At 28.7% G+C, this 57,671-nt stretch carries 48 protein-coding genes, 1 pseudogene and 1 riboswitch (1 of these 50 only partly in view); of the genes and pseudogenes, 44 read left to right on the top strand and 5 right to left on the bottom strand.

All coding sequences use genetic code 11. The features are described 5' to 3' along the window. From ACTG47_RS10965 to ACTG47_RS10845, 25 genes are all read left to right on the top strand, one after another. Positions 1-373, top strand: the end of a protein-coding gene (locus ACTG47_RS10965) for a sigma-54 interaction domain-containing protein (RefSeq protein ID WP_021384940.1). The gene continues 668 nt to the left of window position 1, outside the view; the window shows 373 of its 1,041 coding nt (coding positions 669-1,041); its start codon lies off the left edge, out of view; the stop codon is at positions 371-373. 354 nt (positions 374-727) lie between these two features. Then, positions 728-2,050: a uracil-xanthine permease family protein gene (locus ACTG47_RS10960; RefSeq protein WP_479927080.1), complete on the top strand. Its 1,323-nt coding sequence runs from the start codon at positions 728-730 to the stop codon at positions 2,048-2,050. 295 nt (positions 2,051-2,345) lie between these two features. Then, entirely contained in the window at positions 2,346-3,704 is a 1,359-nt protein-coding gene (locus tag ACTG47_RS10955) for a uracil-xanthine permease family protein (protein ID WP_479924567.1), read from the top strand. Between the two features lie 73 nt (positions 3,705-3,777). Beyond that, positions 3,778-5,172, top strand: a complete 1,395-nt coding sequence (locus ACTG47_RS10950; RefSeq protein WP_479924566.1) for an amidohydrolase family protein — start codon at positions 3,778-3,780, stop codon at positions 5,170-5,172. Between the two features lie 61 nt (positions 5,173-5,233). After that, positions 5,234-5,704: a (2Fe-2S)-binding protein gene (locus ACTG47_RS10945; RefSeq protein WP_479924565.1), complete on the top strand. Its 471-nt coding sequence runs from the start codon at positions 5,234-5,236 to the stop codon at positions 5,702-5,704. A 2-nt stretch (positions 5,705-5,706) separates the two neighbouring features. Further along, complete coding sequence (locus ACTG47_RS10940) at positions 5,707-7,923, top strand: xanthine dehydrogenase family protein molybdopterin-binding subunit (protein ID WP_479924564.1); 2,217 nt, start codon at positions 5,707-5,709, stop codon at positions 7,921-7,923. A gap of 82 nt (positions 7,924-8,005) precedes the next feature. Further along, positions 8,006-8,677 carry a flavodoxin family protein gene (locus ACTG47_RS10935; protein ID WP_054270551.1) on the top strand — a complete coding sequence of 224 codons (672 nt, stop codon included), beginning with the start codon at positions 8,006-8,008 and terminating at the stop codon, positions 8,675-8,677. 358 nt (positions 8,678-9,035) lie between these two features. Beyond that, positions 9,036-10,250 carry a diaminopropionate ammonia-lyase gene (gene dpaL / locus ACTG47_RS10930; protein ID WP_479924563.1) on the top strand — a complete coding sequence of 405 codons (1,215 nt, stop codon included), beginning with the start codon at positions 9,036-9,038 and terminating at the stop codon, positions 10,248-10,250. Between the two features lie 123 nt (positions 10,251-10,373). Further along, positions 10,374-11,561 carry a YgeY family selenium metabolism-linked hydrolase gene (locus tag ACTG47_RS10925; protein WP_479924562.1) on the top strand — a complete coding sequence of 396 codons (1,188 nt, stop codon included), beginning with the start codon at positions 10,374-10,376 and terminating at the stop codon, positions 11,559-11,561. A gap of 95 nt (positions 11,562-11,656) precedes the next feature. Further along, positions 11,657-13,027, top strand: coding sequence for a dihydropyrimidinase (gene hydA / locus ACTG47_RS10920; protein WP_479924561.1), 1,371 nt, complete (start codon positions 11,657-11,659; stop codon positions 13,025-13,027). Between the two features lie 17 nt (positions 13,028-13,044). Next, positions 13,045-14,451: an amidohydrolase family protein gene (locus ACTG47_RS10915; RefSeq protein ID WP_479924560.1), complete on the top strand. Its 1,407-nt coding sequence runs from the start codon at positions 13,045-13,047 to the stop codon at positions 14,449-14,451. Between the two features lie 73 nt (positions 14,452-14,524). Next, positions 14,525-14,971, top strand: coding sequence for a (2Fe-2S)-binding protein (locus ACTG47_RS10910; protein ID WP_009890210.1), 447 nt, complete (start codon positions 14,525-14,527; stop codon positions 14,969-14,971). A 38-nt stretch (positions 14,972-15,009) separates the two neighbouring features. Continuing rightward, positions 15,010-15,804: an FAD binding domain-containing protein gene (locus tag ACTG47_RS10905; RefSeq protein WP_479924559.1), complete on the top strand. Its 795-nt coding sequence runs from the start codon at positions 15,010-15,012 to the stop codon at positions 15,802-15,804. Next, positions 15,794-18,085 (top strand): xanthine dehydrogenase family protein molybdopterin-binding subunit, encoded by a 2,292-nt coding sequence (locus tag ACTG47_RS10900; RefSeq protein ID WP_479924558.1) that lies wholly within the window; start codon positions 15,794-15,796, stop codon positions 18,083-18,085. The genes ACTG47_RS10905 and ACTG47_RS10900 overlap by 11 nt, the downstream gene beginning before the upstream one ends. Beyond that, positions 18,086-19,399 carry an amidohydrolase family protein gene (locus ACTG47_RS10895; RefSeq protein ID WP_479924557.1) on the top strand — a complete coding sequence of 438 codons (1,314 nt, stop codon included), beginning with the start codon at positions 18,086-18,088 and terminating at the stop codon, positions 19,397-19,399. Between the two features lie 35 nt (positions 19,400-19,434). Next, the gene (locus ACTG47_RS10890; protein WP_479924556.1) at positions 19,435-20,520 is read left to right on the top strand and encodes a dihydroorotate dehydrogenase; all 1,086 of its coding nucleotides are present in this window, start codon (positions 19,435-19,437) and stop codon (positions 20,518-20,520) included. A gap of 258 nt (positions 20,521-20,778) precedes the next feature. Beyond that, complete coding sequence (locus tag ACTG47_RS10885) at positions 20,779-21,585, top strand: coiled-coil domain-containing protein (protein WP_479924555.1); 807 nt, start codon at positions 20,779-20,781, stop codon at positions 21,583-21,585. 1,354 nt (positions 21,586-22,939) lie between these two features. Continuing rightward, complete coding sequence (locus ACTG47_RS10880; RefSeq protein WP_479924554.1) at positions 22,940-24,298, top strand: uracil-xanthine permease family protein; 1,359 nt, start codon at positions 22,940-22,942, stop codon at positions 24,296-24,298. 107 nt (positions 24,299-24,405) lie between these two features. Further along, positions 24,406-25,194 (top strand): FAD binding domain-containing protein, encoded by a 789-nt coding sequence (locus tag ACTG47_RS10875; protein WP_479924553.1) that lies wholly within the window; start codon positions 24,406-24,408, stop codon positions 25,192-25,194. Then, positions 25,195-27,501 (top strand): xanthine dehydrogenase family protein molybdopterin-binding subunit, encoded by a 2,307-nt coding sequence (locus ACTG47_RS10870; RefSeq protein ID WP_479924552.1) that lies wholly within the window; start codon positions 25,195-25,197, stop codon positions 27,499-27,501. 138 nt (positions 27,502-27,639) lie between these two features. Then, positions 27,640-28,917 (top strand): RNA-guided endonuclease InsQ/TnpB family protein, encoded by a 1,278-nt coding sequence (locus ACTG47_RS10865; protein WP_479924551.1) that lies wholly within the window; start codon positions 27,640-27,642, stop codon positions 28,915-28,917. Positions 28,918-29,099: 182 nt separating this feature from the next. Continuing rightward, positions 29,100-29,822 (top strand): selenium cofactor biosynthesis protein YqeC, encoded by a 723-nt coding sequence (yqeC, locus tag ACTG47_RS10860; protein WP_479924550.1) that lies wholly within the window; start codon positions 29,100-29,102, stop codon positions 29,820-29,822. A 105-nt stretch (positions 29,823-29,927) separates the two neighbouring features. Continuing rightward, complete coding sequence (mocA, locus tag ACTG47_RS10855; RefSeq protein WP_479924549.1) at positions 29,928-30,497, top strand: molybdenum cofactor cytidylyltransferase; 570 nt, start codon at positions 29,928-29,930, stop codon at positions 30,495-30,497. Continuing rightward, entirely contained in the window at positions 30,494-31,513 is a 1,020-nt protein-coding gene (locus ACTG47_RS10850; RefSeq protein ID WP_479924548.1) for a molybdopterin-binding protein, read from the top strand. The genes mocA and ACTG47_RS10850 overlap by 4 nt, the downstream gene beginning before the upstream one ends. A gap of 336 nt (positions 31,514-31,849) precedes the next feature. Next, entirely contained in the window at positions 31,850-33,475 is a 1,626-nt protein-coding gene (locus ACTG47_RS10845) for an ATP-binding cassette domain-containing protein (protein WP_169470288.1), read from the top strand. Positions 33,476-33,936: 461 nt separating this feature from the next. Here ACTG47_RS10845 and ACTG47_RS10840 read toward each other — a convergent pair whose 3' ends face one another. Further along, positions 33,937-35,049: a tyrosine-type recombinase/integrase gene (locus tag ACTG47_RS10840; RefSeq protein WP_479924547.1), complete on the bottom strand. Its 1,113-nt coding sequence runs from the start codon at positions 35,047-35,049 to the stop codon at positions 33,937-33,939. 345 nt (positions 35,050-35,394) lie between these two features. On the opposite strand from ACTG47_RS10840, the gene ACTG47_RS10835 reads away from it, so the two are divergent. After that, entirely contained in the window at positions 35,395-35,772 is a 378-nt protein-coding gene (locus ACTG47_RS10835; protein WP_054270520.1) for a BlaI/MecI/CopY family transcriptional regulator, read from the top strand. Positions 35,773-36,377: 605 nt separating this feature from the next. Here ACTG47_RS10835 and ACTG47_RS10830 read toward each other — a convergent pair. Then, entirely contained in the window at positions 36,378-36,641 is a 264-nt protein-coding gene (locus ACTG47_RS10830) for a hypothetical protein (protein WP_479924546.1), read from the bottom strand. A 317-nt stretch (positions 36,642-36,958) separates the two neighbouring features. Between ACTG47_RS10830 and ACTG47_RS10825 the strand changes: the two genes are divergently transcribed. From ACTG47_RS10825 to ACTG47_RS10810, 4 genes are all read left to right on the top strand, one after another. Then, entirely contained in the window at positions 36,959-37,534 is a 576-nt protein-coding gene (locus ACTG47_RS10825; protein ID WP_169470330.1) for an RlpA-like double-psi beta-barrel domain-containing protein, read from the top strand. A gap of 97 nt (positions 37,535-37,631) precedes the next feature. After that, entirely contained in the window at positions 37,632-38,630 is a 999-nt protein-coding gene (locus ACTG47_RS10820; RefSeq protein ID WP_479924545.1) for a DUF4003 domain-containing protein, read from the top strand. A gap of 340 nt (positions 38,631-38,970) precedes the next feature. Continuing rightward, positions 38,971-39,609, top strand: coding sequence for a lactate utilization protein (locus ACTG47_RS10815; RefSeq protein WP_479924544.1), 639 nt, complete (start codon positions 38,971-38,973; stop codon positions 39,607-39,609). A gap of 26 nt (positions 39,610-39,635) precedes the next feature. Beyond that, positions 39,636-40,535, top strand: a complete 900-nt coding sequence (locus tag ACTG47_RS10810) for a YegS/Rv2252/BmrU family lipid kinase (protein WP_479924543.1) — start codon at positions 39,636-39,638, stop codon at positions 40,533-40,535. A 106-nt stretch (positions 40,536-40,641) separates the two neighbouring features. On the opposite strand, the gene ACTG47_RS10805 is transcribed toward ACTG47_RS10810, so the two are convergent. Next, positions 40,642-42,306: a glutamine--tRNA ligase/YqeY domain fusion protein gene (locus ACTG47_RS10805; RefSeq protein ID WP_479924542.1), complete on the bottom strand. Its 1,665-nt coding sequence runs from the start codon at positions 42,304-42,306 to the stop codon at positions 40,642-40,644. A gap of 292 nt (positions 42,307-42,598) precedes the next feature. On the opposite strand from ACTG47_RS10805, the gene ACTG47_RS10800 reads away from it, so the two are divergent. The 7 genes from ACTG47_RS10800 to ACTG47_RS10770 all read left to right on the top strand — a co-directional run bounded on the left by ACTG47_RS10800 (position 42,599) and on the right by ACTG47_RS10770 (position 50,552). Further along, a complete protein-coding gene (locus ACTG47_RS10800) occupies positions 42,599-43,312 on the top strand; it encodes a DUF2140 domain-containing protein (protein WP_479924541.1) in 714 nt (237 codons plus the stop codon). Between the two features lie 160 nt (positions 43,313-43,472). Beyond that, the gene (locus ACTG47_RS10795) at positions 43,473-44,036 is read left to right on the top strand and encodes a hypothetical protein (RefSeq protein ID WP_169470336.1); all 564 of its coding nucleotides are present in this window, start codon (positions 43,473-43,475) and stop codon (positions 44,034-44,036) included. A 305-nt stretch (positions 44,037-44,341) separates the two neighbouring features. Further along, positions 44,342-46,042 carry a hypothetical protein gene (locus ACTG47_RS10790; protein ID WP_479924540.1) on the top strand — a complete coding sequence of 567 codons (1,701 nt, stop codon included), beginning with the start codon at positions 44,342-44,344 and terminating at the stop codon, positions 46,040-46,042. A gap of 171 nt (positions 46,043-46,213) precedes the next feature. Further along, a complete protein-coding gene (locus ACTG47_RS10785) occupies positions 46,214-46,831 on the top strand; it encodes a hypothetical protein (protein WP_479924539.1) in 618 nt (205 codons plus the stop codon). A 109-nt stretch (positions 46,832-46,940) separates the two neighbouring features. Continuing rightward, positions 46,941-47,109: riboswitch (Lysine riboswitch) on the top strand. A gap of 81 nt (positions 47,110-47,190) precedes the next feature. After that, complete coding sequence (locus ACTG47_RS10780) at positions 47,191-48,384, top strand: aspartate kinase (protein WP_169470339.1); 1,194 nt, start codon at positions 47,191-47,193, stop codon at positions 48,382-48,384. A gap of 17 nt (positions 48,385-48,401) precedes the next feature. After that, positions 48,402-49,694 (top strand): diaminopimelate decarboxylase, encoded by a 1,293-nt coding sequence (gene lysA / locus ACTG47_RS10775; RefSeq protein ID WP_479924538.1) that lies wholly within the window; start codon positions 48,402-48,404, stop codon positions 49,692-49,694. A gap of 204 nt (positions 49,695-49,898) precedes the next feature. After that, on the top strand, positions 49,899-50,552 hold the full coding sequence (locus tag ACTG47_RS10770; protein WP_479924537.1) for a hypothetical protein: 654 nt from the start codon (positions 49,899-49,901) through the stop codon (positions 50,550-50,552). A gap of 155 nt (positions 50,553-50,707) precedes the next feature. Here the strand turns inward: ACTG47_RS10770 and ACTG47_RS10765 are convergent, their stop codons facing one another. Further along, positions 50,708-51,748 (bottom strand): AI-2E family transporter, encoded by a 1,041-nt coding sequence (locus ACTG47_RS10765; protein ID WP_479924536.1) that lies wholly within the window; start codon positions 51,746-51,748, stop codon positions 50,708-50,710. A gap of 236 nt (positions 51,749-51,984) precedes the next feature. Here ACTG47_RS10765 and ACTG47_RS10760 point away from each other — a divergent pair, with 236 nt between their 5' ends. The 3 genes from ACTG47_RS10760 to ACTG47_RS10750 all read left to right on the top strand — a co-directional run bounded on the left by ACTG47_RS10760 (position 51,985) and on the right by ACTG47_RS10750 (position 54,598). Continuing rightward, a complete protein-coding gene (locus ACTG47_RS10760) occupies positions 51,985-52,701 on the top strand; it encodes a pseudouridine synthase (RefSeq protein ID WP_479924535.1) in 717 nt (238 codons plus the stop codon). Between the two features lie 42 nt (positions 52,702-52,743). Further along, on the top strand, positions 52,744-53,325 hold the full coding sequence (gene mnmM / locus ACTG47_RS10755) for a tRNA 5-(aminomethyl)-2-thiouridylate-methyltransferase MnmM (RefSeq protein ID WP_169470344.1): 582 nt from the start codon (positions 52,744-52,746) through the stop codon (positions 53,323-53,325). Positions 53,326-53,725: 400 nt separating this feature from the next. Next, entirely contained in the window at positions 53,726-54,598 is an 873-nt protein-coding gene (locus ACTG47_RS10750) for a MurR/RpiR family transcriptional regulator (RefSeq protein WP_021384902.1), read from the top strand. A gap of 149 nt (positions 54,599-54,747) precedes the next feature. Here the strand turns inward: ACTG47_RS10750 and ACTG47_RS10745 are convergent. Continuing rightward, positions 54,748-54,969: pseudogene (locus ACTG47_RS10745) on the bottom strand (site-specific integrase); the annotation flags it as partial. A gap of 641 nt (positions 54,970-55,610) precedes the next feature. Between ACTG47_RS10745 and ACTG47_RS10740 the strand changes: the two are divergent. From ACTG47_RS10740 to ACTG47_RS10725, 4 genes are all read left to right on the top strand, one after another. Further along, positions 55,611-55,850, top strand: a complete 240-nt coding sequence (locus ACTG47_RS10740) for a hypothetical protein (protein ID WP_479924534.1) — start codon at positions 55,611-55,613, stop codon at positions 55,848-55,850. 83 nt (positions 55,851-55,933) lie between these two features. Next, positions 55,934-56,119, top strand: coding sequence for a DUF4177 domain-containing protein (locus tag ACTG47_RS10735; RefSeq protein ID WP_169470346.1), 186 nt, complete (start codon positions 55,934-55,936; stop codon positions 56,117-56,119). A 38-nt stretch (positions 56,120-56,157) separates the two neighbouring features. Then, complete coding sequence (locus ACTG47_RS10730) at positions 56,158-56,370, top strand: hypothetical protein (RefSeq protein ID WP_169470347.1); 213 nt, start codon at positions 56,158-56,160, stop codon at positions 56,368-56,370. A 475-nt stretch (positions 56,371-56,845) separates the two neighbouring features. Then, positions 56,846-57,412: a hypothetical protein gene (locus ACTG47_RS10725; RefSeq protein WP_479924533.1), complete on the top strand. Its 567-nt coding sequence runs from the start codon at positions 56,846-56,848 to the stop codon at positions 57,410-57,412. Positions 57,413-57,671 lie beyond the last annotated feature (259 nt).

Raw genomic sequence — 57,671 nt, 5'->3', positions numbered from 1 at the left:
AAATGTATACCATATAGAGCCAGATGTAGAACAAATGTTGCTTAAATATCCTTGGCCAGGGAATATTAGAGAGTTGGAAAACACTATAGAATTAGCCTTAAATCTACTTGAAGAAGATGGCATAATACATAAAGGTATAATAAACAGAAAGATAATTGAATATTTTAAGCTAAATAACATAAATATAAAACTACTTGAGGAAAATGACTATGAGATAAGTATGGAACAAGAGATACTTACACTTGAAGAATTTGAAAGAGCATATATAAAGAAAGTGTTGAAGTTTTATGGTAATGATACTAAGTCTAAAAAGTTAGCTGCTAAAAAACTTGGAATATCACTAGCCACATTGTACAGAAAAATAGATGTATAATAATTAACTTTTTAATTCTCAATTCTAAAATTTGAAATTATAAAATTGATAAAAAACACTTGGAAAACTATTTTCCAAGTGTTTTTTTGTGTAATAGTATTTTATTATCCAAAAATAAAAAAAATTTAAAAGAATTAAAAAAAATAAATGCTTTATCAAATTATCAAATACTAACAAATATAATAAAATTTATATGTGAAAAACAATTATGTTAAAAAATTGGCATTATAATTGCTTCATAGTAAAGTGAGATGACAAAATAAAAAAGAAAGGATGTTGTATGAGATAATAATAACTGTCATTAAAAAATAGTTGGGAGTGATAACCTTGAGTAAATATCAAAAAAATGTTTCTATGTTTGATATTGATGGAAGGCCACCAATTTTAAAGTGTTTGCCACTATCAATGCAACATATACTAGCAATGATAGTTGGAACTGTTACAGTACCTATAGTCGTAGGAGGAGCTGTTGGTGTTAGCCCTACGCAAATTACGCTTTTAGTCCAATATGCATTAATAATAGCTGGCATATCGACACTTATACAACTATATCCAATAGGAAATATTGGTTCAAGATTGCCTATAATTTTTGGAGTTGGATTTACTTATGTACCAACGCTTGTAGCAGTTGGAGGAAATTACGGATTAGCAAGCATATTGGGTGCACAACTAATAGGGGGAGTTGCTACAGTATTAATAGGATTATTTATAAAAAAGATAAGAAAATTTTTTCCTAATATAGTTGCAGGAACAGTAGTCTTTACAATTGGATTATCTTTATATCCTATAGCAATAAATTATATGGCAGGTGGTGTAAATAGCCCTACTTATGGCTCTATGCAAAATTGGGCAGTAGCAGCTATAACACTAGTGGTAGTTATAGGTCTTAGTCAATTTGCAAAAGGGTATGCAAAATTGGCAGCAATATTTTTGGGAATTATAGTTGGATATTGTGTATCTTTAGTTTTGGGTATAATAAATTTTGACCCTATTAGAGAAGCAGCTTGGTTTGCAGTACCTAAACCACTTGAATTTGGATTGGAATTTGATATACCTGTAGTAATATCAGTAGTAATTGTAAGCATAATCAATGCTGTTCAAGCAATTGGAGATTTATCAGCTACTACAATGGGAGGCATGGACAGGGATATTACAGATAAAGAATTGTCAAGTGGAGTAGTAGGAAGTGGGATTTGTACTATGATAGGAGCTTTGTTTGGAGGTTTGCCACCATCATCATACAGCCAAAACGTGGGAATGGTAGCTATGAACAAAGTAATAAGTAGATTTGTGCTTGGAATAGCTGGTATATTTATGTTATTGTCGGGGTTTGTACCTAAATTTGGTGCATTAATGACTACTATACCGTATTCAGTTTTGGGAGGAGCTACAATATCTATATTTAGTATGATAACAATGACAGGTATAAAGTTAATTATTACAGAAGAGTTGTCATCAAGAAATATTACCATTGTTGGTTTGGCAATTGCTTTAGGCATGGGAATAACATCAGTCCCAGCAGCCCAAGAGGCATTTCCTTCATTTGTAAAATTAGTATTTGGAGAATCTCCAATAGTAATCGCAACATTGGTTGCATTCATTTTAAATCTAATAATACCAAATAAAAGCCTAGAGGATGAGGCTAAAGAAAGAGCTGTTATGGAAGAAGCAAATTAAAATATAATAATTTGAAGGATTGTTTAAATTATTTATTATGAGATTGTTAGATTATTTTTGATAGCTATTCATTTTAATAAAAAATTTATCAAAGAAATATATACCAAGCAATTAATATTTATTCAAAAAGAAAATCGGGGAGGGTATATTGGAGAATTTGTTAATTTTTTATAAAAATAGCTCAGTTTAGCTGTGTTTATCGGTTGAGCAATAAATTCATGGTCATAAAAATATTTATAGAAAATAATTATAAAAATATTTAGTCAAGATATTTATGTATGGGAGGATTTATTTTATGAAAACACGTAATACTTCAAAATATGATGTTGATGGGATACCACCACTAAAGGAATCAATACCTTTAGCTTTACAACATCTGTTAGCAATGATAGTAGGGAATATGGTACCTGCGATATTAATAGCAAACGTGGTAGGACTTAACCAGGGGCAAGCGACAATGCTGATTCAAGGCTCTATGTTAGCGGCAGGTTTAGCAACATTTTTACAATTATATCCAATACCTTTATTTAAAGGATTTAAGTTAGGTTCAAGATTACCTGTAATGATGGGAATGAGTTATGTATTTTTAGGAGCCTGTCTTTCAGTAGCAGCTAAAGATGGTTTAGCAGCTCTATTTGGAGCACAGATTGCTGCTGGGGTAATCGTATTCTTTGTAGGATTTGGAGTTAAGAAAATTAGACATATATTCACTCCAATAGTTTCTGGAACAATAATAGCATGTATGGGACTTGGATTATTTGCAACAGCTATAAAGAACTTAGCTGGTGGAGAAGGAGCAGAAACGTTTGGGAGCCCAATAAACTTTATAGTGGGAGTTATAGTTGCTTTTGTAATAATAATGATAAATAAATATGGTAAGGGTCTAGTAAAAAATTCTTCAATATTAATAGGAATATTAGCAGGTTATGCTATATCTTTAGTTTTAGGATTAGTTGATTTCTCAGCAGTTCAAGGAGCTGCTATAGTATCTTTACCAACACCAGCAGCTTTCGGGTTAGAGTTTAGACCAGAGTTAATAGTAATGTTTACTATTATTTACATAATAGGTATAGCTGATATGATGGGAGCTTGTACAATAGCTACAATAGGAGCGATGGATAGAGAGGTAACTGATGAAGAGTTATCATCAGTTGTTTTAGGAAACTCTATAACTTCTATAATTTCATCATTATTTGCAGCTCTTCCAACTGGAGTATTCAGCCAAAATACAGTAATCGTATCTATGAATAAAGTTACAAGTAGATTTGTAATAGCACTTGGTGCACTTGTATTATTACTAGCAGGAATATCTCCAGCATTAGGTGCAATAATGACAACTATACCATCTTGTGTTGTTGGTGGAGCAACTTTAGTAGTATTCTCATCAATAGCAATGTCTGGTTTCTCTATTATGAGTATGGATGGATTTACTGAAGAAAACAATCTTATAGCAGGAGTATCTATAGCAACAAGTATAGGTCTTACAACTGCACCACAAGTTTTAGACCAATTTCCAGCAACAATTGGGACTGTTCTTGGAGGGTCAAGTATAGTTTCTGGGGCAATAATAGCTATATTACTTCAGACATTATTTAAATTAAAGGCTAAAAAGGATGAAAACGTTACTTCAGACCTTGAGGAAAATATTGGATAAATGTATTGGATGTAATATGAGAAAGCCATATGATAAAATGTTGTAATGAAAGTATTAATAAGGGGGATTTAAGATGATTGATATACTAATAAAAAATGCAATAGTTGTTACAGTTAATAAAGATAGAGAAGTCATATTTGATGGAGCAATAGCTATTAAAGGTGATAGAATTTTAGATATAGGAAATACAGCTGATATTGAGCCTAAGTATCTTGATGCTAAAAAAGTTATCGATGCTAATGGAAAAGTGATATTCCCTGGCTTTATAAATACTCATAATCATTTATTCCAAGTATTATTAAAAGGTCTAGGTGATGATATGGCACTTCATGAGTGGTTAAATACAATGATGTTTCCATCAGCAAAATTCTTAACAGAGCAAGATACTTATGATGCTGCAATGCTTGGATGTATGGAAGGTCTAAAGAGTGGTATAACTACAATGGTTGATTACATGCATACACACAATAGACCAGGACTTACAGATGGAATAGTAAAAGCGTATAAAGATTTAGGTATAAGAGGAGTTGTAGGTAGAGGCTGTATAGACTTAGGTATTCACAAAGAGCTTATAGAGGATGTGGAAACGGTTGAAAAAGATTTGAGAAGGGTATTTGAAAAATATCATAACTCAGAAAATGGAAGAATAAAAATCTGTGTAGCACCTTCTTCAATGTGGGCTATATCTGAAGAAATGGGTAAAATGCTTTGGAATATAGTTAAGGAATATGATTCATATTTTACAGTTCATATATCTGAAACAGAATTTGCAAGAACAGCAACAAAAGATATACATGGAGAAATAGATATAAAATTACTTGAAAAATGGGGTATAGTAGGTCCAGAAGTTGTAGCAGTACATTGTGTATGTATAACTGATGAGGACATGGAAATGCTTAAAAAGTATGATATAAAAGTTTCTCATAATGTTGCAAGTAATATGTATCTTGCCTCTGGAGTTGCGCCTGTTCCAGAAATGTTAAAACAAGGAATAAATGTAAGTTTAGGTCTTGATGGTGCAGCAAGTAATAATGCACAAGACATGGTAGAGCTTATGAAACTAACAGCTTTACAACATAAAGTAAATAATTGTGACCCTCTTGCAATTTCTGCAGAAAAAGTTCTTGAAATGGCTACAATAGAGGGAGCAAGAACTCTTAGAATGGAAGATGAAATAGGTTCTTTGGAGATTGGAAAAAAAGCTGACTTAGTAATATTTAACTCAATGCTTTCTCCAAAATCAATACCTCTTCACAATCCTGTATCAACTTTGGTATACTCAGCTAGCATGCATAATGTAGAAAGTGTTCTAGTTGATGGAAATGTAATACTTGAAAATGGAAAAGTAACTACAATCGAAAGTGAAGAACAAGTATTATTGAATGCACAACATGCAGCAGAAGAATTATGTAAGAGAGCTAATGTAACTAATAGAATGGAAGGGCATAAGTGGAATAGCTTATACTAATATTAAAATAAGATTGTAATAATATTCTATTACAACATTAGTTTATCTGTAGGAGGAGAAAATGGAAAAAATAAAATTAAATATTAATGATTACATGTATGAAGTAGAAATTGAAAATAATGAAACTCTTTTGCATGTACTTCGTGAAAAATTAAATCTAACTGGAGCGAAACAAGGTTGTAATAGTGGCAGTTGTGGAGCATGTAAAGTTTTGATAGATGGAGTTGACGTAAAATCTTGTAAACTTCTTGCAAGAAACTGCGAAGGTAAAGTTATATACACTATAGAAAGTTTTGCTAATGGGGAAAATCTTCATCCAATACAAGAAGCTTTTATAGAGGTTGGAGCTGTACAATGTGGGTATTGTACTCCTGGTATGATTATAACTACACAAGCTCTTTTAAATAGAAATACATCTCCTAATGAAGATGAGATTAGAGAGGCTTTTAAAGAAAATCTCTGTAGATGTACAGGATATGTGAAAATTATAGAAGCTGTAAAATTATCTGCAGCTAGATTAGGGGGTAGATAGTTATGGAAAAGATAATAGGAAAATCATACCCTCTAAAAGATGCAGCTTTAAAAGTTACTGGTCAAATGAAATATGTGGCTGATATGAAACCACAGAATGTGCTTCATGCTAAAATGCTTTTAAGTCCTGTAGCACATGCAAAGATAAAAAGTATAGATATAAGTGAAGCAGAGAAAGTAGTGGGTGTTAGAGCTATAGCTACTCATCTTAATACATCACAAAGAAAATACAATGGTTCTTTAAGATTCTATGAGCATAATATACCTGAAAACGAAGTTATATTTTCAGATACTGTTAGATTTGTTGGCGACCGTGTTGCAGCAGTAGCAGCAGAGACACCAGAAATAGCAGAGAAAGCAGTAAAACTTATAAAAGTAGAATATGAAGAATTACCAGCTGTATTTACTATACAGGATGCAATAAAAGAAACTGCTATATGTATACATGGGGATTCAAATATAGTTTCTCAAAACAACATAAATGGAGGAGATGTGGAAAAAGGATTCAAAGAATGTGATTATATATTTGAAGATGAATACTCTACTCCAGCGATACATCATAGTGCAATAGAGACTCACAGTGTAATTGCACACTATGATTATAATGATAAGTTAACTGTACATACACCTTGCCAAAATACATTTGGATTTAGAATAATACTATCTCAAATTTTTGGGATTTCATTAAATAAAATAAGAGTTATAAGACCTGCTATTGGAGGTTCATTTGGTGGAAAATTAGAACTTACAATTGAACCAGTAGCAGCAGCATTATCAAAAATGACTAGAAGACCAGTTAAAATGGTTCTTACAAGAAAAGAATCTATGATATCAACAAGAACTCGTCATGGGTCTTTTGTAAAATTAAAAACTGGTGTAAACAAAGATGGAGAAGTAATAGCACAAGATATAAAAATATATACAAATACAGGAGCATATGCATCAAGTGCTTTAAATGTTATAGGTGCACTTAGCCATAAAGTATTTAAAGTTTATAAAATACCAAATATAAAATTTACTGGAATGCCTGTATATACAAATACTCCAATAGCTGGAGCTATGAGAGGTTATGGTTCACCACAGATATTTATGGCTCAACAGGCTCAATTTGCTAAGATAGCTAAGGAAATAGGAATGGATTTAGTTGATTTCCAAAGTAAAAACGCAGTAGAACCAGATGATGTTGATATAATTTTCCATGGTTCTCTTGGAAATCCTAGAGTATTGGATTGTATAGAACAGGGCAAAAAAATGTTTAAGTGGAACGAAAAGAAGAATCTTCCAAAAGAGGAAGGAAAATATTTAAGAGGTATAGGTATGGCAATAGGTGCACATGGTAATGGAGTTTTTGGTGCACATAGAGATGTCGTTACATTAACTCTTAAATTAAATGAAGATGGTACATTGACACTACTTACAGGAGCACATGATATGGGTAATGGTGTTGTAACTATGCAAACAATGATGGTGGCTGAAGTTCTAGGAATAACACCTGATAAAGTTGACACATTTGAAACTGATACTGATGCATGTACATTCAATCTTGGAGATTATGCAAGTAGAGGTGTGTTTGTAGAAGGTGGAGGAGCTAAAAAGACAGCAGAAAAATTAAAAACACTTATATTAGAAGAAGCAGAAAAATTACTTGAAACATCAAAAGAAGAATTATATCTAGATGGTGGATATGTAATTAGTAAACTTGATGAAAATATCAAAGCATCATTATCTGATGTTGCAGTATATAGTCAAAGTAAGTCTTTGAGAGAATTGACTGTTGTTGAAGATTACTCTTCTCCTGCTGGACTTACTTCATATGGTGTACACTTTGCTGAAGTTTTAGTAGACAAAGAAACTAAAGATATCAAAGTGGTTGATTTTGTAGCTGTGCATGATGTTGGTAGAGTTATAAATCCTCTAAACTTAGAAGGTCAATTAGAAGGTGGAATTCACATGGGTCTAGGTTACGCATTAAGTGAAGAGTTAGCATTTGATGAGCAAGGTAGACCTAAAGCTACTGATTTTAAAACATATAAATTATTTAGAACTGTAGATATGCCAAAGTGTCAAGTTGCATTTGTGAATGGTTATGAAAAAGCTGGACCTTTTGGTGGTAAGAGTATTGGAGAATGTGCTGTTGTACCAGTTGCACCAGCTGTTGCAAATGCAGTATACAATGCAACTAATGTAGAAATACATTCATTACCAATAAAATTAAAGTAATAGAAGTTAAGATAGAAATAAAAATTTATTATATTTGTAAATGGATAATAAAAATAGATTTATTTGATGAGGAGATATTGTTATGGCAAAAATATTAGGTATCTGTGGAAGTCCACGTAAAGGAGCAACAGAATATGCAGTATTAGAAGCTTTGAAAGAAGCTGAAACTATACCTGGTATAGAAACTGAGTATTGGTCAGTTAGAGGGAAAAAAATAAGTCCTTGTGTACATTGTGATGCATGTATAAGAAAAGAGACTATGTGTATTATAAAAGATGATATACAAGAATTAGAGCAAAAAATATTAGAAGCAGATGGAATTATAGTGGGTTCTCCAGTATACGATATGAATATCACTGCTCAACTTACAGCAGTTTTTAATAGACTTCGTCCTATGTATTTAGTTCATCCAGGAAAGCTTCAAAATAAAGTTGGAGCAGCTATAACTACTGGTGGAACTAGATATGGTGGTCAAGAGCTTACAAAACTTCCTATAATAAATTTCTTCCTAATGCATGAAATGTTAGTATCTGGAGGTTTAGGTGGATGTTATATAGGTGGTACTATATGGAGTAAAGATGGAAAAGCAAAAGGTGCACAAGAAGACGAGACAGGTATGGACACTATAAAAAGACTTGGAAAAGGAGCAGCAGAAGCTGTTATGGTTTCTAAGTTTGGTCTTGAAAAATGGAATGTTGTAAAAGAGGAATTGGATGTTAAAAAGGATGAAAAATCGCCTCTTAGAGACCATTAAAACGTATTATATTATTGAATGTATAAATAGTGGTGTAATGGATTATTACATCACTATTTATGTTTTAACTTAGATTTTATAAGTTAGATATTAAAAAATATACAAGCCAGTTATTTTAAAACTTATTTTTAAATTTTAAAAATGAGAATTAAAAAGTGAGAAGATAGAAAAGGTTTTTTAGTTATTAAATTTTACATACATTGTATGAATTAAAGGTAGATAAGAAAAAACAATAAAAGCATTGCAATTTCTATATTAAGCAGTCATAGAAAAATATCCAATATATATTTAGTGTTGGCATGTTAATTGCTTATATAATAAAGTATAAAAATTTAACAATAATTTGGAGGTATTTTAGATGTTAAAAGAGATTAAATGGAAAGTAAATAATTTGCCAAAAGGTGACAAGGAAAATTGTATTAAATTTTTAAATGAAGAAGAAATAACTAAGGTTAGAAATTTTCATAAAAGCTTTCCTCAATATAAAGAAACTCCATTAGCAAACCTAGAAGGTTTAGCAAAAAAATTGGGAGTTGCAGGAGTATATGTTAAAGATGAATCTTATAGATTTGGATTAAATGCATTTAAAGTTTTAGGTGGTTCTTACTCTATGGGTAAATATTTAGCTCAAAGATTAGATACAGATATATCTGAATTAGGATATGATAAGTTAACTTCAGATGAAATAAAAGAAAAATTAGGAGAAATAACTTTCTTTACAGCTACAGATGGAAATCATGGTAGAGGAGTTGCTTGGACTGCTAATAAATTAGGTCAAAAATCTGTTGTATTAATGCCAAAAGGTTCTTCTGAATTTAGATTAAATAAAATCAAAGGAGAAGGAGCAGATGCTAGTATAACAGATTTAAACTATGATGACGCAGTAAGATTAGCTAATGATTATGCAGAAGCTGATGACCACGGAGTAATGGTTCAAGATACAGCATGGGACGGATATGAAGAAATTCCAGCATGGATAATGCAAGGATATGGAACTATGGCTCAAGAAGCTATAGAGCAATTAAAAGAATATGGAGTAGATAGACCAACACACGTATTTGTGCAAGCAGGAGTTGGTTCACTTGCTGGAGCAGTTCAAGGATATGTTGCCTCAATCTATGATGAATGCCCAATAACAGTAGTAGTAGAAGCTGATGAAGCTGATTGTTACTATAAATCAGCAGAAGCAGGAGATGGAAAACCAAGATTTGTTGGAGGAGATATGCCAACTATAATGGCTGGTCTTGCTTGTGGAGAGCCAAACACTATAGGGTTTGAAGTATTAAAAAATCATGCTGCAGCATTTGTTTCAGCACCAGACTGGGTTTCTGCTAAAGGTATGAGAACATTAGGTAATCCTTTAAATGGTGATGAAAAGGTAATATCTGGAGAATCTGGAGCAGTTACAACTGGTCTTTTAATAGCAGCTATGGAAAGAGAAGATTTAGCAGACCTAAGAAAAGATTTAAAATTAGATGAAAATTCAAGAATACTTTTAATAAGTACAGAAGGAGATACTGACCCTGATAAATATAGAAGTATAGTTTGGGATGGAGAGTATCCAAGTATATAAATAATGATTAAAATGTCATTATTAAATAGCAATTTACATATTTAGAAAATATATAAATTCTAAAATTTAGAAAATATATAACATATAATACATACATTATAAAAAATCTAGGGGGATAATGAAATGTTAAACGAACAAAGAAAACAAGAAGTAACTGAAATATGCCAAAAATTAATTCAAAATCCTAGCTCTTCTGGGAACGAAGAAGGCGTTGTAAAAGCAATAGAAGAATCTTTTGCAAAATTAGGTTTTGATAGTTGGTCAAGAGATAGATATGGAAATATAGTAGGGTGTATAAAAGGAAACAAACCAGGTAAAAAAATATTATTTGATGGACATATAGATACAGTTCCAGTTCCAGATGCAAGTAAATGGAGTGTTCCTCCTTTTGAAGGAAAAATAGTAGATGGAAAAATATATGGTAGAGGAACTTCTGACATGAAGGGTCAATATACAGCAATGATGTCAGCAGTTGCATACTTTGCAAAAGATACTAACAAAGATTTTGAAGGTGAATTATACGTAGCAGGAGTTGTTCACGAAGAAATATTTGAAGGAGTTTCAGCTAGAGAAATAAGTAAGGCTGTTGAGCCTGATTATGTTGTGATAGGTGAATCTTCAGAGCTAAACTTAAAGATTGGTCAAAGAGGTAGAGGAGAAATAGTAGTAGAGACTTTTGGTAAACCAGCTCACTCTGCTAATCCAGAAAAAGGTGTAAATGCAGTTTATAAAATGGCTAATGTAATCCAAAAGATACAACAATTAGTACCTCCAACTCATCCAGTTTTAGGTGATGGGATACTAGTTTTAACAGATATAAAATCTTCTCCATATCCAGGAGCTTCAGTAGTACCAGATTACTGTAAAGCAACTTTTGATAGAAGATTATTAGTTGGAGAAACAAGAGAAGGAGTATTAGCTCCAATACAAGCATTATTAGATGAAATGATGAAAGAAGATGCAGAATTAAATGCAAAAGTTTCTTATGCAGTTGAAAAAGCTGATTGTTACACAGGAAATACTATAGAAAGTGAGAGATTCTTCCCAGGTTGGTTATATGATGAAGAGGATGAATTTGTTCAAGCAGCATATAAAGGATTAAAAGAAGCTGGAATAGATTCAGAAATAACTCAATACTCATTCTGTACAAATGGAAGCCACTATGCAGGTGAAGCTGGAATAAAAACAATAGGATTTGGTCCTTCTAAGGAAAATCTTGCTCATACAATAGATGAATATATCGAGCAAGAACAATTATTTATAGGGACAGAAGGTTACTATGGAATATTAAAATCTGTATATGGAAAATAATATTTAGTTCACAATAAATTATTTAAATATATTCTAGAGGTGCTGAATATAGCACCTTTAGAAAAACTTTAGAGCTTAAAAGTTAGGAGGTATATATGGGAACAATACTAAGAGGTGGAACTATAATTACCTCTGATAAAACTTATATAAGTGATTTAAGGATAGAAGATGAAAAGATAGTTGAAATAGGAAATAATCTAGAAATAAATGATGATAAGGTTATTGATGCTATAGGGAGAATTGTAATTCCTGGAGGAATAGATACACACACTCATTTTGATATGAATGCAGGTTCTATTATCACTGCCGACAATTTTGAAACAGGAACAAGAGCTGCTATAGCTGGGGGAACTACTACTATACTAGATTTTGCAGAAGCTAGTGAAGGTGAAAATCTACTACAAGGTGTAGAAACATATCATAAAAAAGCAACTGGAAATTGTTATTGTGATTATGGATTTCATATGACAATTACATGTCTAGATGAAGATACTTTTGCTCATATGGAAAAGCTTATTTCAGATGGGATAGTATCTTTTAAGATGTATATGGCATATGATGGCATGAAAGTAGATGATGGAACCATATACAAGGTTTTAAAGAAAGCTAAAGATTTAGGTTGTATAGTTGAATTTCATTGTGAGAATGGCGATTTATTAGATGTATTGATAGAAGAAAATATACAAAATGGTAATTTAGAGCCCAAATATCATCCACTTACAAGACCTAATATAGTTGAAAAAGAATCTGTTTCAAGACTTGCTGATATAACTCAATTATCAAACTCAAAATCCTATGTAGTTCATTTAAGTTGTAAAGAGTCACTTGAAACTGTGAAAATTGCTAGAGAAAAAAATATAAACATGATAGTAGAAACATGTCCACAGTATCTACTATTGGAAGATGATTTATATGACAAGGATGGATTTGAGGGTGCTAAATATGTAATGTCTCCTCCTTTAAGAAAAAAAGAAGATATAAGTTACCTTTGGGAAGGATTATCTAATGGAGATATTCAAACAGTTGGAACAGACCATTGTTCATTTAATTTTAGGGGGCAAAAAGATTTGGGAATTGATGATTTTAGTAAGATACCAAATGGAGCACCTGGTGTTGAGCATAGGTTATCCCTTTTATATACATATGGAGTCTTAGAAAATAAAATAAGTGCAAATAAGTTTGTAGAAGTCACATCTACAAATGCTGCAAAAATATTTGGTATGTATCCTAGAAAAGGTGAAATAGCTGTAGGAAGTGATGCAGATATAGTTATTTTAAATACTAATAAAGAAGAAACAATTAGTTATCAAACTCAAAAACAAAATGTAGATTATACTCCATATGAGGGGTTTAATATAAGATGTAAAGTAGAAGATGTGTTTTTGAGAGGAAACCACATAGTACAAAGTTGTAATATTAAAGAACAGGCAATAGGTCAATACATTAAAAGAAAAATTACTAAATAATGCAGGGGGAAATAAGAATGATGGATATACTTATTAAGAATGCCATAATAGTAACTGTAAATAAAGATAGAGAAGTTATTTTTGATGGGGCATTAGTAGTAAAAGATAACAAGATTGCTGATATTGGGAATTCTAAAGAAATAGAAAATAAATATACAGATGTTAAAAAGGTAATAGATGCTAAGGGGAAAGTTTTATTCCCAGGATTTATAAATACACATAATCACTTATTCCAGACCTTATTAAAAGGATTGGGAGATGATATGGTACTTAAAGACTGGTTAGAAACTATGACATTTCCAGCAGCTAACTATTTAGAACCAAAAGATACTTATGATGCTGCAATGCTTGGATGTATTGAAGGTCTTAGAAGTGGTATAACAACTATGGTTGACTATATGTATCCTCACAGTAAAGCAGGTCTTTGCGATGGAATAATAGATGCTTATAAAGAATTAGGAATAAGAGGAATACTTGGAAGAGGATGTATGAATACAGGTGCTCAATTTGGAGTTCATCCTGGAATAATGCAAGATGTAGAAACGGTTGAAAAAGATGTAAGAAGATTATTTGAAAAACACCATAATACAGAAAATGGAAGAATCAAAATAGGAGTGGCTCCAGCAGCAATATGGTCAAATTCTCAAGAAATGCTTGAGATGCTATGGAGAGTAGTAAAAGAATATGATGATGCTTTATTTACAGTGCATATATCAGAAACTCCTTTTGATAGAGAAGCGGCAAAAGAATTGCATGGGCAATATGACATAGATGTTTTAAAAAAATTAGGAATACTTGGACCAAATGTACTTATGGTACATTGTGTGTATTTAACTGAAAAAGATATGGAACTTACTAAAAAATATGACATGAAAGTATCTCATAATACAGCAAGTAATATGTACTTATCTTCAGGTGTTGCACCAGTACCAGAAATGCTTAGAAAAGGAATAACAGTTAGTTTAGGAGTAGATGGAGCTGCTAGTAATAACTCTCAAGATATGCTTGAACTTATGAAATTAACAGCACTTCAACATAAAGTTAACAAGTGTGACCCATTAGCAATGTCAGCAGAAAAAGTTCTTGAATTAGCAACTATAGATGGGGCAAGAGCTATTGGAATGGAAGATGAGATAGGTTCATTAGAGATAGGTAAGAAAGCAGATTTACTAATATTTAATCCAATGCTTTCACCAAAAGCAATACCTATGCATAATCCAGTATCTACATTAGTATATTCTTCTAGTATGAAAAATATAGAGGGTGTTATAGTAGATGGAAATATAATAATGGAAGATTCAAAAATATTAACTGCTAATGAAGAGAAAGCACTAAAAGATGCTCAAGATACAGCTGAGAGACTTTGTGTAAGAGGAACTATAAAGAATAGAATGGAAGGCCATAAATGGAATAGCCTTTATTAATAAATTTGATTTTATTTATAAAGAAGTATAATAAAAACTTTAGCTTAAAAATATGAGTTTTGAGGTGATTTATTTGATTATCAAATGTACCATAAATAATAAAGAAAAAGAATTAAGTATAAGACCAGATGATTTTTTAGCAGATACATTAAGAGAAAATGGGTATGTGAGTGTTAAAAAAGGATGCGATACAGGCTCATGTGGTTTATGTACAGTAATGGTAAATGACAAGGCAGTACTTTCTTGTAATTATCTTACTGCAAGAGTAGATGGTCAACATATAACAACGCTTGAAGGCGTTTTGGATGAAGCAAAGAAATTTGGGGATTTTCTTGCAGATGAAGGAGCTGACCAATGTGGATTTTGTGCTCCTGGATTTATAATGATGGTTTTGGCTATGAAAAGAGAGCTTCAAAATCCAACAGAAGAAGAAGTTATAGATTATGTAAATGGCAACCTTTGTAGATGTACAGGATATAAAGGTCAATTAAGAGCAATACATAAATATTTGAACACTTAAGTTTTTAAGTGAAAATTAAATTGATATGGGGAGAGAATATGATAACTATAAAGGAATATGTAGTTCCAAAAAGTTTAGATGAAGCTTATGAACTGCTAATATCAAGAAAAAATAACATAATACTTGGAGGCTGCGGATTTTTAAAGCTAGGTAGTAAAAATATTGGTTCAGCAATAGATTTAAAAGACTTGGCTTTAGATTATATAAATGAAACTGATGATAGCATATTAATTGGAGCAGATACAAGCTTAAGAACTTTAGAATTAAATAAGGTCATTAAAAATTACTGTAAAGGAGTAATTTCAAATGCTGTTTCTAATATAGTAGGAGTTCAATTTAGAAGTGGAGCTAGAGTAGGAGCTAGTGTATTTGCTAAGTATGGATTTTCAGATTTAATACCTTCATTACTAGTAGTAGACGCAAAGGTTAAGTTATATAAAAAAGGGGTTATGAATTTAGCTGATTTCTTAGAAAATGAGCTTGAAAAAGATATATTAATAGAAATTATATTACCTAAAAAGGATGCTATAGGTGTATTTGATTCTATAAGAAAATGTACAGGTGATTTTGCAGTATTAAATGGAGCAATGTTAAAAGAAGGAAGTATTTATAAAATTGCAATAGGAGCTAGACCAAGAAGAGCAAAAATTGCCTATAAAGCAAGTGAAATACTAAGCTTAGAAAATGATATAGAAAAAGCTGGAGAAGTATCAAGTGAAGAACTTTCATTTGGAAGTAATATAAGAGGTAGTAAAGAGTATAGAAAAGATATGGCAAAAGCTTTAGTAGTAAGAATGTACAATAGTATTGGAGGTGAGTGTGATGGTAAATAAAGAAGTAAGAAAAATAGATAGTGAAGCCATTATTACTGGAAAACCAATATATACAGAAGATTTAATCTTTCATAAAGATGTTTTGACTATTAAGCTTCTTAGAAGTCCACATGCTTTTGCAAAGATAAAAAACATCGATATAAAAAATGCATTAAAAGTAAAAGGTGTAGTAAATATATTCACTTACAAAGATGTACCAAATTATAGATATTCAATGGTTGGTGAATCATATCCAGAAGCCTCACCTCATGACCAATTAATACTTGAGGATATAGTTAGATATGTAGGAGATGAAGTTGCTATAATAGCTGCTGAAGATGAAAGGTCTGCTATTAAAGCTATGAAACTTATAAAAGTTGAATATGAAGTAATGACTCCTATATTGGATGCAAGAGAATCAGAAGGAAATAAAATTTTAATCCATGAGGAAGATGATTTATTTTGTCCATTTGATTTTGGCTTGGATGCTACAAAGAATATCGTATCAAGAGAAAAAATGGGCAAAGGAGATGTAGAAAAAGAGCTTAAAGAGAGTGATGTAATAGTAGAGCATTCTTATATGACTCAATCACAAGCCCATTGTATGATGGAAACTCATAGAGCTTATACGTATATAGATACTAATGGCAGATTAGTAGTAACCTCTGCAAACCAATCAGCTTATCATATGAGAAGACAGGTTTCTAGAGCATTAGGAATACCTCTTTCAAAAGTGAGAGTAATAAAACCAAGAATAGGTGGAGGTTTTGGTGGAAAAAATATAGCTGTAACAGAGATATATACATCATTTGTAACTTGGATGACGAAAAGACCAGCAAAACTTATTTATACTAGAGAAGAAACTTTTGCAATGACTAATACTAGACATCAGATGTTTTTTGATATAAAGATTGGTTCAGATAAAGAAGGAAATATAAAAGCTATAGATATGAAGGCATTGAACAATACAGGTGCTTATGGTGACAATGGACCTTCAGTTTGTTCTGAATCAGGGCATAATGTACTTCCAACATATAATAATGTACCTGCAATAAAATTTGATGGAAGAACTGTATACACTAATTTAGTTCCAGGGGGAGCATTAAGAGGATACGGAGCAACACAAGGTACATTTGCACTTGATTGTGCAATCGATGAGTTAGCACATGAACTTAATATGGATCCAACAGAAATAAAATTGAAAAATATTATAAAAAAGCGAACTGAAGGCGGAATAATGAATTTTCCAATCAGAAGTTGTGCACTTGATGAATGTATAATTAGAGGTAAAAAACTTATTGGATGGGATGAAAAATATCCTGTCAAAGAAGTTGGAAACAATAAGGTAAGAGCCGTTGGAATGTCTGTGGGAACTCATGGCTCTGGTATAGCTAATATAGATATGGCAATAGTAAATATGAGAATGGACGAAGATGGAACTTATAAGTTATTTTCTGGGTCTTCAGACTTAGGCACTGGTTCTGACACAATACTTGCTCAAATAGCTGCAAAAGCACTGAATACATCAATTGACAGAATTTCTGTTTATACAGGAGATACAGATATGTGTCCATATGATACTGGAGCATTTGCTTCTTGTACTACTTATGTAACTGGAAATGCCACAATAAAATCTGCTGAAAGTTTAAAACAAAAGATACTAAAAGTAGCACAGAAGAAACTAGATTTACCAATAGATGATTTAATACTATATGAAGATAGAGTTTGCTATAGTGAGGATATAGATAAATTTGTTTTGTTGAGTGAATTAGGAAGAGAATCTGTTGGTGGTGGAAATCAAGAGGTTTTATATTCATCTGAATCATATGGAATACAAGAGAGTGCGAAACCATTTTTAGCAGGATTTGCCGAAATTGAGTTAGACAAAACAACAGGCGAGTTTAAAGTAATAAATTATGCATGTTCTACTGATTGTGGTACAGTTATGAATCCTGCACTTGCTAGAATACAAGTTGAGGGTGGGGTAACTCAAGGTATAGGGCTTGCAATGTATGAAGACCCTAGACATGGTTCTGATGGAAAGCTTCAAACTTCTAATTTATTACAATATAAAGTTCCAACAAAAAAAGATATAGGAAATATATTTGTAGATTTTGTAGATAGTTATGACCCAACAGGTCCATATGGAGCTAAATCTTTAGGAGAAATAGTTATTCATACACCTGCACCAGCAATAGCAAATGCAATATACAATGCTACTGGAGTCCGTGTAAGAGAACTTCCGATAACTTCTGAGAAAGTTTATATGGCTATGAAAAAATTAAATCAGGGAGGTAAATAAATGATTGCTATAAAAAGTAAATACTTAATATCTTCTGCTGATGAAATATATACAAATTATGCTGTCATAGTAGAAAATGACATTATAAAAGATATATTACCAAATGAAGAAGTTGAAATAAAGTACAAAAATATTGAACAAATAATAGATAAATCAGATGCTATAGTAATGCCAGGATTCATTAATGGTCATATGCACCAATATGGAGTGCTTTCTAGAGGAATACCTGCAAACGTACATTTTACTGATTTTGAAGGCTTTTTAAATGATTATTGGTGGCCATTTATAGAAAATAGAATAGGATTAAAAGAAGTAAAGGCAACAACTAAAGCATCAGCGATAGAACTTATAGAATCGGGTGTAGTAGCTTTTTGTGATACTCTAGAAGCTCCAAATACAGAAGTAGGAACTTTAATTGAGCAAGGTAAAATATTAGAGGCCATAGGGATGAAAGCTGTTTTATCCCTAGAAAGCTGTGAGAGAATAAGTTATGAAAATGGGCTGAGATGTTTAGATGAGAATTCTAATTTGATAAAGTGGAGTAGAGAAAATAGTAAATTAATAAATGGAATAATGTGTACTCACACAAGTTTCACATGTTCAGATAAATTTATTAAGCAAGCTAAAGAAGATGCGAAAAAATTAGATGCACCAATGCAATTCCATTTATGTGAGAGTATCTATGAGCCAAACTATGCTGAAAAACATTTTGGTAAAAAAGCAGTTGAATACTATAATGATTTAGGTATATTAGATGAAACTGTACTAGCTTCTCAGTGTGTAAAAGTAAATGATGAAGAAATAGATATATTAAAAGAAAAGGGTGTAAAAGTGGTTCATATGCCTCTTAGCAACTGTGAAGTAGGTGGAGGATTTTCTCCAGTACCAAAAATGATTAAAAAAGGTATAAAAGTAGCACTTGGTACAGATGGATATATAAATGATTTTTTTGAAGTTATGAGAGGTGCATTCTTAATGCATAAATCAGTCGAAGAAGATGCATCTGTAATGCCAGCAAATTTAATATTTAAAATGGCAACAGAGTATGGTGCTCATGCACTAGGTCTTCAAAAATCTGGTAAAATAATAGCTGGAAATAAGGCTGATATAATCGTTATGGAAGATGAATTCAAAACACCTTTAACTCTTGATAACATATTTGACCAGATAGTAGTACAAGGTAAAAAAGAATTTATATCAAATGTATACATAGATGGTAAACATATTTTAAAAGAAAAACAGTTAGTTGATTTAGATAAAAAAGCTATTGTTAAAGAGATGAAAGAAGTTGCTTGTGAATTTTGGAAATTTTAATGAATGTAAATATAAATGAAAAGGGGAAGCAGATAATGTACAATTTTTTAGGTAAAGAATTAAAATCACCACTTATAATAGGTTCAGGACCATTAACATATAGTGCAGCTGGATGTAAAATATTAAGTGATGCAGGAGCAGGGGCAGTTGTTACTAAGACTATAAGAAAAGAAAGAGCTATAAACCCAGCACCACATATGGTTAGAAATACAGCTAATGCTCTTTTAAATAATGAGAAATGGACAGATTTTGAGCCAGAGCAATGGATAGATTTTGAAATACCACAAATGAAAAAAGATGGGACTGTCTGTATAGCTTCAATAGGTCATACAATTGAAGAAAGTAGTGAACTAGTAGAGAAAGTTGCAAATGCAGGAGCTGACTTTATTGAATTAGTATCTTATGACTATAGAGATTTGATACCAATGCTTAAAGATGCTAAAGAAAAAGTAAATATACCAGTAATAGTTAAACTTCCTCCTATGATAGATGAAATAGGAGCTTTTGCTAAAAAATTAGAAGAAGCAGGGGCAGATGCAATAACTGCTTGTGATTCTGTAGGACCAGCATTTAGAATAGACATAGAAACTGGGCAACCTTTATTAGGTGGGAATGGAATAGGATATCTAAGTGGAGAAACTATTAAGCCAATAACTTTACAAAGAATATATGAAATAAAAAAAGAAGTTAATATACCAATAATTGGATTAGGTGGATGTGTGAGTGGAGATGATGCCTTAGAAATGATTATGGCAGGTGCTGATTTTGTTGGTATCTGTTCAGTAGTAATTTTGAAAGGTGCACAAGTAATAGCTAAAATACATGACGATTTAAAATCTAACCTTAATAGACTAGGATATAATACTATAGAAAATGCTTGTGGTATAGTACATAAGCATATGGGTGATGTAAATGAAAGACTTAGCTTTGAATTTACTTATGATGAAGAAAAATGTACTAAGTGCAAGATGTGTGAGAGAGTCTGTGCATATCAAGCAAGAAAATTAAATGATAAGATGGAATTAAATGAAGAAGAGTGTAGATATTGTGGTCTTTGTATATCAGTTTGTAAACCAAAAGCACTTGGAAGAAAAATTTCATGTTCAGAATTGAATGCATAGGTCATTTTATAAAGACTGATTAAAAATAAAACTTTAGATAGAAATAAAATGGGGTGTCTCGAAATGAACTTTTTAGTTCATGAGGCACTCTTTTTTGTATGAAGTTAAATATATTTCCATCATTTCAACAATGAAAGATAGATTTATTTGTAATTATTTTATATTTTGATTAATTATTAATAACTCTTTTATATATATTATAACATTGTATAGCATTTGTATAAAATGTTATAATAATTAATAGGGATGGTGATGTAAGTGCAAGATAAGATTTTAGAATTATTACATATTATAAATAAAGATGTAGTTAGTATAAAAGAAGATATGTCTGAAGTAAAACAAGAAATAACTGTGTTAAAGAACGATATGTCCGAAGTAAAACAAGAAATAACTGTGTTAAAGAACGATATGTTTGAAGTAAAACAAGAAATAACTGTGCTAAAAGAAGATATGTCCGAAGTAAAGCAAGAGATAACTGCGTTAAAGGATAACATGTTTGAAATGAAACAAGAGATAGCTGTGCTAAAAGAAGATATGTCTGAAGTAAAGCAAGAAATAAGTGTGGTAAAAGAAGATATGTCTGAAGTAAAGCAAGAGATAAATATATTAAAAGAAGATATGTCTGAAGTAAAGCAAGAAATAAGTGTATTAAAAGAAGATATGTCCGAAGTAAAACAAGAAGTAAATTCAATGAAAAAAGAAATAACTGGATTAAAACAAGAGATAAGTGTGGTAAAAGAAGATATGAGTGGAGTTAAGGACGAAATAGCTATAGCAAATGAAAAATTATATGGAATTGAAGTAAAGATTGATGTTCTAGAAAGTGAAGAAAAATCAATAAAAGAGATACAAGAAGAGCAGAGCAATATTTTAGGAAGTTTATTACATAATTCTGAAATAAATAAAGCTACTCATGATAGTATGGAACATAATATAGCATATATAAAAGGTAATACAAATGCTATAAAAGAAGATGTTGCTGAAATAAGAAGAGATTTAAATTTAGTAGAGTTAGCTACTAGTAAAAATTGGAGTGATATCGTCAAACTAAAATCAGTAAGATAACATATTCATTCACTAATTTATCATCCATAAAATAAAAAATCTTATATAAAAAACATATGTAATGTTACTATTATTTATTATAAATTTTAGAAATGAAAATAAAAATTTGAGAAAAGACCATTAAAAGATTATTTTAAGGTCTTTTTTTATGTAGATATAATGAGATTATAAAAATAAAACTTAAGATTTAAATACGGAAAATGTGATAGAACGCTTGAAATAAGTAAAAAATTATCAATAAAAGTAAAAAAGTCTTATATTAAATAAATGTATGTAAATATTGGCATCAAAATTGCTCTATAAAAATTGTAAATAGTAATGTAATAAAGTTTTTATTGTACAAATAATATTACTATTTTAATTATAGATATTAATCATATATCTATAAATAGATAGAAACTTGTATGTTTTATGTTGCAGATACAAATATCGTAAAGGAGAGTACATTGATACAACTGAGATACATAGCTTATTAAGTTTTTCTGTCTTATGAGAATTATATTATAAAATATTCATAAATATTTTGAGTTTAAATTAAAAAATTATTTTATGCTTAAATTAATTATTATTTAATTAATTTAATAACAAAAACAGTGAAAGAGTAAATAATATTATTTACAGGGGGTAAAGCAAAGTATATTAAATTGAGTTGTACTTTTGGCCCCGTACATGGAGAAATCTATGTAGGACACAACTTTAAAACCAGTAAATCCTAAAGCCTTGCAACTACAATAAAAGATAGAAAGAAACTTTTATGAATGTGGTGAAAACCAGAAACAATAGTGAGGATGGTATATGGTGAGAGCCTAAGTACTTAATAATGGACATTTGGTCGCCAAGCCTAGAAATAGGAAGGTCAAACGACTATCTCGAGAGAGAGTACACTATAAGCTATTGATAGTGGAAACGGGTTGCTCTTAACAGGTAATGCTGAAGATGAAGAAATAGTCTACGCTCATATGAAAGTATGAGGTCACTGGATTTAAAGTGGCATCTATAAAGTAGCGTTTATAGGTAAATGTTTAAAACTTACAAAATATAAATACTTATGAAAACTTATAACTTATAATGATTAAGATTGAAAGATTTAACTTGGATTAAATTTATTGTAAAAAATTAAAAATTCATAGCTATAATATTCTTATGTTTGTAAGCTACTGTATAATAACATATACAAAATGATAGAGTAAGTTTATTTGTTAATAATTAAATTTATTGTACATATTCTTTAAGAGTAAAGACTTAAATGTATAAGGAAGTGTAATCAAAATTTATAAACATCATTTAATTTAATATATTAGATTTTTAAGTATTTATATAATTCAATAAGTTTTATGTAACGGGAGTTTTTATTATGAAAGCAAAAAGTACATCAAAATTTGAATTAGACGGAAGACCACCACTAAAGGAAGCGATACCTTTAGGGTTACAACACTTAATGGCGATGGTAATAGGAAGTTGTTTACCAGCTATATTGGTTGCAAATGCAGCTGGGCTTAATCATAAAATGTCAACACTCTTGATTCAAGCAGCACTAGTTTTTGCAGGGATATCAACTTTATTACAATTATATCCAATACCTCTATTTAAAGGATTTAAATTAGGAGGAGGGATACCTGTTATAATGGGAGCTACAGCTATGTTTATAGGAGCTGGAGTCTCTGTTGCAGGAAAGTATGGATTGCCAGTCTTATTTGGTTCTCAAATAATAGCTGGAATAGTAATAATTATAATTAGTTTTGGTCTTAAAAAAATACGATTTATATTTACTCCAGTTGTATCTGGAACAATAGTTGCATGTATGGGTCTTGGACTTTTTCCAATAGCTATAAAAAACTTAGCTGGAGGTATGGGAAATGAAACTTTTGGACAGCCAATTAATTTTATAGTTGGAATATCTGTATCTCTTATGATATTAGGATTAAACAAGTATGGAAGAGGATTGTTTAAAGATGCATCAATATTAGTTAGTATAATTTTTGGATACATTCTATCACTAATTTTGGGTATTGTAAATTTTTCTTCAATTCAAGAGTTTACTTTAATTGCGCTTCCAAAACCACTTATTTTCGGTCTAGATATAAGAATTGAAGTTGTAGTGATGTTTTCAATAATATATTTGGTTGAGATAGCAGATATTATGGGTGCATGTACACTTTCTGCAGTAGGAGGACTTAATAGACAAGTGACAGATGAAGAACTTTCTTCTGCCGTTTTAGGAAATGGAGTATTGTCTACGATAGGCGCATTATTTTCTGCAACTCCAATGGGGATGTTTGGTCAAAATTCTGCAATCGTTTCCAATACGAAGATTGTAAGTAAATTTGTATTGGCTATTGGAGGAATTGGACTATTTTTGGCAGGAATATCACCTTTGCTAGCTAATTTAATAAGAACCATCCCTCCTTGTGTGGTTGGTGGAGCAACACTTGTTATATTTTCAACTCTTACAACATCTGGTTTAAGACTTGTTAGTATGGATGGATTTAATCAAGAAAATAGCATGATATTAGGTCTTTCTATGGCTTCTGGCATAGGATTCATGGTGGCTCCTCAAGTTCTTGAAAAGTTTCCAAAGTTTATAGAAACATTATTTGCAGATTCAAGTGTAGTTTCAGGGGCAATGGTAGCCATAATAGTTCAGGCTTTGTATATGGTAAAATTTCCTAAAAGTAGGAATAACAAAGTTGAAGATAAAAAGGAAAATTTATAATGTAAACAATTAATATATGTGAATAAACATATCGCATTTATTGATATAAATTAAAAGGTATATTTAAAAGGTTCAATTTTTAATAAGTATAATGACAGGGGGACAAGATGGTTACTATAAAAGAATATACAGTTCCAGAAAGCTTAGAAGAAGCATATAAAATTTTAACTTCTAAAAAGAATAATGTTATTCTAGGTGGATGCGGATTTATAAAATTAAGCAATAAGAATATAGGAACAGCCATAGATTTAAAGGCTATAAATCTAAATTATATAAAAGAAGATGAGAAAAATATCTTTATAGGTGCAGATACATCTCTTAGAAGTTTAGAAATCGATAAAACTATTAAAAATTACTGTAGTGGAATAGTTTCAAGTGCTGTTTCAAATATAGTAGGAGTTCAATTTAGACAAGGTGCTAGAATTGGTGCTAGTGTATTTTCAAAGTATGGTTTTTCTGATTTAATCCCAGCACTTTTGGTTGTTGGAGCGAAGGTAAGATTATACAAAGAAGGATTATTAGAATTAAATGAGTTTTTAGATAAGAAGTTAAGTAGAGACATAATAGTTGAGGTAATACTTCCCAAAAGAGATGCAATAGCTGTTTTTGATTCAATAAGAAAATGTACAGGAGATTTTTCTGTATTAAATTCATCCATGTTAAAAGAAAATAATACTTACAAAATAGCAATTGGAGCAAGACCTCAAAGGGCAAAAATAGCGTTTGAAGCAAGTACTATATTAAGTGAAACAAATGATATAGATAAGGCATCTATTACTGCAAGTGAGGAATTAACTTATGGAAGTAATATGAGAGCTAGTAAAGATTATAGAATAGATATGGCAAGTGCACTAGTTAAAAGGATGTATAATGCTATTGAGGGAGGAAGCCTATAAATGATTACTAAGGGGATAAGAAAGATAGATAGTACAGCAATTGTTACAGGAAAGCCTCTATATACTGAAGACCTTATCATGCATAAAGATGTTTTGACATTAAAATTACTTAGAAGTCCACATGCACATGCAAAAATAAAGAATATAGATACATCAAAAGCTGAAAAAATTCAAGGTGTTGTTGGTATTTATACTTATAAAGATGTACCACAGGTTAGATATTGTGTTCCAGGTCAAACAGAGCCAGAAGCATCTCCTTATGATAGAGTTTTGCTTGAAGATACAGTTAGATTTGTTGGTGATGAAGTTGCTTTAGTTGCAGCAGAAGATGAAAAAACAGCACTTAAAGCTTTGAAGATGATAAAGGTAGATTATGAAATTTTAAAACCTGTATTTAATGCAAGGGAAGCAGAAGGAAATGATGTTATTATACATCCAGAAGAAGATATAGTAGAGCCATATCCTTTTGGATTAGATGCAAAAAACAATATAGTATCTAAAGAGTTTTTTGAATTTGGAGATGTTGAAGCAAAACTTGAAGAAAGTGACTTTGTAGTTGAATCTTCATATAAAACTCAAAGTCAATCACATTGTATGATGGAGACTCATAGGTCTTACTCATATAAAGATATAAATGATAGGATTGTTGTAGTTTCATCATTACAATCACCACATAATGTAAAGAGAATACTTAGAAAGGTGTTGGGTATACCATCTTCAAAAATAAGGGTGATAAAACCTAGAATAGGTGGAGGTTTTGGAGGAAAGAATATAGCAGCTACAGACATATTCACTGCATTTGTTACTATGAAGACTGGTAGACCAGCAAAATTCATTTTTACAAGAAGTGAAACTTTTGTAGGTTCTAATAGTAGACATGAAATGCTTTTTGATGTTAGAGTGGGTGCAGATAAAGAAGGAAATTTAAAGGCAATAGAATTAAAGTCATTAAACAATACAGGTGCTTATGGAGGAAATGGTGTTTCTGTTTCTTCAGAATCTGGACATAATACATTGCCAATATACAATGATATTGATGCTGTTAGATTTGATGCTAGAACAGTTTATACTAATAGGTTACCAGCAGGAGCCCTTAGAGGGTATGGTGCTACACAAGGAATATTTGCAATAGATAGTGCTATTGACGAATTAGCCAATAAGATTGGAATGGACCCACTTGAATTTAGAGTTAAAAATATAATAGATAGATACACTACTGGAAAAGCAGCTGAAGAAGAAATATTAAGTTGTGAGTTGAAACAATGTATAGAAAAAGGTAAGAAATTAATAAATTGGGATGATAAATATCCATGTAAAGATATAGGAAATAACAAGGTAAGAGCAGTAGGTATGGCAGTTGCAAATCATGGTTCAGGTATACCACGTGTTGATATGGCAACAGTGACTATACGAATGGATGAAGATGGAACATACAAGCTGCTATCTGGTCTTGCTGATTTAGGTCAAGGAGCTGATACAATTCAAGCACAAATTGCTGCCGAAACTTTGAACACTACTGTAGACAGAATCTCTGTTTATACAGGGGATTCAGATTTATGTCCATATGATACAGGAGCATTTGCTTCTTGCACTACAACAGTTACAGGAAATGCAACGATAAAGACAGCAAATAAATTAAAAGAAATATTACTTTCAGTGGCAGAGTCAAAGTTGGGATTTAAAAAAGAAGATTTAGAGTTAAGAAAAGATAGAATTTTTGTTAAAAGCGATAACAGTAAATTTGTATTATTGGAAGAATTAGGTATGGAATCAGTAGGAGGCATAGGATTTGCTAGTGATGATGTTCCAGTAGTTTTAGAAGCGACAGAGTCTTTTGGTATGTTAAAAAGGATAAAACCATTTATAGCAGGATTTGCAGAAATAGAATTAGATAAAAATACGGGTGAATATAAGGTAATAAATTTTGCATGTGTACCTGATTGTGGAACTGTTATAAATCCAACTTTAGCTAGAATACAAGTAGAAGGTGGAGTAATGATGGGAATAGGATTTGCAATGTATGAAGACCCTAAATTTGATAAAGATGGAAGATTATTAACAGATAGTTTTTTACAATACAAAGTACCTACAAAAAAAGAAGTAGGAAATATATTGGTAGATTTTGCTGATAATTTCGACCCAGGAGGTCCTTATGGTGCTAAATCATTAGGAGAGATAGTAATACACACACCAGCTCCTGCAATAGCAAATGCAATATTTAATGCTACTGGAGTTCGTATGAGAGAACTTCCTATGACATTTGAAAAAGTTTATATGGGAATGAAAAATAATAACAAAGGATTATAATAGTCAATATAATATATAAAAATATGTAAATTTAGATTATTTTGTAAAATAAAGTAATTAAATAGACATTATATATGGTGTTTTGTAAAAATACCATATATAATGTCTAGTAGAGTATATTCTAAAGGAGGTGAGTTTATGCCAAGTAGAATAAAAAACATACACTATGGAACTCAAAGACAACAATTAAAAAACTTAACTAAAAAAGAATATCAAGCTCTACGAGAGATGTGCTCCTTAGCCAAAAACTTATATAATGTTGGTACATATAATGTAAGACAGCACTATTTTAATCAAGGAGAACATCTTAATTACGAAGCTAATTATCATGTATGTAAAGAAAATGAAAATTATAAGCTTCTCAATAGTAATATAGCACAACAGATATTAAAAGAAGTTGATAGTTCGTTTAGGTCATTTTTTGGATTGATTAAATTAGCTAAAGAAGGTAAGTATGATTTTAGAGGAATAAAATCACCTAAATACCTGGACAAGGAAGGATTTTTTAGCATAATAATAGGTCAAATAAGAATTAAAGAAGATGGGATTCTAAATGTACCTATGTCTCCAGCATTTAAAAAATTATATGGGAAAGTAAGTATAAAAGTTCCTCAAAATATATTAGAAAAAAAGATTAAGGAAATAAGAATAATACCTAAACATAAGGCTAGGTTCTTTGAAATTCAGTATTGTTATGAGATACCGAAATCAGAGGAAGTTTCAAATCAAAAAAATGCACTAGCTATAGATTTAGGTTTAGAAAACTTATGTACATGTGTTACTAATCTAGGTGATAGTTTTATTATAGATGGAAAAAGGCTTAAATCTGTGAATCAATGGGCAAATAAACAGAATGATAAAATAGAAGTTTTAAAATTAAAAAAGAATATAATGGGAATTACAAGAAAGCAATTTAAAGTTTGGAATAAAAGAAATAATCAAGTTAAAGACTATGTAAATAAAACCTGTTTTTATATAATTGATTACTGTGTAAAAAATAATATTGGTAACTTGATTGTAGGATATAATGCTAAATTAGAAAAAAGTGATAATGTGGAGAGGAAAATATATAGAAATTTTATAAGAATTCCTTTTGGCGAGATAAAAGGGAAGCTAGAATATCTATGCAAAATAAAAAATATTAATTTTGTTAGACAAGAAGAAAGTTATACTAGCAAATCTGACTTTTTTGCGGATGATTTTCTACCTGATATCAATTTGGATAGTGTACAAAAATATGACTTTAAAGGAGAAAGAATAACTCGAGGTCAGTATAAATCTAGTGTTGGTATGATTATAAATGCAGATGTAAATGCGAGCCTTAACATATTAAAAAAATCACAAACAGTTGACTTATCCAATTTGAAGGGTAATCCTCAAATATTAAAACAACCACAAAGAATAAGAATATCTTAATTATATTTAAAAGATAAACTGATAGCGTAAGCTTACAGCTTAGCGGCGAATTGGATCCGCCTTGTTGTTTACAACAGAATCTATTTACTCTCGGGTTTATAGAATTTCAAAAATCACTTTTACTAAAAAGTTTAATTATAAAAATTAAGAGATTAAAAAATTAGTTATTAAGAGGTGAAAGTGTGGAATTATCAAATATAATAGGAAAGAATGAAATAATAACTGTAGTTGGAGCAGGAGGTAAAACTTCATTTATAAACTATTTTGCAGATTTTTATAGATATGAATTAAAAGTTCTTCTTACAACAACAACTAAAATATATGTACCAGATAATTATGAAAATATAATTATGACAATAGATGGAACTGTTATTCCATCTATTTGTCATGGAGTAACAGTCTGTGGAAGCTATATAAATAGTGAAAATAAAATAGTAGGTATTGATTCATCTATTTTAGATAAAATCATAGACAAATTTGATTTAGTCTTAATAGAGGGAGATGGTTCAAAGAAAAAGAAACTTAAGGGTTGGAATAATGGAGAGCCAGTAGTATATCACAAAACTACAAAGACTGTAGGTATATTAGATATAACCTCATTTGGAATGGATATTAATGAAGAAAACATACACAGATTAGATATGTTTAAGAAAATAGCAAATTTAGATACATATAATAATGATAGTAATCCTACAGTAAATCTCGAAAATTTAAAAAATATAGTATTAAATCCAAATGGTTTATTTAAAAACTATTGTGGAGAAAAAGTATTATTCATCAATAAAGTTGAAAATGAAAAATATAAAAACTTAGCTATAAAATTAATAAAAGGTATTAAAGAAGATGAAAGTAAAATGGAGATATTTTATGGAAGTATAAAACAAAAGTTTTGTACAAGATATTGAAGTATTAAAATAGTTTATATGATATTATATATATAGATAATATCAATAGCGATATTATGAAATCATAGAACTATCAATATATTATAAATACCAAGGATGATATATATGATAAATGCAGTGATAATGGCATCAGGCTTTGCTAGAAGAATGGGAACAAATAAACTTTTATTAGATTATAAAGGATGTTCTATAATAGAACATGTATTTAAAGAAGTTAGTAAAATTAATTTTCATCAAGTTGTAGTTGTAAGTCAATATAAAGAAATTTTATTGTTGTGCAATAAATATGGTTTTGAATATGTGTACAATGAAAATGCTAATATAGGTCAGAGCGAATCTATAAAATTAGGCATTTTAAATAGTTCAACATGTGATGGTTACATGTTTTTTGTAGGAGATCAACCATTTATTGATAGCTTATATATAGAGAAGATTATAAATACTTTTATATTAGATAGAGATTTTATAGTAATTCCAAGATATAAAGATGTGTGTGGAAATCCAGTTATATTCCCACATAGTAAAAAAGAAGAATTATTGGCACTTAAAGAAGATGAAAAAGGTAAAACTGTTTTAAAAAATTCATCAAAAATAAAGTATGTGGAAGTTCCTGAAGAAATATTATTAGATGTTGATACAAAAACGGACTATGAAAGAATTGGGGGTAAATTATGAAGTTAATAAAAACTATAGATGCTGTTGGACAAGTTTTATGTCATGACATAACTCAAATAATACCTGGAGAATTTAAAGGAAGAAAATTTAAGAAAGGCCATGTAGTAAAGGAAGAAGATATTCAAGTTTTATTATCTCTTGGTAAAGATAATTTGTATGTATGGGAAAACTCAGAAGGTATGATTCATGAAAATGAAGGTGCATTGTTTTTAAAAGAATTAACTGCTGGAGAAAATTTAAATTTTAGTGAAATAAAAGAAGGAAAGATAGATTTTATAGCAGCCTGTGATGGGCTTTTAAAAATAGATGTTGATGCACTTTTTGATTTGAATTGTGTTGGCGAAATAATGATGGCTACTCTTCATAATAATTTTATAGTAAATAAAGGTCTAAAAGTAGCTGGAACAAGAGTTATACCTCTAGTTATAGATGAGAAAAAATTAGAAGAGGCAAGAAAAGTGGTTGGAAATAGAAAAATAGTAAATGTAGTGCCATTTAAGCCTAAGAAAGTAGGGATTGTTACTACTGGAAATGAAGTATTCTATAGCCGAATTGTTGATAAATTTGGACCAGTAATAGAAGAAAAAGTAAAGGGATTTGGCTGTGAGGTTATAGGACAAACTATATGTCCAGATGATAAAGAAATTATAAAAAATGCAATAAAAGAATTTATAAGTCAGGGAGCAGAACTTATCTGCTGTACTGGTGGAATGAGTGTAGACCCAGATGATGTTACACCAACGGCAATAAAAGAAACTGGAGCTGATTTAGTAACATATGGTTCGCCAATATTACCAGGAGCAATGTTTTTACTTGCTTACTATGGGGAAATCCCAATTATGGGTATACCAGGGTGTGCAATGTATCATAAAACTACAGTATTTGACATAGTTCTATCTAGAGTCTTGATTGATGAAAAGCTTGATAAATATGATATAGCTAGATATGGTCATGGAGGTCTTTGTATGAATTGTGATGTATGTACTTATCCTGCATGTAATTTTGCTAAAATATAAAGATATTAGAAAAGAGTATTTACAAATTAAGTACTCTTTTTAAATATGAAACAAAATAAACTAATATACTTTAGAAAAAGTATTTTTAGTTTATAAGTTATAATAAAGTAATTACAGTATATAAAAGAAGGAATAAAGTTGCAATTTGATTTCTTTATAAGTATAATATAATAGATTGTTAATTTTTATGAATTTGCAACTTTTAGGATACCTTAAATAAATATTTCACTAATGTAGTATAAAAAATATACTGTTTAAGTGATAATAGATAATAAATGTGTTATCAATATTTTATGATAAAATAAATTATGAGCAAAAAGAAAGGAAAATATATTAATGTTACAAGTTACAGGTGTTGGACTTAGATTTGGTGATAAGGAATTATTTAAAGATGTTAACTTAAAATTCACTAAAGGGAATTGTTACGGAATAATAGGAGCTAATGGTGCGGGAAAATCTACTTTTTTAAAAATATTATCAGGAGAGATAGAGCCAAATACAGGTAATATATCTATAACTGATAAAGAAAGAATGTCAGTTTTAAAACAGGACCATTTCGAATATGAAGAAGAAACTGTTTTAAATGTTGTTATAAGAGGGCATGAGAGACTTTGGAACATAACTAAAGAAAAAGATGCCTTATATATGAAGGAAGATTTTAATGAAGAAGATGGAATCAAAGCTGCCGAACTTGAAGGAGAGTTTGCGGAACTTGATGGATGGGATGCAGAAACTAATGCTGAGAAAATACTTATGGGTCTTGGTATAACTAAAGATATGCATTACAAACAAATGAAAGAATTAGTTGGTGGGGAAAAGGTTAAGGTATTGTTAGCACAATCACTTTTTGGTAAGCCTGAAATACTATTAATGGATGAGCCTACCAACCACTTAGATTTTAAATCAATAAACTGGTTAAATAATTTTATTATGGATTTAGAAGAGTCTATAGTTATAATAGTATCACATGATAGACATTTCTTAAATCAAATATGTACTAATATAGTTGATGTAGATTTTGGAAAGATACAAATGTATGTTGGAAATTATGACTTCTGGTATGAATCAAGTCAATTAGCTTTACAACTTGCTAAGGATCAAAATAAAAAGACTGAAGAAAAGATAGCTCAATTAAAAGAATTTATAGCTAGATTTAGCTCTAATGCTTCAAAGGCTAAGCAAGCTACATCAAGAAAGAAGCAATTGGATAAATTAGAAGTTGAAGATATACAACCATCAAGAAGAAGATATCCATATGTAGGATTTACACCTGCTAGAGAAATTGGTAATGAAGTTTTAGAAGTACACAATTTAACTAAAACTATAGATGGAGTTAAAGTTCTTGATGATGTATCATTTAGATTGGATAGAGATGACAAAGTAGTATTTATGGGTGATGAAATAGCTACGACTGCTCTTTTAAATATAGTTATGGGAGAACTTGAACCAGATAGTGGAGAGTATAAGTGGGGAGTAACTACTTCTCAAGATTATCTTCCAAAGAATCATAATAAGTTTTTTGATGGAGTAGAATATTCTTTGGTTGACTGGCTTAGACAATTCTCTGAAGAAAAAAGTGAAAGCTTTATAAGAGGATTTTTAGGTAGAATGTTATTCTCTGGGGAAGAAGCTTTAAAAGAAGCTCAAGTTATATCTGGAGGAGAAAAAGTTAGATGTATGCTTAGTAAGCTAATGCTTTCAAATGCAAATGTACTTGTGCTAGATGACCCTACTAACCACTTAGACCTAGAAAGTATAACTTCTGTTAATAAAGGACTTGAGAAGTTCCCTGGAGTACTTTTATTTACTTCTCATGACCATGAGTTTATATCTACTATAGCAAATAGAATTATAGAGATAACTCCAAATGGAATAATGGATAGAAAAATGGACTTTGATGAGTATCTAGAAAGCAAAGAGATACAAGAACAATTAGCTAAAATGTATGGAAAAAGTAAATAAATAATTAATTTAAATATTGTTATTTTATAAATTTAATTGTTAGTATAAAACCTTTTAATATTTGAGAATATGCTATGTACAAGTGTACAAGCTTTTAATCAAGTATTAGGAGGTTTTTTATGTTATTAAAATATACATAAATAAGGAGCAAGAAAAGTATATGATGTGATGAAGAAGATGTTAGATATTCCAATGTTAACAAATGTATATAATAAAAGAGTATTTTAAAAGATACCTTTTATAATAAAGTATATTTTTTATTATAAAAATATAAATTTTTATAGAAAAAGCATTATGGATAATTTTAATAAAGTGAAACAAAAAAATTAGTTAGATGATTGTCAATTGGAGATAGATACACTTAACATTGTAAAAATGAAGATAATAAAACTTGTATTAGTTTATCAATTGATATTTTAATGAATCTATCTCAACAGACTAAGCTAATTTAAAAATTAATCTTAATTAGCATTAAATAAACTTTCAGAAATTTTGTCAGAAGCTTCTTTATCCATTTCTTTAAGAACATGAGAATAAACACTTAAAGTAGTATTTATGTTTGAATGTCCAACTCTTTCAGATATAACTTTTATAGGTACCTTAGAATTTATAAGTAAAGTAACATGTGAATGTCTTAAATCATGGAATCTAATATGAGGTAATCCATTCTTTTCCAAAAATCTTTTAAATCTTTTACTCATAACATCTTCAGAAATAGGTTCACACTTTTTATTAAAAAATAGCAAATTACTTCTATTTCTAGTAGAAGATTTTAATAAATTTTTATTTTGTTTTATTTTATGCTCTTTTAACAAAAAAATTAATTCTTTTGGAGCTGATATTTTTCTAACAGAGTTTTCTGTCTTTGGTTCTTTAAGAATTACAGAACCATTAATTCGAGATGTTATCTTGTTTACTGTTATTGTATTTTCTTCAAAATCAATATTGTCCCAAGTCAGACCCAAAACTTCTGAAATTCTTAGACCCAATCCAATTGCCAAATTAATAGGTAATTCCATATCTGTATCTTTTGCCAAATCTAATAATTTTATCATTTGTTCTCTATCATAAATTTCACTTTTAAATTTTTTATATCTTGGAGTCTCTATATTATCCATAATATTTTCTTTTATCAATTTGAGTCTATAAGCTCTTCTTATTGCAAGTTTCAATATATTTATATGAATCTTAATTGATTGAGGATTTAATTTATAAGATAGATTATCTATGTAATTTTGTATGTGAATAGGATGTAAGTCTTGTATTTTATATTTACCAATAGATGGATTAATGTAATTTTTACAAATACTAACGTAATTATTATATGTAGCTAATGAAATATTTTCGTTGTATTTATTTAGAAAATCTAACAGAAATTCTGAAACTGTAATCTCATTTGGAACTAAGAAACCATCTTTATATAAGCTTTCTTTTACCTCATTTAGTCTTTTACTTGCTTCTCTTTTTTTATCAAAGGTACCCATATTTTTTTGTTTCCTTTTGCCAGTGTTTTCATCTGTAAATTCAAGGTAAACAACATAGTTCTTATTTCTTTTTCTAATAAATGCATTCATATATAACCCACCAATCAAAATTTTATACATTTATTATAACATATATATAAACTCAAAAATAGTTTTTGAAATAAAGTTACATTTATTATAAAATATTACGTATATTTATTATAAAATGTATGTATTATGTCAAATATTAGAATTTTAATTTAATAATCTGTTATACTTATAGAGAAAAGATATTTAATTTTTATATTAATAGATTATATGTTTGATTTATACTGAAAATATAAATTTTTTATATTAATAAAATTGGATTGAATATTTTAAATAAAACCTTTGACTCTAAAAGTCTATTAATATAGTATTTAATTATATATAAGTTTGAGAGGAGTGTAAAATCATATGACTATTACTAAGATACCACCAGCAGAATTAAAAGTCATGAAATTTATTTGGAGTTCAGATTTTACAGTAACATCAAAAGATGTCATTGAAGCCATGGAAAAACTATATGATTGGAAACAAACTACAACATTAACACTTTTATCAAGATTAGTAAATAAGAAATTCTTAAGTGCAAGAAAAATTGATAGACATACACATTATACAGTTCTTATTGGGGAAGAGGAGTATTTGCATTTTGAAACAAAAACTTTTCTAGATAATATGCATGGTAGTTCCATTGAGAGTTTTATGAAATCATTGTTCAAAAAGGGGGTAAATGAAGACGAATTAAATTCTGTTGAAGAATGGGTTAAAAATATTAAGAAAGATGAATAATTTAATGTAGTTAATTATAATAATTTTAGATACATATTCTTATTAAAAGTAAGATTACATAATTTTGAGTAAATTACATATTTTATATATTTGAATATATAAAAATAAATAAGTAGATACTGTAATGACAGAATTGATATATTTTGTTTGATTCTAATATGAAATCAATTGTCATAAAATAAATAGTTTTTATAATAATTAGTTAAATGAATATAATATAAAGTATTATGTGAAATGTATAATTTTTTAGAAGTATCTTTATTTTGTTATTATAATGTTAATGGAATAAATTTGGTGTAAAATCAAACCTATTAGAATTTAATTTTGTATGAGACTTATAGTTAATATTAGCATAACTTGATATGAATTATTAATTTATAAGTCATAAATTTTGTCTATTAATCATGTAAATTAATTATTTTAGAGATATAATTAGAGATGTAAAAGGTATAATTTTATTTTTATTTTGATTACTTGTAGAACTTAAAGTATATAGTGGGTTGTATTAGATATATTTGTATTTATAAATTTTAGATAAATATTTAGATGTATATTAAAAATTGTTAAAATAAAAAGTTCCTAGTTTTAGGAACTTTTTTATTTGTTTAATATAAAGTGTGAGTTTTTGCTTCAGCAATAGCTCTTGCTGCACTTTTATGTTTTTCAGTATTTTCTTTTTTGTAAAATTTAACTACTTCTTCCAAATCTTTATTTTCAATGTCATCTTTCTTATTTTCAAGAATATAATTTACAATTGATTCATTTATCAAATCTGTCAAAATCTTATTTTCATCATTAGTTATCTTCGATATTTCTTGTAATAGAATTTCATTAACTTCTACTGTAATTTGTTTTGTGTTTTTTATCATATTATTCACCTCTTGAAAAAATTATATCATCTCAAAAAAATAAAATCAATATGTTTTAAAATTATAGAATTTTAATTCTTAAATTCTAAAAAATAGAATCATTAAATAAAACTAACTTTGGGCATTAAAAGATTAATAAAATATATTTAGACATAAAAGCTCTATTCCATATGCCTCTAAGATAGAGGATTTATAAGGAGTTAAGGTGAATTAAATATAAGACAACTTCTTAAAGCAAATGGGTGTGGTATTTAAATCTAAATGTAGACATATAATATTAAATATGCTAATATATCAAAATAATAAGGGGGGAATTTATGAAGCTTAAAGAAGCATTGATTACATGTGTTGTATGTAGTGTATGTTTAAGTCCATTATTGGTAAATGGAGAAACAAAAATAGATGCAGATCATTGTAAAGAATCTATAGTAAATATAGATACTATAGTAAAGTCTGGTAAAAGCTTTAATTCCAAATATAATCAAGGTATGAAAGACTATAAAAATAGTGATGAGTATAAGTTAAAAGTACAAAAGGAGAAGCTACAAAATCAGTTAGGAGTTAAAATAAAAAAGTTAGTACCTATAACTTTTGAAGTAAGTTATTATACGAGTCTTAACCAAGAAAATGGATATGGAGCTATAACGGCTACAGGAGACGATTTAGAAGATGGTTTTGTGGCAAATAATCACTTGAGTTTTGGAACTAAGATTATTGTAGATGGGAAATTAAAAACTGTTATGGATAGGGGGTCTAGTAAGTATTTTAGTAATTCTAATGCGATAGATGTATTTGTGCCCAAATGGAGTAATGAAAGTGAATCAGAGTACTATGATAGAGTTAATAATATGGGAAGACATTACAAAAAAGGCTACATTATTGTTGAAGAATAATGCTTCTTAACGTAATATGTGTTGATTGTAGCATTTAATATATATATAATGAATATAAAACTATTAATACAATGATATATATTACTAGGAGGGCAATATGGAAGAATCTTTTATAAATGGAAAAGCAAACTTATTAGTAGAAAATTATAAGGCGTTAAATGAGGTTAAAGGTTCTTGGCAAATGGGATTAATCCAACATAGCTGTGCACTTGCATTTACCCTTAAGAATAAGAGAATAAGCCCTAGATTAGTAGAAGAGAGAATAGAGCTTATTAAAAAAAATACTGGATTATTCTCTAATTTTAGAGGATATAATATATTTTATATGGCAACTCTACTTTCATTTGAATCAAATCCAGAAAGTAGTTTCAAGATGATTTTGGAAATATATAAAGAACTTAAAAGTGAAAAATTTTGGGGCGATACATATTTACCACTTACAGCATCAATAGTCTATGAGAATAGAGAAAAAATGGATTATGTTACATGTATATCAAAAATGAAAACAATATATGAATATATGAGAAAAAAACATCCATTTTTAACTTCTAGTGATGACTATTGTAATATAGCACTTATTGCAATTCATTCAAAAAATTTAGAAGAAGATTTAAAGTATATAGAACAATGTTACGAATTTCTAAATAAAAACGGTTTTTATAAAGGAAATGATTTACAAGCATTATCTCAAATTCTTTTATTTAGTGATGATAGAAGTATGGTTAAATGTAAAAAAACTATTGAACTTAAAAAAGCATTTAAAGAAAATGACTGTAAAATGAATTATTATGGATATCCAATAATAGGAGCAATTTCATTATTAGATTATAGAGAAGATGAAATAATAGAAAATATAAAAAATATATCAAATAAACTTAAAGAAGAAAAAGGTTTTGGAAATTGGTCTTTAGGAAAAAGTAATAGAGTGATGATTAGTTCTGCTATTGTAGCTTCTATTTATGCAGATTCTATACAAACTGAGAACAACATAGACTCTATAACTAATAATATATTTTTAAATATTGTTGTTGCTATACAAATTGCATGTGTAATGGCAGCGACAAGTGCAGCTATAGCATCTTCTTCATCAAATTAATAAAATCTTGTTGAAGTTGGATATAGTAAATTTAATAATACAATTTATATGTTTAAAAAATAATATAATATTACTTTTAAGCTAATTGTGATATTTGATAATATGAAACATATAATTAATATATAGATTTTAATAAATATATAATACTACATACAATATAAGGAAAGTAGAAGAAATACATCTGCTTTCCTTTTTTGATTAAAAATAGTGTTGTGAATAAATTTATATAAAACTTATTCAAGTTTATATTGTATTTTTTTTTAGATGTACTAAAATAAACTTATAAAGAAAATAAAGTTTATAACTAATTGATACTATTAAAAACAAGGGGGAAGTTAAAATGGATCAAAATCTAAATTGGCTTAATGAAAAAAGAATAGAAAAAACGATAAAATCTTTAGAAAACAATAATATGAAAGGGCATCTAGTAAATAATAAAGAAGAGCTTCTTAAAAAAATCGAAGAAATAGTTAAAGCAGGTTCTCTAGTAGGATGTGGAGGCTCTATGACTTTATTTGAAACAGGGGTAATTGATTTTATAAGAGAAAAGTATGATTTTCTTGATAGATATGCAAAAGACATTAAACCAGAAAAAATGAAGGAAATATATAGAAAATCTTTTTCAGCAGATGCTTATTTTACAAGTACTAATGCAATAACAGAGAATGGAGAGCTCTACAATGTAGATGGAAATGGAAACAGAGTAGCTGCCATGACATATGGGCCTGATAAAGTAATAGTTATAGCAGGAGTAAATAAAATAGTTAAGGATGTAGACGAAGCTATAAAGAGAACAAAAACAATAGCTGCTCCAGCTAATTGCAAAAGATTAAATACAAATACTGGATGTAAGACTACTGGTATATGTATAGATTGTTCAAGCCCAGGAAGAATATGTTGTAGTTACGCACTTATAAAAAGACAATTAACACCAGAAAGAATACATGTGATTTTCTTAAATGAAGATTTTGGATACTAAAAGAATAAAATAAGTAAGGAGAAATAATGAAAAAAGTAAAACTTATATACAATCCTAATTCAGGTGAAAAAAAGATATTATCAAATTTGGACACGATTATAGAATTATATCAGGAAAGAAATTATTTATTGATACCCTATAGATTGAATATTAAAGAACCTGTAAAGAATGCATTTAAAGAAGTGGATAGCTCTTATGACCACATACTGATAGCGGGTGGTGATGGTACTATAGATTTAGTGGTAAATGCGATGAAAGAATTAGACATAAAAATTCCAGTTGGAATTTTGCCTACAGGTACTGCAAATGATTTTTCAAATGCCCTTCAAATTTCATTTGATATAAAAGAAGCTATAAAGAAAATCATAAATTCAAAACCGAAAAAAATAGACATAGGGAAAGTTAATAATAAGTATTTTATAAATGTTGCAAGTGCTGGTATGTTTACAGATGTATCACAAAGGATAAATACAGATTTAAAAAATTCATTTGGAAGAATTTCTTATTATATAAAGGGAATAGAAGAAGCATTGTATATGAGGAAGTTTAAGATAAAAGTATCTTCTGAAGAAATGTATTATGATGGAGATATGTATCTTATGTTGATTTTTAATGGCAAAACAGCAGGAAATATAAATCTAGCATACAAAGCTGAAATAGATGATGGTTATTTGGATGTAATTATTTTTAAAGGAATGCCAATTCCAAAATCAATACCAGTTTTGATAAGTGTGCTTAGAGGTGATTACTTAGATCAATATAATGGAAATGAAATACTGTACTTTAAAACAAAAAAAGTACATATAGAATGCGAAGATTCCCTTATAACAGATATTGATGGAGAAAAGGGGCCAGATTTTCCTCTTAGCATAGAATGTATAAAAGATGGAATAGAGGTGATGGGAATTAGTAGTGAAAAAAGTTAATGATTTAAAGTAAATGATGAAGACTCAAATAAAAAATTACTTCTAACTAAAGTTATCTATAGTAGAAGTAATTTATATTTTAAGTCTTCATTTTTTTATTGTAGGATTATTTAGTTGGTTTAAAAGAACTTTTTAGAGGGACTATTCTATTAAATACAAGTTTTTCATCAGTTGTATACTTGTTATCTATACTAAAAAATCCATTTCTAACAAATTGGAATTTATCAAAAGGTTTAGCATTTTTTACTTGTGTAGATTCAACAAAACCTTGTAATATTTCTAATGAATTAGGATTTATTTGTTCTAGGAAATGCTTACCTTCATTTTCAGGTACATCATCAAGAATTAATGGCTCAAATAATCTAAATTCACATGGTATAGCTGATTTCGCATCAACCCAATGTATTGTAGATTTTACCTTACGACCTGTAAATCCAGAGCCACTCTTAGTTTCAGGGTCATAAGTTCCATGTATTTCAATGACATTTCCATTTTCATCCTTAACTACATCAGTACATTTTACGAAATAAGCTCCTTTTAAACGGACTTCATTTCCTGGGAAAAATCTGAAATATTTCTTAATAGGTTCTTCCATAAAATCATCCTGCTCTATATATAATTCTCTAGAAAAAGGAACCAATCTCTTTCCTTGAGATTCATCTTTAGCATTATTTTCTATTTCAAGCATTTCAATTTTATCTTCTGGGTAATTAGTTATAACTAGTTTTAAAGGTTTTAAAATTCCCATAGCAAGAGGTGCTTTTGGTTGTAGATTTTCTCTTAGGAAATAATCAAGCATTTGGCTATCTACTGTAGAGTTAACCTTTGATACCCCTATTTCACTACAGAAATTGCGTAATGCTTCTGCTGTATATCCTTTACGTCTGATACCAGATATTGTAGGAACACGAGGGTCATCCCAACCATCAACAACACCTTCATCTACAAGTTGTTTTAATTTTCTTTTACTCATAACAGTATTGTTTATATTAAGCCTAGCAAATTCTATCTGTCTAGGTACATTTTCCATTTCACACTCTTTGACAATCCAATCATAAAGAGGCCTTTGGTCTTCAAATTCTAGAGTACATATAGAGTGAGTTATTCCTTCAATTGCATCTTCAATTGGATGAGCAAAAGCATACATAGGATATATGCACCATTTGTCTCCTGTATTGTGATGCGTTGAATGAGATATCCTATATATAATTGGGTCTCTAAGGTTTATATTTGGAGAGGACATATCTATTTTAGCTCTTAATGTTTTTTCACCATCTTTAAATTCACCGTTTTTCATTTTTTCAAATAAATCAAGGTTTTCTTCAATAGTTCTATTTCTATAAGGACTTTCTTTTCCAGGCTCAGTTAAAGTACCACGATATTCTCTCATTTCTTCTTGTGTCAAGTCACATACATAAGCCTTACCTTTTTTTATTAATATTAAAGCTCTCTTGTACATTTCATCAAAGTAGTTAGATGCAAAATTTAACTCGTTCCAATCAAACCCTAACCACTTAACATCTTCTTTTATAGATTCTACATATTCAACATCTTCTTTTAATGGATTTGTATCATCAAATCTTAAATTAGCTTTTCCATTAAATTCCTTAGCTAGTCCAAAGTTAAGACATATACTTTTTGCATGACCAATATGTAAATATCCGTTTGGCTCAGGTGGAAAACGAGTTATTATACTGTCATGTTTTCCTGTTTCTAGGTCATTTATAATAATATTTTTTATAAAGTTAGATGAGTTCGTTTCATTTGACATATTTTATACCTCCTATTTAATTTGCTTATAATACAGGACACTACACTGTATTGCATAATATTAATTTTAATCCAAGATTAGAAAAAAATAAAGGTGTAATTAAGAGTATTATGCAAAATATTAACTTTTATACTAAAAACATGTTTTTTACAGTTTATTTACAAAAAATGAGATTTGTTGAATTAATCCTTAAAAGGCTGTATTATAATATGTATATTGTTAAGAATATTATGTGAAGTTAGTTATCTAAATTTATTTTAAATCTGTTGACAGATTTGTAAAGGAGACGATTATGGGAAAGGTCACAAAAATTTTATTGAGTTTGATTGTTATTGTTCTAGTGTTTACAGGAATTGTTGTATACATTTTGACACCAAAAGAAAGATATGATGTTAGTGCACAAAATAATGAAATTATAGATGAAGAATACTTATCAAAAGGTTCATATATAAATTCCATGGAAGTAGTAAAAAATCCACTTAGAATGGTTGGGAAAGTGTCTGTTTCAGAGGATGAGTTTAGAAATTTAATATATACGCTAATGCATAAGCATGGGATTAAAGAGCTTGAAAATAATTTTGTTGAAATGAAAGATGGAAAAATAAAAGTAGCAGGGCCATATAAGGTATTTGGATTAATAAATAGCCAATATGAACTTGAATTGAGACCTACTTTAAAAGGTGAAAATCTAGTTGTGAGCCTTGAGAATGTGAAAATTGGTAAATTCAAGATAAGTGATAAGATGTTAGAAAAAATACTTAGCAACTATAATAAGAAAGTTCCATTTGAGGTTAATGGAAATAAGATTACCTTAGAGAAGAGTTATCTTTATCCAGTAACTCTTAAAAATATATCTATAAAAAAAGGAAATATTGACTTGGATATGGAAGTAGAAATAGATTTAAAATCACAAATAAATGGGGCATTAGGATATTTGAAGGATTCTGGAAAGGCTCAAGATATACTAAATCATTTGATTAATTTAAAGAAAACAGCTGTTGGTTAAAAATATAGAAAACTTATATTTATATTTTTATTATATTTTATATAATATTGAAGTACTTTAAAATCAAAATTTGTAAAATAACATTTATTATGTTAGAATGTTTTATGATATTAAGTTATAAGTACGTAATATTATTTAGTTACTAGATTGGGGGGAAATGATGAATAAAGTCTATATTGTAACAACATATACAGGAACTTTATTATCTTACTTAATAAGGAATATAAGTAAAAAACTGTATACACATGTGTCAATATCACTAAATGAAAGTTTAAAGCCAATGTATTCTTTTGGGAGATTAAATCCAAGAAATCCATTTATTGGAGGATTTGTTGAAGAAAATATAAATCAAGGATTATATGCTATAAGAAAAAATACTGTGTGTAGAGTATATTCATTAGAAGTAGATAATTTACAATATGAAAATCTATTTAAAAATATAAAATTAATTAGTGATTATAGAGAAGATTACTATTATGATATAATGGCATTAATATATTTGCCAATGAATATTCATAGACAATCTGAATATAAATATGTATGTTCAAACTTTGTTGCTGATATGTTAGAAAAAAGTGAAATAGACATTTTAAATAAACAAGCATTTGAAGTAACACCAAATGATTTTTATAATTTATCTGGTTTAACTTTGGAATATGAAGGTTTATTATCAGAATATAATTCTAGACAACATTCTTATGTATCAAAAATCGCAAACATCTAAAATTTTATTTTAGAGTTTATCATATAAAAACTATTGCTAGATAATTAGGCTGAAGATAGTAGTTTAACTTCGAGAGGATTAAGAATTCGTAAATCTTAGTTAGAACACTTTCTTCAGCTTTTAAATTTCTGCGATTATTTGTATTTTTACAGTATTTTGGGTATATATAGATTATATAATTAAATAAAATAGCTATATAAATGTATAAAGATATCTTAACACATAAATAAATATGATAAATATTTATTTTTTGTAAATATATGGATATAATAGTAATAATAACATTTTGTAGAGAGGAGTATTAAATGAAACGATATCTTAAAACATATGGAATTGCAATAATAATTGTAGCAATTTATGCATTTATTAAATTACCTGTACTTAGATTAGATTTCACATCTTTATTTTCAGTAGGAATAATTTTCTTTGTTGTGGCAGGAATATTAGATATGATGTTAGATAGAAATGAAAGAACATCTAAGCTTGCTAAATATAATTTTTCAATAGCAATAGCTTTGCTTGTGTACATTGTAGTTGTACCTTTTATAGCTTCTACACCTGTGTTTCATGCAAAGGCATATAAAGAGTTATTAGGAAAAGTAACTGAGAGTAAATTTACTGATGACATTAGTCCTGTCAGTGTAAATGACATTCGTCTTGTAGATGAAGATATGGCGATGAAATTGGGTGACAAAAAGCTTGGAGAAGTTCCAGCTATAGGTAGTGTGTCAAAATTAGGAAAATTCCATATACAAAATGTGGATGGAGAGTTGTACTGGGTGGCACCTCTTGTTCATAGAGACATAATTAAGTGGGTAACGTCTTTAAGTGGTACAAGTGGTTATGTAAAAGTATCCGCAAGTAACCCTCAAGATGTTCAATTGGTTCAAGAAATAGATGGAAAACCAATAAAAATAGTATATCAGCCAGAAGCTTATTTGCATCAAGATTTACAGAGACATTTATACATACATGGTATTGTAAATGTTGGTATGACAGATTTTACTCTTGAAATAAATGATGAAGGGAAGCCTTATTGGGTTGTAAGTTTATATGAGCATAAAATTGGTTATGGAGGCGCAAATGCTACAGGAATAGCCACTGTTGATGCAGAAACTGGAAAAATAAATGTTTATAATGTTAAAAATACACCTAAATGGGTGGATAGAATTCAGCCACAAGAATTTATAACAGACCAAATTAAAGACTGGGGAGTTTATGTTAATGGATTTTTAAATTCTGTTATATCAGAAAAAGGAGTATTAGTACCAACAGAAGGAACATCACTAGTTTATGGAAATGATAATAGATCTTATTGGTATACAGGTATAACATCTTCAGGAGGAGATGAATCTACAATTGGATTTATGTTAGTTGACTCTAGAACAAAAGAAGCTAGATTATATAAACAACCAGGAGCAACTGAGACAGCTGCAATGAAATCAGCTGAAGGTAATGTTCAAGAGAAAAATTATGAAGCAACATTCCCTGTAATGTATAATATATTAGGTCAGCCAACATATGTATCATCATTAAAAGATAAGGCGGGTCTTGTAAAGAGAGTTGCATTTGTATCTGTTGAAGATTATAACGTGCTTGGTATAGGTGAAGATAAAAACGAGGCATTAAGAAACTATAAGGATTCATTAGAATCTAAAGGTAATGATTTAAAATTTGATAATGATTTAAAAGACGAAGTTGTAGAAGGTATAGTTACAAGAATAAGTCCAGATGTACGAGGTGGAAATACTAATTATTATGTAACTTTAGATTCAAATAAAGAGATAATATTTAAAGCTACTTCAAAAGTATCTAGTGAATTGCCATTGACTCAAGTTGGAGACAAAGTTAAAATATCATATTCAAAAGAATTATCTGGAGTAATTGAAATGTCAGAATTTGATAATCTAAATATTGCAAACTTTGAAGATAAAAAGGCAAAAGATGAAACAGGAACTGATGAAAATACAAACTCTCAAGGTTCTGAAAGTCAAGAGAATTTATAGTTTAATCTAAAAAAATCGAAAATAGTATTTAATATATTAATAGCTAGTTTTTATGAAATTTATTTTTATAAAAACTAGCTATTTTATTTTAATTCTTTGTAAATTTAATGTCATAAAATTAATATAATATTAGTACAACTTTGCAAATAATACTTCAAGGAGAATTGTACTATGACGAATATGGAAAAAGAGATATTGCTTTTAATTAGCAGGGTTAGATGTGTTACAGAAGCTCAATTTAGAAAGATTTATGGAGACCAAAAGAGATATAATAAAAAAAACTTTAAAAAAACTTTGAGAAAAATGTGTAGTGAGTATACATTAAAAAAATATCCTTGTGATGTGGATTATTATAATTATAAAGACCTCTCATATGTATACTATTTGAATGGTAGTAAACTTTTTAAGGGAGATGATTTAATAAAGGCTCTAGTAGGGTCAGAATTAGTTGTTAGAATCAATACTGCAGGTTGTGATGTAAAAAGATTCTACCGAAATGTTAGTGTGGATGATGTGAAATACGATTTATTTATTGAATATACAGACCAATTTGGTAATATAAAACAGATTTTAGTGGATGTTGATTTAGATAATGAAATAGATATTTCTAAATATGAAAATCTTTCTAGAAAGATAGATAAATCTACAATTCCATTTTTTAAAGTGCCAAACGTTTTGGTAGTTACACCAGATAATCTATCTGAATTAAATGACTTAGATAGATATGATAATGAATATAGCATAAATTTTATAGATTTAGGATTAAATAAACTATTTAATTGTATATAAGCTAATTTTAAAAAGAGAATTATAGATTTGCCACATTTTGTAAAATAATTGTTGCAATATTATATAGAATGTGATAAAACTATATTAATAAATTAATTAAAAATAATGAGCCTAGGGTAGAGGTAGCTATATTCAATAGTATTCAATAGAAGCTGGTAAGTGTTGATGATTGATGAAAGGGTCTATAGCCGAAGAAAATTTGTTGACAGGCAAATTTTCTGGACTTATGCAGAATATGTATAAGGCTGTCACTTTTAAAGTGGTGAGCTACAAGGTTACTTGGTCTATAAGATTTACACGTCCAAAGTATACCTTTGGGCGTTTTTATTTATAAAAATTTAACTTGAGGGGGAAAAAGCATGAGTATAATTGTTCAAAAATATGGTGGAAGTTCAGTAGCAGATACTGATAAAATAAAATCGATTGCAGAAAATATAATAGAACGAAGAAAAGAAAATCCACAAATGGTAATAGTTGTATCTGCCATGGGTAAATCTACTGATGAATATATAAAATTGGCTAAAGAATTGAGTAATGAACCTAGTAAAAGAGAATTGGATGCCTTGATGTCTACTGGAGAAATGATTTCAGCTTCTTTATTATCAATAGCATTAAATGCACTTGGATGTAAAGCTGTAAGTTATAATGCCTATCAATTAAATATAAAAACAAGTGGTCTTCATGGAAAGTCTCAAATTGATGATATAAATGTAAATAGAATTAAAAATAGTTTAGATAAAGGAAATGTTGTAATAGTAACTGGATTTCAAGGAATCAATGAAGATGGTGATGTAACTACTCTTGGAAGAGGAGGTTCAGATACGTCTGCTGTGGCCCTTGCAGTTAAATTAAATGGAAAATGTGAGATATATACAGATGTTGATGGAATCTATTTTACAGACCCAAGAAAATATTCAAAAGCTAGTAAACTTGATGAGATTGAATATGAAGAAATGCTTGAGTTAGCAAGCTTGGGAGCACAAGTAATGCATTCGAGAAGTATAGAACTTGCACAAAAATATGGTGTTGAAATTTATGTTGGACGTACATGTGGTACAGTAAAAGGAACATATATAAGAGGGGGAAAAGATATGAAATTAGAGGATAAAGTAATAACAGGATTAGCTACTAGTGATGATGATAGCTCTATAACAATCAAAGATTTTAAAGCAGAAAATATATCTAGTTTATTTGAAGATATAGCAACTATAGGTATAAGTGTAGATATGATAAGTCAAACTGCACCTATTTTAGATAAAATAAGTGTATCATTTACAGTTCCAAAAGAAGAGTTAGGAGAATGTAAGAAGATAGTATCTAAGTACACAGATGAAGAACATGTAGTGATTGATAATAATATCACTAAATTCTCTTTAGTAGGTCTTGGCATGAAAAATACTTCTGGAGTTGCTGCTAAAGTATTTAAAATATTCAATGAAAATGGTATAATGATAAAACTTATAACTACATCAGAAATTCGTATAACATGTGCTATAAACTCTGATGATAAGCAAGTAGCTATAGAAAAAATCGCAGAAGTATTTAATATATAAAATTTGGGGAGGATACTATGAAACTTCATGGAACTATGACTGTAAATGATAATGAATTATATATTGGAGGAGTGAGTTGTTTAGAGCTTAGTAAAAAATATCAAACTCCACTTTATGTATTTGATGAAGCTTTGGTAAGACAAAATTGTAGAGAATATGTAGAATATTTTAAAGCCAAAGATGGGAAAAACAAGGTTGCTTATGCAGGTAAAGCTTTTTTACCTCTTTACATGTGTAATCTTATAAATGAAGAACAAATGTGCCTAGATGTAGTTTCAGGAGGTGAATTATATACAGCTTATAAATCGAATTTTCCTATGGAAAAAGTTTTCTTCCATGGAAATAATAAGACTAAAGAAGAAATAAATATGGGATTAGATTTAGGTGTAGGTAAATTTGTAGTAGATAATTTTTATGAATTGGATTTGATTGAAAAGTTATGTGAAGAGAAAGGTAAAACTCAAGAAATATATTTTAGAATAACACCTGGTATAGAAGCTCATACACATGATTATATAAAAACTGGACAGATAGATTCTAAATTTGGATTTGCCTTAGTAAATGGAGATTTATTTAGAGCAATAGAAAAATTGAGTGAATATAAGAATATCAGGCTTGTTGGTCTTCATGCTCATATAGGGTCACAAATATTTGATGTAGAGCCATACATAGATACAGTGGACATAATGATGAATTTAGTAAAAGAAATAAAAGAAAAATTTAATATACAGTTAACAGAAATTGACTTAGGCGGAGGCGTAGGAGTTTATTATAGTAAAGAAGATAAGCCTAAAACTATAAAAGAATTCTGTGAGACTATAATCGCTAAAGCAGAAAGTTCATGTAAAGAGCTTGGGATAGAAGTGCCTATATTGGTAATAGAGCCAGGTAGATCAATAGTTGCAAATGCAGGAAGCACATTGTATACAGTAGGCTCAATAAAAGATATAAAAGATGTTAGAGTTTATGTAAGTGTAGATGGAGGTATGACAGATAATGTAAGACCTTCTCTGTATCAAGCTAGTTATGAGTGTAGTATTGTAAATAAAATTAACCATGAGACTATGAATCATGTAACAATAGCTGGAAAATGTTGTGAAAGTGGAGATATATTAATTGGAGATATAGATATAATGGACATTAAAAGTGGAGACATACTTATAACGACATCAACAGGTGCATATGGGTATTCAATGTCTTCGAATTATAATAAAATACCAAGAGCAGCAGTAGTATCAGTATTTGATGGAACTGATAAGATAATATGCAAGAGACAAAGTTATGAAGATTTATTAGCTTTAGAGATATAGAATAAAAATTAAATATTAAAGTTTATTATAAGTAGGTTTGCTAAGATGTATATGGCTCTAAATTAATTTTTAGTTTGTTATAGTTATCCATAGCATATCTACTTATTTTTTCTTTTACTAACAAATTTCTCGTAATAAATATAAAATATTTTAAAAACTTCCTAATTATGATAAAATTTAAAGTATATAACAAGGAGGGGTTTAATGAGAGGAAGAGTAATTTTATTAATATCGATATTATCTATATTTCTTGTAGGATGTTCATTTAATAATAAAGATGAAATAAATTTAACTGAGCAAGGAAAAACGTACTTAGAAAAACATGACTATAAAAAAGCTATGGAATCATTGTCCTCTGCATTAGAAGAAGATAATACTAATGAGAATGCAAGAGCTATGTACATGCAAGCTATGAGGATGTCAAATATGACTGAGTTTGAAGAAGCAAAAAATTATGAGGATGCAATTAAGGAACTTAAGCTTATAGAGAAAATAAAAAATGGTTCATCTGTTATTAAAGAAGAAGCAACTAAAAAGAAAGAAGAATTGACTAAATTAGAAAAAGAACAAAATGAAGCAGAAGAACAAAGAAAGAAAAAGGCAAAAGATACAGCAGGAGAAGATAGGTATAGAGTAGAATCAGATGCAAGGAAAACTTCTTATAGTAGAAATAATAAAACTAATAAATCTAGTTCTAAAAATAACAGTAAAAAATCAGATGATGATAAATCTGATAATAACAGTTCTTCTCAGAATCAAGAAAAACCAAATAATAATCCAACACCAACACCACCTTCGCCAGAGAGTAGTGGAGGAGCAGAGAGTGGTGGAAATTCTCAAAGTTCAAATAATGAATAAATGTAAAATGTGTATATATTTTAATAAATAAAATAGGCATTGTAAAAAATTAACCCTTAGCAAATTGTTTTTGCTAAGGGTTAATTTTTTATAAAAGAATTTAATAGAAAGTAGCTAATTTTGAACCTAGAAATTAAAACTATAATAAATATAAGCTATTGTAGTCGTTTATCTATATATTTATCAACATAAGTTTTTATAACAGCTGCTATTGGAACTGAAAGAAAAACACCTATAAAACCAAATAGAGATTGTCCTATTAAAATTGCAGAAATTACCCATATAGCTCCTATACCAACTTGATTGCCCATAACTTTTGGTTCTATAAAGTTTCCATCTAATTGTTGTAATATAAATATGAATATAACAACCCATATAGTTTTTTGTGGATTATATAAGATTGTCATGGCTATTGGAGGTATTGCACCAATAAAAGGACCAAAATACGGTATTATATTACCTAAGAATATTATTGAAGCTAAAAATAAAGCATTTTCTATTCGAATAACAAATTGAAATCCTAAGAATGCAATTATACCAATAATAAGAGAGTCTAATATTCTACCAATCAAATAATCGTAGAAAATGTCATGAGTGGTTCTAAAGAATTCTATAATATCATCTGCTTTATTTCTATTAGTAGAAGAGTATAGCAATTTTTTAAACCCTAATGCAATTTTTTCTTTGTCATATATAATATATATAGACAGTATAAATCCCATTGTCATATTAAATAACATAGAAGATATACTAAGTGTATAGACTAATAAGTTTTTAGGAATTTTACTAATAAAATCATTTGCCTCTTTTAGTAGATTATCTAAGCTATGTTGTATGTGAGGAATTAAAGTTTTTAAAAAATCTATGTTTGACATATTTTTTTCTATAAAATTGTTTATATAATCAGTGTACATAGGCATTTCATTTATTAACCTGTTTAATGTATTAGCAATTGATGGAATTAATAATCTAATGCCAAAAGCTAAAATAAGACCTATAAATATATAGGCTAAAAAAATGGCTAAAAGCCTATGTGTTTTAAATCTTATTTCAAAAAGCATTACTAAGGGATTTAAAAGCAAAGCAAGTAAAATAGCTAGAAAAAATGGGCCAAAAAACTTTAAGAATCCTTCAATGCTAGATATAAAATCTGATGGAGTATTAACAAATTTAAAAAATAAAATTCCAATAAACACAACTATTAAATAGTATTTTACATTTTCTTTTGAAATAATAATCACTTCCTTAAAATAGTGTTTAATCAGCTATTACATATTAATAGTATGTGAAAAGAAATTACAATTATTTAGGAAAATTAAATAATTTTTTAGCTTGTTTTTAATTGAGGTCTAGTATAGTATAATAATGTAGCAAAATTAACATTGATAAAAATATAAAATAACATATAATTTAAGATAAGGAAGGATTATGTATGAGAATTAATAAGTATATAGCTTCTTGTGGGATTGCATCTAGAAGAAAAGCAGAAGAAATTATTCTTGAAGGAAGAATAAAGGTAAATGGAAATATAGTAAAAGAGTTATCATTTAATATTGAAGAAGAAAAAGATATAGTGGAATTTGATAATAAAAAAGTAAAGCCAAGTGAAAAGCATATATATATAGTATTAAATAAGCCAGAAGGATATATAACTACAGTAAAAGACCAGTTTAATAGGCCAAGTGTAATAGATATACTTAAAGATGTAAAAGAAAGAGTGTATCCAATAGGAAGATTAGATTATGAAACAAGTGGATTATTAATACTTACTAATGATGGAGACTTAACATATAAACTTACTCATCCAAAACATGAGATTGGCAAAACATATGTAGCAAGTGTTAAAGGGCTTATAAGTAATGATGAAATAAGACAGTTTGAAAGAGGATTAAATATAGAAGATTACACAACAGCACCTGCTAAAATAAGAGTAACCAAAGAAAATAAAGAAAAGAATTATTCTGTGTGTGAAATAACTATACATGAGGGAAGAAATAGGCAAGTGAGAAAAATGTGTAAGGCTATAAATCATCCAGTTTTAAATTTAAGAAGAATTTCTGTAGGTAAAATAGTATTAAAAGATATAAAAGTTGGAGAATATAGATACTTAACAGAAGATGAAATAAAATATTTAAAGTCAATAAAATAAGATAACAGTGAAATAAAGCTAATAGTAGGGAGAAATGGTATTATGGCATACGCGAAATATTTAACTAAGATTACAGATATAAATAAATTTTATTTAGAAAAGATTATAAGTGAAGGCGATATAGTAATCGATGCGACTATGGGAAATGGATATGATACAATATACCTAGCTGAGAAGGTTGGAGAAGAAGGGTTTGTATATGCATTTGATGTACAAGAGGAAGCAATAAAGTCTACAAGTAAAAAAATAGAAAAAGAAGGCTATATAGACAGAGTAAAACTAATATTAGATGGTCATGAAAATATGAATAAATATATAAAAGAAGAAGTTTCATGTGTTTTATTTAATTTAGGGTATCTTCCAAGAGCAAAACATTCAATTATAACAAAACCAGATACAACTTTAAAAGCTATAAAATTGAGTTTAGAAATGTTAAAAGAAAACGGAGTAATAAGTATCGCTATATATACAGGGCATGATGGCGGTCAAGAGGAAAGAGATTGTATATATAATCTTATCAATAATTTAAGTCAGGATGAATTTAATGTTTTAGAATCTAAATTTTTAAATCAAGTCAATAACCCACCACAATTGATTTTAATTGAAAAGAAAAAATCACAATAAATACTAAAAAAAACTTGACAAGATTCTATTAAGAGTTAATATATATATTGTGACCTCTTAAAAATACTTTAAATAATAAGCATACGATAGTTTGCTTTTAAAATAAAATATATACTTAAATATGCAAAATAAGATGGGAAACTTTTAAATGAGTAAAAATTGAAAAATTTAAAAGAAATATTGAATAAATATTAAAAAATGCAAGGAAAGATGGTATAATAAATTTAATCGAAAGTACTATGTGATGTATAAGGTACAGAAAAGTTAGAATTTTATGAGTTTAAGAAGTTATGATAAAAACTAAGATGAAGTTGAGATAAAAACAAAATAATAGAATTTTTAGAGAAAAAGACAGTATTAACAAAAACAAAATAGTTTATATAACTAAAAGGAGAAAAAAATGGAAGAAACAAATGAAATGAAGGACAGTAAACATTTGATATCGAATATACAATCTCAGTATACGAGATTGAGTAAAGGTCAAAAACTTATAGCACAATATATTTTAAATAATTATGATAAAGTTGCATTTATGACTGCATGTAAATTAGGTGAAACTGTAGGTGTAAGTGAGTCTACTGTTGTAAGATTTGCAAATGCTTTAGGTTATAGTGGATACCCTAAACTACAAGCAGCGCTTCAAGAACTCATAAAAAATAAGCTAACTACAGTACAAAGAGTTGAAATGGCACATGATTATTCCGATGATTTTGCAATATTGAACAAAGTTTTAAAGAGTGATATAGACAATATAAGGTCTACATTAGAAGAAATTGATGAAAGAGCATTTAAAGAAGCTTCTAATAAACTTTTAAGAGCTAGAAAAATATATATACTTGGTATGAGAAGTTCCTTTGTAGTAGCTCAATATTTAGGTTTTTACTTAGATATAATACTTGACAATGTTCATATAATTAGAATGGATATGGGAGATGCTTTTGAGCAGATTGTAAGAATAAATGAAGAAGATGTTATAGTTGCCATTAGTTTCCCTCGTTATTCAAAAAAATCTTATCAAATTGTCGATTATGCTAAGGAAAAGGGAGCACATGTAATATCATTAACAGATAGCTTGTTTGCACCAGTAGCATCACTTGCAGATAATACTCTTTTAGTTAAAAGTAATATGGCTTCATTTGTAGATTCTTTAGTTCCAGCACTTAGTATTTCAAATGCTCTTGCTATATCTGTTGGAATGAAAGAAAAGGAAGATATTAAACAACACTTTGATGATTTAGAACAAATTTGGAAAAGATATTCTGTATATGAGTAAAGTTTGTATATTAATAAACAGTTTGAAGGGTTAAAACATTCAAATCTAGCCCTATTTAAACAAAGATATTATAAAATAACTGACTGACACTTAACTGACAAATTCCTTTTTAGGTTTAACTGACATTTAGCTGACAGTCAGTTTTTTGCTTATCTGAATAACATTTTACTTAAATTATTATAGGCTTTTTTGCACATTTCCTCTAAAACATGAGAATATCTATTCGTAGTTATTTTTATATCTGTATAATCCAACCTTTCAGAAACCACTTTCATATTAGTTACTCCCAAAAGTAGTAAACTAGCACTTGTATGTTTTAAATCATGTATTCTTATTTGTCTCAAATTGTTCTCCTTGATAAATATATGAAAATTTTTTGATAATACATTTGGTAGTCAGGTATTGAAATTTCTATTTAGACAAACTAAGTTATTTTTATTTTATTTTGTTTAAGTTTTTCTATCAATTTTTTTGGAACTGTCAAAATTTCCTTTATGAGGAAGTTTTAAAAAGTTACAAGGATTTTCTGTTATTTCTCTTAATCTATAAGATTCTCTTAATGCAGACCTTACAAATCTATATCTAGTTTTGATACTTTCAGATGTAAACTTAATGGATAATTCATTTTTATCTTAATTCAGATGTCTAAAAATTGAGTGAGGTTTGGTAACTTTACTTACCATGCAAGTAGTGGTTTAATCTAAATTCAATCCCTAGAACTTGCAACATAATATGTATCTCTCTAAAAATACTAAATTCATCCATACTTAGTATTTTTTACTCTTTAGATCATAGTTTTTAGGATAACTATGATACTATATTTGACTGTAAGATAATAAGTTGTTACTATGTAAATAATGATGGTAGTGTCCATATAGAAGTTTTAGATAAGACACTAAAAAATCAGCAAAAATATAAAAAACTTTAATTTAAAAGGATTTAGCTAGTAGACTAGGCTTTTTAATGTGTGATAATAATATGAAAGAAAATAATTAATTAAAGGGGTATAAGTATGAAATGTTCTAACTGTGGAAGTGAAAATATAGAAATAGGTATTTTAACAACTGGAGGTATATATGCTGAAACTATTGGGTTGAAGTATGTAGGAGATGGAAAGTTAGATAAAGTTATAAATAAAACTCTACCTGTACAATCAACTATCTATTCAGATCTATGCTTAGACTGTGGTGAAATAGTGAGAACTTACATAAAAGATGATACCAATAAGAAGTGGTGTAAAGATAAAAAATAGATTAAGTTAAAAGGTCATCTTGATAGATGATCTTTTTTATATTATGGTAATATAAAAGAAAATAATTACTAGGAGGTATGGGTATGTATGAGTATAAATTTTTTCAGTTACCAGCTACACCACTTTTTAATAAAGGTAAGACTATAAATGATGTACGGATACCTATTTTAGAAGAGGAATTTAATAATCTAGGAAAAGATGGCTGGGATTTATTTCAGATAAATTGGATTGAAGGTATTGCTGTATTTAAAAGAGAAATTAAAGAATAAATTAGTGAATAATAAAATAAAAAATAAGGAGTATAACTATGAAATGTCCTAATTGTGGTAGTGAAAATATAGAGCAAGGTATTTCTACAGTTAGCGAATCAGGATTCGTTACATATAGAACTGGTTTAGAATACAATACAAGATTTTCTACTAAGGTATCTAAAACATATTCTGACTTATGCTTAGATTGTGGTGAAATAATTAGAACTTATATAAAGGGTGAGACTGACAGGAATTGGTGTAAAGATTAGAAATAAAAATATATAAGATTTAGACTATCTTTATAGATGGTCTTTTTCTATACAATAAATTAAAAAGAGAATGAAATTATGAAATTTGAAGAAGTATATAAAAAGATTAAGGAATTAATAGAAATTATTTAAACTAATCTTAGTATCTATTGCCTAATAATTAGCTTTATTATTTATTATATGATATAATGTAAAATAGAGATAAGGAAGTGGTTAGTATAGGAATATTAAAAAGTGCTGAATTAGTTAGAAAGATAGCACAAAGAATTGCTAGGGAAAAAGGAATAAGAGAGCAAGAAGCATGAAATGATGCTGTTACAGAGTATAAACAAAAACATAGATACTTAGTCTAGAGAATCATCTTTATAGATGGTCTTTTTTTATGTAAGAAGTTTGTGTAATAAATTAAAAATAAATGTAAAAAATATTATACAACTATAATAAGATAAAGTAATGTTTTTAAGGAGAAAAAGATATGCTTAATCAGTTTAATGAATTTCTTGGTAACTATATAAATATAATTTCTGTAATTGCATCATTTGCATCAATAGCAGCCTTGATTATATCAATTATAGCTTTTATGGAATCTAATAAACAAGCCAAATTGATATTAAAATATAGAAGAAATAATGAGAATAATATGGCTGGTGATTATTATGAAAATGGTAATGGATATATTAGACTTGATTCGAATAAGATAGATGATAAACCTGGTATCTATACTAAGATTCGTAGTAATAACTTAGTTGATTTTGTAATAGAAAATAAAAGTACAATTGTTGCAAAAAGCCCTATATTAAGTTTGAAATTTATTAATATGGAAGTAGAGATTGAAGAAAATAATAACTTTGAACAAATAAATAGTGAGCTTAGATGGCATCCAAAAGATAATACCACAATCCATAAAGGAATAAATTTTAGAATAGAGCAATTTAATTTTAAAAACTGTGTTATCCTTAAAAAAGACGTTTATATAGAGGTGGTATTATCAGCTGATAATATGGAGACAAAAGAATTTAGAATACCAATAAAAGTATATTAAAGAACACTAGTAAGTGTTCTTTTTTTATTTAATGGATTGGAGGCAGTAAATGAACAAAAAAGAAGTTGTTTCTTTAAATTTAGAAGATATAAAACCTTATGAAAATAATACTTTAAAGATTCAATCAAACTCAAGTAAAATCTTTGTATAAATATTATTATATATTTAAAATATTTTTAGAATAATTATAAATTTATATTAATAAACGACTGTAAGAGTACACTTGTTTTATAGTATAATAAATTAATATATTATGCAG

It is taken from the genome of Clostridioides sp. LIBA-6622 (genome assembly GCF_056716095.1).
The sequence above is the reverse complement of the archived record's forward strand: the minus strand, read 5'-3'. Positions and strand labels throughout refer to the sequence as shown.

Excerpts from the sequence above, each read along its gene's own strand:
- ACTG47_RS10960 (WP_479927080.1), top strand. The coding sequence starts at position 728 with ATGTTTGATATTGATGGAAGGCCACCAATTTTAAAGTGTTTGCCACTA.
- ACTG47_RS10955 (WP_479924567.1), top strand. The coding sequence starts at position 2,346 with ATGAAAACACGTAATACTTCAAAATATGATGTTGATGGGATACCACCA.
- ACTG47_RS10950 (WP_479924566.1), top strand. The coding sequence starts at position 3,778 with ATGATTGATATACTAATAAAAAATGCAATAGTTGTTACAGTTAATAAA.
- ACTG47_RS10945 (WP_479924565.1), top strand. The coding sequence starts at position 5,234 with ATGGAAAAAATAAAATTAAATATTAATGATTACATGTATGAAGTAGAA.
- ACTG47_RS10940 (WP_479924564.1), top strand. The coding sequence starts at position 5,707 with ATGGAAAAGATAATAGGAAAATCATACCCTCTAAAAGATGCAGCTTTA.
- ACTG47_RS10935 (WP_054270551.1), top strand. The coding sequence starts at position 8,006 with ATGGCAAAAATATTAGGTATCTGTGGAAGTCCACGTAAAGGAGCAACA.
- dpaL (WP_479924563.1), top strand. The coding sequence starts at position 9,036 with ATGTTAAAAGAGATTAAATGGAAAGTAAATAATTTGCCAAAAGGTGAC.
- ACTG47_RS10925 (WP_479924562.1), top strand. The coding sequence starts at position 10,374 with ATGTTAAACGAACAAAGAAAACAAGAAGTAACTGAAATATGCCAAAAA.
- hydA (WP_479924561.1), top strand. The coding sequence starts at position 11,657 with ATGGGAACAATACTAAGAGGTGGAACTATAATTACCTCTGATAAAACT.
- ACTG47_RS10915 (WP_479924560.1), top strand. The coding sequence starts at position 13,045 with ATGATGGATATACTTATTAAGAATGCCATAATAGTAACTGTAAATAAA.
- ACTG47_RS10905 (WP_479924559.1), top strand. The coding sequence starts at position 15,010 with ATGATAACTATAAAGGAATATGTAGTTCCAAAAAGTTTAGATGAAGCT.
- ACTG47_RS10900 (WP_479924558.1), top strand. The coding sequence starts at position 15,794 with ATGGTAAATAAAGAAGTAAGAAAAATAGATAGTGAAGCCATTATTACT.
- ACTG47_RS10895 (WP_479924557.1), top strand. The coding sequence starts at position 18,086 with ATGATTGCTATAAAAAGTAAATACTTAATATCTTCTGCTGATGAAATA.
- ACTG47_RS10890 (WP_479924556.1), top strand. The coding sequence starts at position 19,435 with ATGTACAATTTTTTAGGTAAAGAATTAAAATCACCACTTATAATAGGT.
- ACTG47_RS10880 (WP_479924554.1), top strand. The coding sequence starts at position 22,940 with ATGAAAGCAAAAAGTACATCAAAATTTGAATTAGACGGAAGACCACCA.
- ACTG47_RS10875 (WP_479924553.1), top strand. The coding sequence starts at position 24,406 with ATGGTTACTATAAAAGAATATACAGTTCCAGAAAGCTTAGAAGAAGCA.
- ACTG47_RS10870 (WP_479924552.1), top strand. The coding sequence starts at position 25,195 with ATGATTACTAAGGGGATAAGAAAGATAGATAGTACAGCAATTGTTACA.
- ACTG47_RS10865 (WP_479924551.1), top strand. The coding sequence starts at position 27,640 with ATGCCAAGTAGAATAAAAAACATACACTATGGAACTCAAAGACAACAA.
- mocA (WP_479924549.1), top strand. The coding sequence starts at position 29,928 with ATGATAAATGCAGTGATAATGGCATCAGGCTTTGCTAGAAGAATGGGA.
- ACTG47_RS10850 (WP_479924548.1), top strand. The coding sequence starts at position 30,494 with ATGAAGTTAATAAAAACTATAGATGCTGTTGGACAAGTTTTATGTCAT.
- ACTG47_RS10845 (WP_169470288.1), top strand. The coding sequence starts at position 31,850 with ATGTTACAAGTTACAGGTGTTGGACTTAGATTTGGTGATAAGGAATTA.
- ACTG47_RS10840 (WP_479924547.1), bottom strand. The coding sequence starts at position 35,049 with ATGAATGCATTTATTAGAAAAAGAAATAAGAACTATGTTGTTTACCTT.
- ACTG47_RS10835 (WP_054270520.1), top strand. The coding sequence starts at position 35,395 with ATGACTATTACTAAGATACCACCAGCAGAATTAAAAGTCATGAAATTT.
- ACTG47_RS10830 (WP_479924546.1), bottom strand. The coding sequence starts at position 36,641 with ATGATAAAAAACACAAAACAAATTACAGTAGAAGTTAATGAAATTCTA.
- ACTG47_RS10825 (WP_169470330.1), top strand. The coding sequence starts at position 36,959 with ATGAAGCTTAAAGAAGCATTGATTACATGTGTTGTATGTAGTGTATGT.
- ACTG47_RS10820 (WP_479924545.1), top strand. The coding sequence starts at position 37,632 with ATGGAAGAATCTTTTATAAATGGAAAAGCAAACTTATTAGTAGAAAAT.
- ACTG47_RS10815 (WP_479924544.1), top strand. The coding sequence starts at position 38,971 with ATGGATCAAAATCTAAATTGGCTTAATGAAAAAAGAATAGAAAAAACG.
- ACTG47_RS10810 (WP_479924543.1), top strand. The coding sequence starts at position 39,636 with ATGAAAAAAGTAAAACTTATATACAATCCTAATTCAGGTGAAAAAAAG.
- ACTG47_RS10805 (WP_479924542.1), bottom strand. The coding sequence starts at position 42,306 with ATGTCAAATGAAACGAACTCATCTAACTTTATAAAAAATATTATTATA.
- ACTG47_RS10800 (WP_479924541.1), top strand. The coding sequence starts at position 42,599 with ATGGGAAAGGTCACAAAAATTTTATTGAGTTTGATTGTTATTGTTCTA.
- ACTG47_RS10795 (WP_169470336.1), top strand. The coding sequence starts at position 43,473 with ATGAATAAAGTCTATATTGTAACAACATATACAGGAACTTTATTATCT.
- ACTG47_RS10790 (WP_479924540.1), top strand. The coding sequence starts at position 44,342 with ATGAAACGATATCTTAAAACATATGGAATTGCAATAATAATTGTAGCA.
- ACTG47_RS10785 (WP_479924539.1), top strand. The coding sequence starts at position 46,214 with ATGACGAATATGGAAAAAGAGATATTGCTTTTAATTAGCAGGGTTAGA.
- ACTG47_RS10780 (WP_169470339.1), top strand. The coding sequence starts at position 47,191 with ATGAGTATAATTGTTCAAAAATATGGTGGAAGTTCAGTAGCAGATACT.
- lysA (WP_479924538.1), top strand. The coding sequence starts at position 48,402 with ATGAAACTTCATGGAACTATGACTGTAAATGATAATGAATTATATATT.
- ACTG47_RS10770 (WP_479924537.1), top strand. The coding sequence starts at position 49,899 with ATGAGAGGAAGAGTAATTTTATTAATATCGATATTATCTATATTTCTT.
- ACTG47_RS10760 (WP_479924535.1), top strand. The coding sequence starts at position 51,985 with ATGAGAATTAATAAGTATATAGCTTCTTGTGGGATTGCATCTAGAAGA.
- mnmM (WP_169470344.1), top strand. The coding sequence starts at position 52,744 with ATGGCATACGCGAAATATTTAACTAAGATTACAGATATAAATAAATTT.
- ACTG47_RS10750 (WP_021384902.1), top strand. The coding sequence starts at position 53,726 with ATGGAAGAAACAAATGAAATGAAGGACAGTAAACATTTGATATCGAAT.
- ACTG47_RS10740 (WP_479924534.1), top strand. The coding sequence starts at position 55,611 with ATGAAATGTTCTAACTGTGGAAGTGAAAATATAGAAATAGGTATTTTA.
- ACTG47_RS10735 (WP_169470346.1), top strand. The coding sequence starts at position 55,934 with ATGTATGAGTATAAATTTTTTCAGTTACCAGCTACACCACTTTTTAAT.
- ACTG47_RS10730 (WP_169470347.1), top strand. The coding sequence starts at position 56,158 with ATGAAATGTCCTAATTGTGGTAGTGAAAATATAGAGCAAGGTATTTCT.
- ACTG47_RS10725 (WP_479924533.1), top strand. The coding sequence starts at position 56,846 with ATGCTTAATCAGTTTAATGAATTTCTTGGTAACTATATAAATATAATT.